The 43,900-nt window shown below is 51.5% G+C and carries 39 protein-coding genes and 1 rRNA gene; 26 read left to right on the forward strand and 14 right to left on the reverse strand.

From position 1 onward, the window contains the following. Window positions 1-78 (reverse strand): 16S ribosomal RNA (locus tag OGY37_RS10405); the annotation flags it as partial. Window positions 79-559: 481 nt separating this feature from the next. On the opposite strand from OGY37_RS10405, the gene OGY37_RS10410 reads away from it, so the two are divergent. Then, the gene (locus OGY37_RS10410; RefSeq protein WP_003023753.1) at window positions 560-1,264 is read left to right on the forward strand and encodes a FadR/GntR family transcriptional regulator; all 705 of its coding nucleotides are present in this window, start codon (window positions 560-562) and stop codon (window positions 1,262-1,264) included. A 1-nt stretch (window position 1,265) separates the two neighbouring features. Next, on the forward strand, window positions 1,266-2,693 hold the full coding sequence (gene mdtD, locus OGY37_RS10415) for a multidrug transporter subunit MdtD (RefSeq protein WP_126319721.1): 1,428 nt from the start codon (window positions 1,266-1,268) through the stop codon (window positions 2,691-2,693). On the opposite strand, the gene rbsR is transcribed toward mdtD, so the two are convergent. From rbsR to kup, 7 genes are all read right to left on the reverse strand, one after another. Beyond that, entirely contained in the window at window positions 2,659-3,651 is a 993-nt protein-coding gene (rbsR, locus tag OGY37_RS10420; RefSeq protein WP_003023757.1) for a ribose operon transcriptional repressor RbsR, read from the reverse strand. The two genes, mdtD and rbsR, sit on opposite strands and share 35 nt — an antisense overlap. A gap of 3 nt (window positions 3,652-3,654) precedes the next feature. Next, window positions 3,655-4,584 carry a ribokinase gene (gene rbsK / locus OGY37_RS10425; protein WP_003826997.1) on the reverse strand — a complete coding sequence of 310 codons (930 nt, stop codon included), beginning with the start codon at window positions 4,582-4,584 and terminating at the stop codon, window positions 3,655-3,657. 141 nt (window positions 4,585-4,725) lie between these two features. Further along, window positions 4,726-5,616: a ribose ABC transporter substrate-binding protein RbsB gene (gene rbsB / locus OGY37_RS10430; RefSeq protein ID WP_003023760.1), complete on the reverse strand. Its 891-nt coding sequence runs from the start codon at window positions 5,614-5,616 to the stop codon at window positions 4,726-4,728. 24 nt (window positions 5,617-5,640) lie between these two features. Then, on the reverse strand, window positions 5,641-6,606 hold the full coding sequence (gene rbsC, locus OGY37_RS10435) for a ribose ABC transporter permease (RefSeq protein WP_003826999.1): 966 nt from the start codon (window positions 6,604-6,606) through the stop codon (window positions 5,641-5,643). 5 nt (window positions 6,607-6,611) lie between these two features. Then, window positions 6,612-8,117 (reverse strand): ribose ABC transporter ATP-binding protein RbsA, encoded by a 1,506-nt coding sequence (gene rbsA / locus OGY37_RS10440; RefSeq protein ID WP_286620753.1) that lies wholly within the window; start codon window positions 8,115-8,117, stop codon window positions 6,612-6,614. 7 nt (window positions 8,118-8,124) lie between these two features. Then, complete coding sequence (rbsD, locus tag OGY37_RS10445; protein ID WP_003827001.1) at window positions 8,125-8,544, reverse strand: D-ribose pyranase; 420 nt, start codon at window positions 8,542-8,544, stop codon at window positions 8,125-8,127. A 192-nt stretch (window positions 8,545-8,736) separates the two neighbouring features. Further along, window positions 8,737-10,605, reverse strand: a complete 1,869-nt coding sequence (gene kup, locus OGY37_RS10450) for a low affinity potassium transporter Kup (protein ID WP_003827003.1) — start codon at window positions 10,603-10,605, stop codon at window positions 8,737-8,739. Between the two features lie 329 nt (window positions 10,606-10,934). On the opposite strand from kup, the gene ravA reads away from it, so the two are divergent. Beyond that, entirely contained in the window at window positions 10,935-12,431 is a 1,497-nt protein-coding gene (gene ravA, locus OGY37_RS10455; RefSeq protein ID WP_148362644.1) for an ATPase RavA, read from the forward strand. Next, window positions 12,425-13,876, forward strand: a complete 1,452-nt coding sequence (gene viaA, locus OGY37_RS10460) for an ATPase RavA stimulator ViaA (RefSeq protein ID WP_286620755.1) — start codon at window positions 12,425-12,427, stop codon at window positions 13,874-13,876. The genes ravA and viaA overlap by 7 nt, the downstream gene beginning before the upstream one ends. A gap of 3 nt (window positions 13,877-13,879) precedes the next feature. On the opposite strand, the gene asnA is transcribed toward viaA, so the two are convergent. Next, window positions 13,880-14,872 carry an aspartate--ammonia ligase gene (gene asnA, locus OGY37_RS10465; RefSeq protein ID WP_286620758.1) on the reverse strand — a complete coding sequence of 331 codons (993 nt, stop codon included), beginning with the start codon at window positions 14,870-14,872 and terminating at the stop codon, window positions 13,880-13,882. A 151-nt stretch (window positions 14,873-15,023) separates the two neighbouring features. On the opposite strand from asnA, the gene asnC reads away from it, so the two are divergent. The 20 genes from asnC to phoU all read left to right on the forward strand — a co-directional run bounded on the left by asnC (window position 15,024) and on the right by phoU (window position 35,549). After that, window positions 15,024-15,482, forward strand: coding sequence for a transcriptional regulator AsnC (gene asnC / locus OGY37_RS10470; RefSeq protein WP_003023780.1), 459 nt, complete (start codon window positions 15,024-15,026; stop codon window positions 15,480-15,482). An 88-nt stretch (window positions 15,483-15,570) separates the two neighbouring features. Further along, window positions 15,571-16,020: an FMN-binding protein MioC gene (mioC, locus tag OGY37_RS10475; protein ID WP_003827013.1), complete on the forward strand. Its 450-nt coding sequence runs from the start codon at window positions 15,571-15,573 to the stop codon at window positions 16,018-16,020. A 372-nt stretch (window positions 16,021-16,392) separates the two neighbouring features. Next, window positions 16,393-18,282 carry a tRNA uridine-5-carboxymethylaminomethyl(34) synthesis enzyme MnmG gene (gene mnmG, locus OGY37_RS10480; RefSeq protein WP_003827014.1) on the forward strand — a complete coding sequence of 630 codons (1,890 nt, stop codon included), beginning with the start codon at window positions 16,393-16,395 and terminating at the stop codon, window positions 18,280-18,282. Between the two features lie 102 nt (window positions 18,283-18,384). Further along, entirely contained in the window at window positions 18,385-19,008 is a 624-nt protein-coding gene (gene rsmG / locus OGY37_RS10485; RefSeq protein WP_003827017.1) for a 16S rRNA (guanine(527)-N(7))-methyltransferase RsmG, read from the forward strand. A gap of 614 nt (window positions 19,009-19,622) precedes the next feature. Next, window positions 19,623-20,003, forward strand: coding sequence for a F0F1 ATP synthase subunit I (atpI, locus tag OGY37_RS10490; protein WP_003827019.1), 381 nt, complete (start codon window positions 19,623-19,625; stop codon window positions 20,001-20,003). 7 nt (window positions 20,004-20,010) lie between these two features. Then, window positions 20,011-20,826, forward strand: a complete 816-nt coding sequence (gene atpB / locus OGY37_RS10495; protein WP_003023792.1) for a F0F1 ATP synthase subunit A — start codon at window positions 20,011-20,013, stop codon at window positions 20,824-20,826. Window positions 20,827-20,872: 46 nt separating this feature from the next. Beyond that, on the forward strand, window positions 20,873-21,112 hold the full coding sequence (gene atpE / locus OGY37_RS10500) for a F0F1 ATP synthase subunit C (protein WP_003023794.1): 240 nt from the start codon (window positions 20,873-20,875) through the stop codon (window positions 21,110-21,112). 59 nt (window positions 21,113-21,171) lie between these two features. Further along, window positions 21,172-21,642 (forward strand): F0F1 ATP synthase subunit B, encoded by a 471-nt coding sequence (atpF, locus tag OGY37_RS10505; protein ID WP_003827022.1) that lies wholly within the window; start codon window positions 21,172-21,174, stop codon window positions 21,640-21,642. Window positions 21,643-21,656: 14 nt separating this feature from the next. After that, window positions 21,657-22,190: a F0F1 ATP synthase subunit delta gene (gene atpH / locus OGY37_RS10510; RefSeq protein WP_003827024.1), complete on the forward strand. Its 534-nt coding sequence runs from the start codon at window positions 21,657-21,659 to the stop codon at window positions 22,188-22,190. Window positions 22,191-22,202: 12 nt separating this feature from the next. Next, window positions 22,203-23,744 (forward strand): F0F1 ATP synthase subunit alpha, encoded by a 1,542-nt coding sequence (gene atpA / locus OGY37_RS10515; protein WP_003827026.1) that lies wholly within the window; start codon window positions 22,203-22,205, stop codon window positions 23,742-23,744. A gap of 50 nt (window positions 23,745-23,794) precedes the next feature. Further along, window positions 23,795-24,658 (forward strand): F0F1 ATP synthase subunit gamma, encoded by an 864-nt coding sequence (gene atpG / locus OGY37_RS10520; protein WP_003023804.1) that lies wholly within the window; start codon window positions 23,795-23,797, stop codon window positions 24,656-24,658. A gap of 26 nt (window positions 24,659-24,684) precedes the next feature. Beyond that, complete coding sequence (gene atpD, locus OGY37_RS10525; RefSeq protein WP_003023806.1) at window positions 24,685-26,067, forward strand: F0F1 ATP synthase subunit beta; 1,383 nt, start codon at window positions 24,685-24,687, stop codon at window positions 26,065-26,067. Window positions 26,068-26,087: 20 nt separating this feature from the next. Then, window positions 26,088-26,507 carry a F0F1 ATP synthase subunit epsilon gene (locus OGY37_RS10530; RefSeq protein WP_003023809.1) on the forward strand — a complete coding sequence of 140 codons (420 nt, stop codon included), beginning with the start codon at window positions 26,088-26,090 and terminating at the stop codon, window positions 26,505-26,507. 673 nt (window positions 26,508-27,180) lie between these two features. Further along, on the forward strand, window positions 27,181-28,551 hold the full coding sequence (gene glmU / locus OGY37_RS10535; protein ID WP_003827028.1) for a bifunctional UDP-N-acetylglucosamine diphosphorylase/glucosamine-1-phosphate N-acetyltransferase GlmU: 1,371 nt from the start codon (window positions 27,181-27,183) through the stop codon (window positions 28,549-28,551). A gap of 240 nt (window positions 28,552-28,791) precedes the next feature. Next, entirely contained in the window at window positions 28,792-30,621 is a 1,830-nt protein-coding gene (gene glmS / locus OGY37_RS10540; RefSeq protein ID WP_003827031.1) for a glutamine--fructose-6-phosphate transaminase (isomerizing), read from the forward strand. Window positions 30,622-30,955: 334 nt separating this feature from the next. Then, a complete protein-coding gene (gene pstS, locus OGY37_RS10545; RefSeq protein WP_003827033.1) occupies window positions 30,956-31,996 on the forward strand; it encodes a phosphate ABC transporter substrate-binding protein PstS in 1,041 nt (346 codons plus the stop codon). A gap of 143 nt (window positions 31,997-32,139) precedes the next feature. Next, on the forward strand, window positions 32,140-33,099 hold the full coding sequence (gene pstC / locus OGY37_RS10550) for a phosphate ABC transporter permease PstC (RefSeq protein WP_003827035.1): 960 nt from the start codon (window positions 32,140-32,142) through the stop codon (window positions 33,097-33,099). After that, window positions 33,099-33,989, forward strand: a complete 891-nt coding sequence (pstA, locus tag OGY37_RS10555) for a phosphate ABC transporter permease PstA (RefSeq protein WP_003827037.1) — start codon at window positions 33,099-33,101, stop codon at window positions 33,987-33,989. Before pstC ends, pstA begins: the two co-directional genes overlap by 1 nt. 46 nt (window positions 33,990-34,035) lie before the next feature. Beyond that, window positions 34,036-34,809, forward strand: a complete 774-nt coding sequence (gene pstB, locus OGY37_RS10560) for a phosphate ABC transporter ATP-binding protein PstB (protein WP_003023821.1) — start codon at window positions 34,036-34,038, stop codon at window positions 34,807-34,809. A gap of 14 nt (window positions 34,810-34,823) precedes the next feature. Then, window positions 34,824-35,549, forward strand: a complete 726-nt coding sequence (gene phoU / locus OGY37_RS10565; RefSeq protein WP_003023824.1) for a phosphate signaling complex protein PhoU — start codon at window positions 34,824-34,826, stop codon at window positions 35,547-35,549. Between the two features lie 121 nt (window positions 35,550-35,670). On the opposite strand, the gene yieH is transcribed toward phoU, so the two are convergent. Next, complete coding sequence (gene yieH, locus OGY37_RS10570) at window positions 35,671-36,336, reverse strand: 6-phosphogluconate phosphatase (protein WP_003827040.1); 666 nt, start codon at window positions 36,334-36,336, stop codon at window positions 35,671-35,673. A gap of 167 nt (window positions 36,337-36,503) precedes the next feature. Here yieH and adeP point away from each other — a divergent pair, with 167 nt between their 5' ends. Next, a complete protein-coding gene (adeP, locus tag OGY37_RS10575) occupies window positions 36,504-37,841 on the forward strand; it encodes an adenine permease AdeP (protein ID WP_003827042.1) in 1,338 nt (445 codons plus the stop codon). A 56-nt stretch (window positions 37,842-37,897) separates the two neighbouring features. On the opposite strand, the gene OGY37_RS10580 is transcribed toward adeP, so the two are convergent. From OGY37_RS10580 to OGY37_RS10595, 4 genes are all read right to left on the reverse strand, one after another. Next, window positions 37,898-38,464, reverse strand: a complete 567-nt coding sequence (locus OGY37_RS10580) for an NADPH-dependent FMN reductase (protein ID WP_003827046.1) — start codon at window positions 38,462-38,464, stop codon at window positions 37,898-37,900. A gap of 30 nt (window positions 38,465-38,494) precedes the next feature. After that, entirely contained in the window at window positions 38,495-39,241 is a 747-nt protein-coding gene (locus tag OGY37_RS10585) for a 4'-phosphopantetheinyl transferase family protein (protein WP_003827048.1), read from the reverse strand. Window positions 39,242-39,407: 166 nt separating this feature from the next. Continuing rightward, window positions 39,408-40,367: an HTH-type transcriptional regulator YidZ gene (gene yidZ / locus OGY37_RS10590; protein ID WP_286620760.1), complete on the reverse strand. Its 960-nt coding sequence runs from the start codon at window positions 40,365-40,367 to the stop codon at window positions 39,408-39,410. Continuing rightward, window positions 40,336-41,517 carry an MFS transporter gene (locus OGY37_RS10595; protein WP_286620762.1) on the reverse strand — a complete coding sequence of 394 codons (1,182 nt, stop codon included), beginning with the start codon at window positions 41,515-41,517 and terminating at the stop codon, window positions 40,336-40,338. Before OGY37_RS10595 ends, yidZ begins: the two co-directional genes overlap by 32 nt. A gap of 184 nt (window positions 41,518-41,701) precedes the next feature. Here OGY37_RS10595 and OGY37_RS10600 point away from each other — a divergent pair, with 184 nt between their 5' ends. Then, window positions 41,702-43,753 carry a lipase family protein gene (locus OGY37_RS10600; protein WP_286620764.1) on the forward strand — a complete coding sequence of 684 codons (2,052 nt, stop codon included), beginning with the start codon at window positions 41,702-41,704 and terminating at the stop codon, window positions 43,751-43,753. Window positions 43,754-43,900 lie beyond the last annotated feature (147 nt).

The raw sequence follows: 43,900 nt of genomic DNA on the forward strand, positions 1-43,900 counted from the left end.
TCTGTGCTACCGTTCGACTTGCATGTGTTAGGCCTGCCGCCAGCGTTCAATCTGAGCCATGATCAAACTCTTCAATTTAAAAGTTTGATGCTCAATGAATTAAACTTCGTAATGAATTACGTGTTCACTCGTTGAGACTTGGTATTCATTTTTCGTCTTGCGACGTTAAGAATCCGTATCTTCGAGTGCCCACACAGATTGTCTGATAAATTGTTAAAGAGCAGTGCCGCTTCGCTTTTTCTCAGCGGCGCGGGGTGTGCATATTACGCCATCCCGCTACGAAGTCAAGCATTTAATTTCGCTTTCTTCGTCGGAATTCTCAGTGGAACCCCGCTGACCCGGCGGCTTGTAATCCGTTGTTCCGTGTCAGTGGAGGCGCATTATAGGGAGTTATTTCAGACTGACAAGGGGAAATTTAAAATAACTTTCCAAGTGCGTATTTTTTCACCAAAACAACCATTAACATGCCATAAAATAAGCAAATTGCCGTTTTTGCAGCCGCAATCACACTTCCAGGTGGCATACTAATGAATAAGAAAAAGAGTAAGGAAGAACATTCATGCCGTTAAATGCCCAACAGCTAGCCGCACAGAAAAACTTGTCCTACGTTCTGGCCGAAAAGCTGGCTCAGCGAATATTAAAAGGTGAATACGCGCCGGGTGCGATATTGCCTGGCGAAATAGAGCTGGGCGATCAGTTTGGCGTGAGTCGCACCGCGGTAAGAGAAGCAGTAAAAACATTAACGGCAAAAGGTATGGTATTACCGCGCCCACGTATTGGTACACGCGTCATGCCGCAAGCAAACTGGAACTTCCTTGACCAGGAGCTGCTCACCTGGTGGATGACAGAAGATAATTTCCCACAGGTCATTAAACATTTTCTGGTGATGCGTATCAGCCTGGAGCCTCAGGCGTGCTTACTGGCAGCGACCATAGGTACGGCTGAACAGAAAGCGCACCTCAACACGCTGATGGAAGAGATGGTCGAGCTGAAAAGAAACTTCAGACGCGAACGCTGGATTGAGGTTGATATCGCCTGGCATGAGCACATCTATGAAATGAGTGCGAATCCGTTCCTTATTTCCTTTGCATCTCTGTTCCATTCGGTTTACCAGACCTACTTTACCTCTATTACCTATAACGATGTGGTGAAACTGGATTTGCACCAGGCCATTGTCGACGCAATAGATGATAACGATGGCGATCGCGCCTTTGCTGCCTGTCAGGCATTGCTGATAGCACCGAACGTGCTACCGGATAAATAATATGTCAGAAAAGAAATCACGCAGTATGGCCGGGCTACCGTGGATAGCAGCCATGGCCTTTTTTATGCAGGCATTAGACGCCACGATCCTCAATACCGCCCTACCCGCAATAGCACATAGTCTTAACCGCTCTCCACTCGCCATGCAGTCGGCTATTATCAGCTATACCCTGACTGTCGCGATGCTGATCCCGGTAAGTGGTTGGTTGGCAGACCGATTTGGTACCCGACGCATCTTTATGATTGCCGTTAGCCTGTTCACGTTGGGATCGCTGGCCTGTGCGCTGTCCAGTTCCCTAAGCGAGCTGGTGATTTTCCGTGTCATTCAGGGGATCGGTGGCGCCATGATGATGCCCGTTGCCCGTCTGGCGTTATTGCGTGCCTACCCCCGCAGTGAACTGCTTCCCGTGCTTAACTTCGTCACCATGCCTGGACTTGTGGGGCCGATTTTAGGTCCGGTATTGGGCGGTGTACTGGTTACATGGGCCAGTTGGCACTGGATCTTCCTGATTAATATTCCAATTGGCATTGCCGGTATCTTCTATGCCCGCAAATATATGCCGAACTTCACCACGCCACGCCGCGGTTTTGATATGACCGGTTTCTTTCTGTTTGGTTTGAGCCTGGTGTTGTTTTCCAGCGGCGTTGAATTGTTCGGTGAGAAGCTTGTCGAGACCTGGGTCGCACTCGGTATTATTCTTGCCAGTGTGTTGTTACTACTCGCCTATATTCGCCATGCGCGTCGCCACCCAACGCCGCTGATATCGCTTCCGATATTTAAGACTCGGACCTTTTCTGTTGGGATCGCCGGAAACCTCGCCACTCGCCTGGGCACAGGCTGCGTGCCCTTCTTAATGCCGCTGATGTTGCAGGTAGGATTTGGATATCCGGCTCTGATAGCCGGCTGCATGATGGCGCCAACAGCGTTAGGTTCAATTCTGGCAAAATCCATGGTGACGCAGGTTCTGCGCAAACTCGGCTACAGGACCACATTGGTGGGTGTTACGGTATTTATCGGCCTGATGATTGCGCAGTTCGCTTTGCAATCTCCTGCCATGCCGGTCTGGATGCTAATCCTGCCGTTGTTCATTTTAGGTATGGCGATGTCCACCCAGTTTACTTCAATGAATACCATCACTCTGGCGGATCTGACCGATGAAAACGCCAGCAGCGGCAACAGCGTATTGGCCGTTACTCAGCAGTTATCAATCAGTTTAGGGGTTGCCATCAGCGCCGCCGTTCTGCGTATCTATGAAGGTATGGAAGGAACCAATACGGTCGAGCAGTTCCACTACACCTTTATGACGATGGGCGCTATCACGGTAATATCCGCGCTGATGTTCATGCTGCTAAAAGCCAAAGATGGACGTAACCTGATCAAAGATCGGCACAAACCTAAACCGACCCCCGCTCCATCAGAACAGGAGTAAGCTGCAAACGCTGTTGCTGTAATGCGGGCTGCGCCATCCGGTGAATTAATACATCGATGGCCAGTTCGCCCAATTCATCTTTTGGTTGGTGGATGGTCGTCAGGGGCGGCGTCATATAGCGCGCCAGCTCGATATCATCGTAACCCACCACAGCCATATCCTGCGGAATGCGCAATCCTGACTGGTACAGAGCCTGATACGCGCCAACTGCCATTGCATCATTGCCTGTAAAAACGGCCTGCGGTCGCTGTTTATGCGACAGCAACGTTTGCATAGCTTCAAAGCCGCCGCCGAACTCAAAGTCACCGGTAATCTCGTAGCCTTCCGGAACAGGCAACCCCGCCCGCTTCATTGCTGCCCGATATCCTTCCAGACGCAAACGCGCCGGGGTTTTATCCAGCGGCCCGGTGATGCAGGCAATGCGCGTAAAACCTTTTTCGATAAGATGTTGCGTGGCTAAATCCCCGCCCAGCAAGGAATTATCCTGAATCAGATCGCTTTCACCATCAAAAGGCGACCAGTCCATCATCACGGTCGGTATAGAAGGATAACGCTGCATTATCTCTCTGGAAGGCTGATGTGTTTCGGTGCAGAGCAGCAACAAGCCGTCCACACGTTTTTGCATCAGAGTTTCCAGATTACGGTTCATGCGCTGTTCATCGCCTTCGGTATTGCACAGCACCAGACTGTAGCCGCGCTCAAAACAGCTACGTTCAACGCCGCGCACTAGTTCAGAATAGAAGGGATTGGTACTGGCAGTGATTAACATGCCAATCGTGCGGGTCTGGTTTAACTTGAGGCTACGCGCCAGCGCTGAGGGCGCGTAGTTCAGCGCTTTAATTGCAGCTTCTACTTTGTCAGTGACGGACTCACTGACAAAGCGATCTTTATTAATGACGTGAGAAACCGTCGACGTGGAAACACCCGCCAGGCGGGCGACGTCCTTCATTGTAGCCAAGCGTTACCTCTGTTGACTTAAAAACGCTTCTATTTCTTCGCGCCACGGAACGGAAGGCTGTGCGCCTTTACGGGTAACCGCTATCGCCGCAGCGGCATGCGCAAAACGGATCGCTTCAGGCAGCGGAGTCTCTTCCAGCAACGCTGTAATTAACGCGCCATTAAAGGTGTCTCCAGCGGCAATAGTATCAACGGCTTCCACTTTAAAACCGGGCACACGCTGACCTTCGCCATTAACGCTGGCCCACACACCGCGACTACCTAAAGTAATCAGTACAGTATGGATACCTTTAGCGTGCAATGCCTGCGCCGCTTTGGCCGCGTCTTCATCATTTTCGACCCGGATCCCCGTCAGCTTTTCAGCCTCGGTTTCATTCGGGGTAATAATATCCACCAGCGCCAGCAGTTCATCAGAAAGTTCACGTGCCGGTGCCGGGTTCAGGGCGACCATGGTCTTATTTTGATGTGCAATCTTTGCTGCAGTCAGTACGCTTTCGATCGGCGATTCTAACTGCATAAGTAAGGCGGACGCCTGAGCAATACGCTCATGCTGCGCTTCCACCAGCGCTGGCGAAAGAGCTGCGTTCGCTCCGGCATGAATGCCGATAACGTTCTCACCTTCACCATTCACAAAAATCAACGCCACACCGGTCGATTCCCCCGAAATTACGCTAATCGGCGCAATATCGATGTTATCTTTGGCTAACTGTTTACGTACACTTTCGCCAATATCATCATCGCCCGTACAGGCAATGAATGCGATATTCGCGCCACTACGACCCGCAGCAACAGCCTGATTCGCGCCTTTACCGCCAAATGCGACCTGATAATGGCTACCAGTTACGGTTTCACCAGGTGTCGGGAAAGAGTTAAGGTTAAGGATGTGATCGGCATTGATACTGCCAAGAACAACGAGGTTGCCTGCGGTTTTCATATTTGGTGTTCCAAGTCAAAGTGCGCCACCGGGTTAGGGTGGCGCGTGCCCTGCTTTTCTTTTTACGCTTTCATCCCCAAAATCAGATACGGGGATGGCGTATTTATGTCTCCATCAGGCCGCGAGCGACCTGAATCGGTATTACTGCTTGATGACCAGCTTCAGGTCAACCGGATACTTAGCCTGAACCTTCTCGCCTTTCAGGACTTTATCCGCAGTCTCAACGCCTTTCGCGCCGATCTGATCCGGCAACTGAGCAATAGTCGCAGCCAGTTTGCCATCATTTACTGCTTTTTCGCCATCTGGAGTGCCGTCAAATCCAACCACCATCACATCAGATTTACCCGCGGTTTGCAGTGCGCGCAGCGCACCCAGCGCCATTTCATCGTTCTGGGCAAATACGGCCTGCACATCAGGATGCGCGGTCAGCAGGTTCTGCATGACGTTCAGACCTTTGGTGCGGTCGAAGTCTGCCGGCTGGCTGGCCAGTACGTTAAATTTGTGTGCCGCAACGGCCTGCTGGAAACCTTCACCACGCTCACGCGCCGCTGAAGTTCCGGCAATCCCCTGCAGTTCGATAACTTTCGCGCCTTCACCGGCTTTCTTCGCGATGTAATCACCCGCAATTTTGCCACCCAACACGTTATCAGACGCAATGTGGCTTACCACTTCGCCTTTGGAGGCAACACGGTCAAGGGTAATAACCGGAATTTTTGCCTGGTTAGCCATCTTCACCGCATTACCAACGGCATCAGAGTCAGTCGGGTTGATCAGCAGAATTTTAGTTCCACGAACCGTTAAGTCCTGAACGTTAGCCAGCTCTTTCGCCGGGTTGTTCTGCGAGTCCAGAATCACCAGGTTGTAACCCAGCTTATCCGCCTCTTTTTGCGCCCCATCCTTCAGAGAAACAAAGAACGGGTTGTTGAGGGTGGAGACCACCAGCGCAATGGTATCTTTCGCCATCGCATTCGCGCTCACGGTGGCGCTCAGCGCAACAGCAGAAACCAGGGTAGCCAGTTTTTTCATGTTCATATTTAAGATGTCCTGTAATCGTTGTTACTGCTTTTTGTTGTCTACCAGTACCGCCAGCAAAATAACCACCGCTTTGACGATCATCTGGTAATAGGAGGATACACCTAACAAATTCAAACCATTATTGAGGAAACCAAGAATCAATGCGCCGATCAGCGTCCCAACAATACGTCCTTTACCACCCGCCAGGCTGGTACCGCCTAACACCACCGCTGCGATCGCATCCAGCTCATAGCCAGTACCTGCTGTTGGTTGCGCAGAGGAGAGGCGCGCGACTTCAATGATGCCCGCCAGCGATGCCAGCAGACCGCACAGTGAGTAAACGATAATTTTGATTTTACTGACGCTGATACCAGACAAACGCGTTGCCGCTTCGTTACCGCCCAGCGCGTAGATATAACGGCCCAGACGAGTGTGGTGCAGCATGTACCACGCCGCGAGGAAGACAATCCCCATGATCCACACTGGCGTAGGGATGCCTAACGGACGACCAATACCAAACCAGCCAAACAGATCGGCATTGTCAGTAAATCCGGTATTAACCGGACTGCCGTTGGTGTACACCATGGTCACGCCGCGCAGCAGCAGCATCATCACCAGCGTTGCAATAAACGCCTGCACCCGACCTTTCGCAACAATCACCCCGGTGACTGCACCAATGGCAGCGCCGAGCGCCAGGGCTGCAGCAACAGCCACCAGCGCATTGACCTCAATCCCTACAATTGAAGCCGCAACCGCGCCGGTAAGCGCCAGCAAGGAACCGACGGACAGATCGATACCTGACGTCAGGATAACCAGCGTCATGCCAACGGCCATGATAGCGTTCACCGACGTTTGCTGGAGAATGTTGAAAAGGTTATTAACGGTAAAAAAGTTAGGGCTCATGGTGGAAACAATCGCGATCAGCACTAACAGAGCGATGAGCGACTTTTGCTCCAGAAGCCATGCTTTAGTGAAATAACGGCGACCAGAAACAGCCTGGGTAGTCATCTTTTTTACTCCTGATTCACGCGATTAAGCTTGCCCACAGCGGCAGCCATTAATACTTCCTGAGTGGCCTGCTCGCGAGTGAACTCACCGCCGAGATGCCCTTCATGCATAACGATAATTCGATCGCTCATGCCCAATACTTCTGGCATCTCAGAGGAGACCAGAATGATGCTTAGCCCATCGGCCTTAAACTGGTTGATAAGCTGATAGATTTCTTTCTTGGCCCCAACATCAACGCCGCGCGTTGGTTCATCGAGGATCAGGACTTTTGGTCGGGTCATCAGACCGCGTGCAATCGCCACTTTCTGTTGGTTACCACCGGAGAGCAGACCGATGGCCTGTTCCATTGATGGTGTTTTAACATTGAACAGACGAATGAAATCACCCACCGCCTGCTGCTCATCTTTATGTTTAAGGCTTCCACCGGCGCGGCTGAAATAACGCAGCGCTGTTAGTGACATGTTCTCTTTCACCGACATGCCCAGCACTAAACCATCGCGTTTACGGTCTTCAGAAATATAGACGATGCCGTTAGCCAACCCATCCTGCGGCGAACGGGTGACAACTTCATGGCCATCAAGCGTGACGTAGCCGCTGGTGCGTGGCAGTGCGCCGTACAAGACTTTCATCAGCTCGGTACGTCCAGCACCCATCAGCCCCGATACGCCAAGGATCTCGCCTTTACGCAGCGTGAACGAAACATCGTTTACGCCAGGGCCGCACAGGTTATCGACCTTCAGGCGAATATCACCCGGTACTTTTTCCAGGCGCGGGTACTGATCTTCCAGCTTACGTCCCACCATCATTTCAATCAGCGAGTCTTCGGTAAGCGTTGCAACTTCACGCTCGGCAATAAACTGCCCGTCGCGGAAGACGGTTACGTCGTCGCAAATCTCGAAGATCTCTTTCATACGGTGAGAAATATAGACAATGCCGCGTCCCTGGGATTTCAGTTCGCGGATGACGCGGAACAGGGATTCGGTTTCGGTATCGGTGAGGGCATCCGTCGGTTCATCCATAATGATGACTTTCGATTCAAAGCTCAGCACTTTGGCAATTTCGACCATCTGCTGATCGCCAATCGATAGCTCACCAACCAGTCTGTCGCTTTTAAAGCGCAGATTCAGTTTGGCGAGCAGCAGATCGGCTTCGGCGTACATCTTCTTCCAGTCAATTTTGCCAAAGCGATTCACAAACTCACGGCCAAGAAAAATGTTCTCGGCGATAGTGAGTTGCGGGATCAGGTTCAGCTCCTGGTGGATGATGCCGATTCCAGCTTCCTGAGAGGATTTAGGGCCGTTAAAGGTGGTCTCTTTCCCCAGCCACAATAAAGAACCGGCATCACGGGTATAGATCCCGGTCAGCACTTTCATCATGGTGGATTTGCCCGCGCCATTTTCGCCCACCAGCGCCATTACGCGGCCAGGGTAGACATTCAACGCGGCGCCGGATAGCGCTTTTACGCCCGGGAACGCTTTATCGATCCCTTTGAGTTGCAGTAATGCGTTCATGATGGCCTCAGAACGTGACGCCAGCACAGAGAATGATATTCGCATACGGAGAACACTCTCCGCTGCGAATTACCGCCTGACTGTCTGCGGTTTGTTTTTTGAATTGTTCATGCGTGGTGTAACGAATTTCTATGGTGTTTCCCTGGTGTTGTTGCAGTTGCTCAATGTGGCTGAGCAACGTTTCGTGGAGTTGCGGATTATGTTGTTTAATTTCCGACGCGAGAATGGCCGCCTCTACCTGCATTTCACGTGTGACCACATCCAGTACCTGCATAAAAGAAGGTACGCCCTGGGTTAATGCCATATCAATACGCGTTGTGCTGTTCGGGATGGGTAAACCTGCATCACACACCACCAGCGTATCGGTATGCCCCAGACGGGAGATCACCGTTGAAATTTCAGAGTTGAGTACCGTGCCTTTCTTCATTTTCTTTCCCCACTAGCGAAACGTTTCGCTGGAGATAAGTGTATTGCGAAGAGTGGACAGAAAACCACCGCGACGTTACGAAAATGTGATCGCCATCGAAACGTTTCGCAAGGATTATCATTCGATGAAATGAAAACTGAGAGGGGCAAAACAAAACGCCCCCTTTCGCGATGAAAGAGGGCGTCGATGAGATTAAATCTCTACCTGAGTACCAAGCTCAATAACCCGGTTCGGTGGGATTTCAAACTGGTCCGGCGCGCGCAGCGCGTTGCGCTGTAGCAGCAGATACAGCTTGCCGCGCAGACGTAGGTACCATGGCCGCTTGCCAACAATCAACGACTCATGCGACATGAAGAAGGACGTTTCCATCATCCGACAGCTTAAGCCTTCCAGACCGCAGCGATGGAACACCTCCTCCACGTTCGGCGTTTCGCGCCAACCGTAGCTGGCCACCACGCGCCAGAAGGTGGGCGATAACTGCTCAATTTGCACTCTACGCACGTTGTGAACATAGGGCGCATCTTCCGTGCGCAGCGTCAGCAGAATAACGCGCTCATGCAGCACCTTGTTATGCTTGAGGTTATGCAGAAGTGCAAACGGGATGACGTTCAGTGCGCGGGACATATACACCGCCGTTCCCGGCACGCGTACCGGTGGCGATTTCTCCAGAGAAGCAATCATCGCCTCCAGAGAGTTACCGTGCTCATGCATGCGACGCAGCAGACGGAAGCGTTCGCTTTTCCAGGTGGTCATGATGGTGAACATCACCAGACCCAGCGTCAGAGGCAGCCAACCGCCGGAAATAAGCTTATCGAGGTTCGCGGAGAACAGCGGAACATCGACGCACAAGAACGCCACCAGGATCAGGAAGACGAAGTATTTATTCCAGTGCCAGTTTTTGCGCGCCACGGTGGTCGACAGAATTGAAGTCAGTACCATCGTCCCCGTTACCGCAATCCCATACGCCGCAGCAAGATTACTGGAGTGTTCAAAGCTCACTATCACGATAACTACCGCAAAATAGAGCATCCAGTTAACGAAAGGAATGTAAATCTGGCCCGATTCCATTTCCGAGGTATGGATGATACGCATCGGCGATAAATACCCCAGACGTACGGCCTGACGCGTCAGCGAGAAGACGCCAGAGATAACCGCCTGAGAGGCGATGACCGTTGCCAGCGCGGCGAGGATCAACAATGGAATTAATGCCCAGTCCGGCGCCAGCAGGAAAAACGGGTTTTTGATCGCTTCAGGATGCTTTAACAGCAACGCGCCCTGCCCAAAATAGTTCAGCACCAGTGAAGGCAATACCACGGAGAACCATGCCAGACGAATCGGCAATTTACCGAAGTGGCCCATATCCGCATACAGCGCTTCAACACCGGTAATCGACAGCACCACCGCACCCAGCGCGATAAAGGACAGCGTTTTGAATTCGAGGAAGAAATGCACCGCCCAATACGGATTGAGCGCCTGCAGTACTTCCGGATTGCCAATAATACTGCGCACGCCTAATACCGCGAGCGTCAGGAACCATAGCAGCATAATCGGCGCAAACAGCTTACCGACCATACCGGTACCGTGTTTTTGAATCAAAAACAGCAGGGTCAGCACAATTATTGAGAGCGGAACAATCCAGGTATCCAGTTGCGGGGCAACTATCTCCAGACCTTCAATCGCAGACATCACCGAAATGGCTGGCGTAATCACCACTTCACCATAAAAGAAGCTGCCGCCTATCAATCCCATAATGACCAGCATGGAGGTTGTTCGCGCCGAGGTATTGCGCCCAGCCAATGACATCAGCGTCAGGATCCCGCCTTCTCCGGCGTTATCTGCGCGCATGACAAACGTCAGGTATTTAATGGAGACAACAAAGATCAGCAGCCAGAAAATCAGCGAGAGAAAACCAAATACGGCATCACGTTCAACGCCAAAACCAAACTGGCCGGACAAACATTCACGAAGCGTATAAAGTGGGCTGGTACCAATATCACCGTAGACAACCCCAATGGCCGCAAGGGTAATCGCAGACAATGATTGTTTATTATCAGTGCTCATAGACTCGTCTTTCGTTTATACACATCATCTTTCAAGCCACTCCGTGTGGGCTGCATTCGTTATTCCCCCCATCCCAGAAGAAAACTCCATTGCCGCCTTGGTGCAGCTTGATTGATTTGGTGTATATATAAGAAATGTGTGCGTCGTCCCTTGGCCCACAAAAAGGCGCACAGTATGCACGATTAATCACAAAATCGTACCCCTAAATGAGACCAGATTAATCTGGCTCAAAGAAAAATAAGCGCACCTTCAGTCTATTACTGCAATGGTGTGAAGCATCTATACTCGCAGTTTATGCAGTACATTTGGCGAAAGGACGCCACTTCATTATGGCTCACCCACATTTATTAGCGGAAAGAATTTCCCGTCTGAGCAATGCGCTGGAAAAGGGACTTTATGAACGTAGCCACGCCATTCGTCTGTGTCTGCTGGCAGCACTCAGCGGCGAGAGCGTTTTCTTATTAGGCCCCCCGGGGATCGCAAAAAGCTTAATTGCCCGCCGACTGAAGTTTGCCTTCCAAAACGCACGCGCTTTTGAATACCTGATGACGCGCTTCTCTACGCCCGAAGAGGTGTTTGGTCCGCTGTCCATTCAGGCGTTAAAAGACGAAGGTCGCTATGAACGCTTAACGGCGGGCTATCTTCCTGAAGCTGAAATCGTTTTTCTCGATGAAATCTGGAAAGCAGGCCCGGCAATTCTTAACACCCTGTTGACCGCCATTAACGAACGTCATTTCCGTAACGGCGCGTATGAAGAAAAAATTCCGATGCGTCTGCTGGTGGCTGCTTCCAACGAACTGCCTGAAGCCGACAGCAGCCTGGAAGCGCTGTACGACCGTATGCTGATTCGTCTGTGGCTGGATAAAGTTCAGGACAAGGCCAATTTCCGCTCCATGCTGTTAAGTCAGCAGGATGAAAGCGACAATCCGGTCCCGGCATCATTGCAGGTGACGGATGAAGAGTATCACCAGTGGCAAAAAGACATTAGTGCGATCAAGCTTCCCGATCGCGTGTTTGAGCTCATTTTCACGCTGCGCCAGCAGTTAGACGTGTTACCGAATGCTCCTTATGTGTCCGATCGTCGCTGGAAAAAAGCGATCCGCTTACTCCAGGCCAGCGCTTTCTTTAGCGGACGTGATGCGGTAGTACCTATCGACCTGATCCTGCTGAAAGATTGCCTGTGGTACGACGCGCAAAGCCTGAATCTGATGCAACAGCAGCTTGAAATATTGATGACCGGACACGCCTGGCAACAGCAAGCCATGCTGACGCGCCTGGGCAGCATTGTGCAGCGCCGCATTCAGCTCCAGCAGCAGCAAAGCGACAAAACGGCGTTCACGGTGATCCGCCAGGGCGGAATGTTCAGCCGTCGTCCTCATTATGATTTACCGCCAGAAGCCTCGTCTTCTGTCGTGACATTACTGCTGCAAAAGCCTTTAAAACTGCATGATATGGAGGTTATCCATATAGCTTTCGAACGTGGCGCACTGGAACTGTGGCTAACAAAAGGCGGTGAGATCCGCGGAAAACTAAACGGAATAGGCTTTGCCCAAACGCTGAATATGGAAGTCGATAGCGCACAGCATCTGGTTGTGCGCGATGTCAGTTTACAAGGTTCTCGCCTGGCGCTGCCGGGTGCTTCGCAAGAGAGTATGCCCGCAGAGATAAAACAGGAGCTTGAGGCGCTCGATAACGAGTGGCATCAGCAGCACAGCGCATTCAGCGAACAGCAAAAATGCCTGTTTATTCATAGCGACTGGTTAGGCCGCATTGAAGCCAGCCTGCAGGATGTCGGGGCGCAAATCCGCCAGGCACAACAATGCTGACCCTTGATACGCTCAACATCATGCTGGCAGTCAGCGAAGAGGCGATGATCGAAGAGATGATCGTCGCCCTGCTGGCTTCCCCAAAGATGGTGGTATTTTTTAAAAAATTTCCTCGCCTTAAAAAAGCGATCACTGACGACATTCCCCGCTGGCGTGAATCATTGCGTAGCCGCCTCAAAGATACCCATGTACCGCCGGAGCTGATGGAGGAGGTTATGTGCTATCAACAAAGCCAGCTCCTCTCTCATGCGCAGTTTATCGTTCAGCTACCGCAAATATTATCGCTATTGCACCGCCTCCATTCGCCGTGGGCCGGGCAAGCGCAGCAACTGGTCAATGACAACAGCTCCTTTACGCCCGCCCTACATACGCTTTTTCTCCAGCGCTGGCGCCTGAGCCTGGTGGTGCAAACCACAACGCTGAATCAGCAACTGCTGGAAGAAGAGCGCGAGCATTTGCTCAGTGAAGTACAAGAACGGATGACCCTCAGCGGGCAACTGGAACCTGTACTGGCAGAAAATGACAACGCAGCAGGCCGGTTGTGGGACATGAGCGCGGGCCAAATCAAGCGCGGTGATTATCAGTTGATGGTGAAATACGGCGAATTTCTGACGCAACAACCCGAACTCCAGCGCCTGGCCGAACAGTTAGGTCGTTCCAGAGAGGCGAAATCCGTGCCGCGTAAAGATGCGCCAATGGAAACCTTCCGTACGCTGGTGCGCGAACCTGCAACCGTCCCGGAGCAGGTGGATGGCATCCAGCAAAGTGACGATATCCTGCGCCTGCTACCGCCAGAGCTGGCCACGCTGGGCATTACCGAACTGGAATACGAGTTCTACCGACGGCTGGTGGAAAAGCAACTGCTCACCTACCGCCTGCACGGCGAAGCATGGCGTGAGAAAGTAACGGAACGTCCGGTGGTGCATCAGGATTTTGACGAGCAGCCGCGCGGGCCTTTTATCGTCTGCGTTGATACCTCGGGATCGATGGGCGGATTTAATGAGCAGTGTGCGAAAGCCTTTTGCCTGGCGCTAATGCGCGTTGCCCTTGCCGATAACCGGCGCTGTTTCATTATGCTGTTTTCAACAGAAGTGGTGCGCTATGAGCTTTCCGGTCCGGAGGGCATCGAGCAGGCGATCCGCTTTTTAAGTCAGCGCTTTCGTGGCGGCACTGATATTGCCAGCTGTTTTCGCGCCATTATTGAACGCATGCAGGGTCGGGAATGGTTTGATGCCGATGCGGTGGTTATCTCAGATTTTATCGCTCAGCGATTGCCCGATGAAGTAGTCAGCAAAGTGGGAGAATTACAGCGGGTGCACCAGCACCGTTTTCATGCGGTAGCGATGTCAGCACATGGCAAACCCGGCATCATGCGCATTTTCGATCATATCTGGCGCTTTGATACCGGGATGCGAAGCCGCCTGCTCAGACGCTGGCGGCGTTAATTGTTACAGCAGAGAAGCGACGCTTTCACGAACCAGGGCCGGCCATACGCCACACTGAACCTGACCAATGTGCGGTAATTGCAGCAACAGCATGGTCAGACGCGACTGCCCAATGCCGCCACCAATTGTCTGCGGCATTTCACCGCGCAGCAGCGCCTGGTGCCACTCCAGACTCAGGCGATCTTCATCACCGGTCAGAGACAGCTGGTGTTTCAGGGCGTCAGCATCCACACGAATCCCCATAGAAGACAGCTCAAACGCATCTTCCAGAACCGGGTTCCAGACCAGAATATCACCGTTCAGACCGGCATGACCCAGCTCGGACGCTGAACTCCAGTCATCATAATCCGGCGCTCGTACGTCATGACGGTGACCGTCACTGAGCTTGCCGCCGATCCCCACCAGGAATACCGCACCCAGCTCTTTAGCGATCGCACGTTCACGACCTTTTGCATCAAGATCCGGATAACGAGATAACAGCTCCTGGCTATGAACAAAGTGGATCTGCTCTGGCAGGAACGGTGCCAGACCAAACTCTTTGCTAACCGCAGCTTCGGTGGCCTTAATTCCCGCCCAGATAGCCTCTACCGTGCTTTTCAGAGTGGAGAATTGACGCTCACCGTCGCCCATCACGCGCTCCCAGTCCCACTGGTCAACGTACACTGAGTGCAGCGGGGAGAGGCGATCTTCATCGGGACGCAGGGCTTTCATGTGCGTGTACAGCCCCTCGCCTGCGCTAAAGTCGTGTTGTCCTAACGTTTGACGCTTCCACTTCGCCAGTGAATGAACCACTTCGAATTGAGCGTCTGGCAATGCTTTAACCTTCACCTGCACCGCTTTTTCACAGCCTGACAAGTTATCCTGCGTGCCATCTCCAACGCGGCTGAGGATCGGCGCCTGAACTTCGATCAGGCCTAAACGCTCTTCCAGCTGGCGAGAAAAATGAGATTTTACGAAGCTAATTTGACGTTGTTTGGCAATGTAAGCGGTTTTCATTATGTGTACTCCTGTGTCCTGTTGCCTATGATTAAGCAACAGAATGGAGGTAATATTCAATAATCAACAAACAAAAAGCCGACTTCGATTTTGATTCGTTAAAAATTACGTCTAAAATAGAGGGAATCATTAATCTACATAAGAAAAACCTATGGAAAATTATCAGATCGACAATCTGGACCGCGGCATTCTTGACGCCTTAATGGAAAATGCTCGTACCGCCTACGCAGAATTAGCCAAACAGTTCGGCGTCAGCCCAGGAACAATTCACGTTCGCGTAGAAAAGATGAAGCAGGCGGGGATTATTACCGGCGCGCGGATTGATGTCAGTCCCAAACAATTGGGTTATGACGTCGGCTGCTTTATCGGCATCATCCTGAAAAGTGCGAAAGACTATCCGTCAGCGCTGGCCAGACTGGAAAGCCTCGATGAAGTGACCGAAGCGTATTACACCACCGGGCACTACAGCATCTTTATTAAGGTGATGTGCAAGTCGATCGACGCATTGCAGCAGGTACTTATCAACAAGATCCAAACAATTGACGAAATTCAGTCCACTGAAACCCTGATCGTCCTGCAAAACCCGATCATGCGTACCATCAAGCCATGATCGGTTTTTTTAATCCCCTATTTTTCCACAGGTAGATCCCAGCTCGCTCACAGCGTACAATACGCCCTCTTTATAAAGGTGGGCGATCATGGCAGACATCACTCTTATCAGCGGTAGTACGCTTGGCAGTGCGGAATATGTAGCAGAGCATCTGGCTGAAAAGCTGGACGACGCCGGTTTTTCCAGCGAAATACTGCATGGGCCAATGCTTGAAGAGGTTCCGACTGACGGGATCTGGCTGATTATCAGCTCCACGCACGGTGCGGGAGATATTCCTGACAACCTACAGCCTTTATATGATGCGTTACGCGAGCAAAAGCCGGACCTGTCACAAGTGCGCTTTGGTGCAATCGGGATAGGCAGTCGTGAATATGACACCTTTTGCGGCGCAATCGACAAGCTGGAAGCCGAATTGAAGGCCTGTGGGGCAAAACAGATCGGCGAAACACTCAGGATCAACGTACTGGAACATGAAATTCCGGAAGATCCGGCTGAAATTTGGCTGGGATCGTGGCATCCGTTGCTCAGAGATTTGTAAAGATCGTACTTTTTTATGTGGATAACTCTGGTTAAAAGCTTGGATCAACCGGTAGTTATCCCAAGAACAACCGTTGTTCAGTTTTTGAGTTGTGTATAACCCTTCATTCTGATCCCAGCTTATACGGACCAGGATCACCGATCATTCACAGCTAATGATCCTCAGCAACCTGTTGATCTTACTTAAAGGATCGTCCTTATCCACAGAAAGGTGCGATCCTAATAAGAGATCACAATAAAACAGATCTCTAAATAAAAAGATCTTCTTTTTAATACCCAGGATCCCAGGTCTTTCTCCATCGACTAAAGTTGAGTAGAATCCACGGCCCGGGCTTCAATCCATTTTCACACCGCGTTATGCGAGGCAATTACCATGTTTTATCAGGATCCTTTTGACGTCATCATCATTGGCGGGGGTCATGCAGGCACCGAGGCCGCAATGGCCGCGGCGCGAATGGGTCAACAGACTCTGCTTTTGACACACAATATCGACACTCTGGGGCAGATGAGCTGCAACCCGGCGATCGGCGGTATTGGGAAGGGACACCTGGTAAAAGAAGTGGATGCGCTTGGTGGGTTGATGGCAAAAGCGATCGACCACGCAGGTATCCAGTTTAGGATACTAAACGCAAGCAAAGGGCCAGCCGTTCGCGCTACCCGAGCTCAGGCCGATCGTGTGCTCTATCGCCAGGCGGTACGCACTGCGCTGGAGAATCAACCCAACCTGATGATCTTCCAGCAGGCGGTTGAAGATCTGATTGTCGAAAACGATCGCGTTGTGGGTGCAGTAACCCAAATGGGACTGAAGTTCCGTGCCAAAGCGGTCGTATTAACCGTGGGGACTTTCCTCGACGGCAAAATTCATATTGGTCTGGATAACTACAGCGGTGGCCGCGCTGGCGATCCGCCGTCCATCCCGCTGTCACGCCGTCTGCGTGAACTGCCGCTGCGCGTCAGCCGCCTGAAAACCGGTACACCGCCGCGTATCGATGCGCGCACGATTGATTTCAGCGTGCTCGGCCAGCAAAACAGCGATAACCCGATGCCGGTCTTCTCATTCCTGGGCGATGCTTCTCAACATCCGCGCCAGATGCCGTGTTACATCACGCATACCAATGAGAAAACCCATGACGTGATCCGCAATAACCTCGATCGTAGCCCAATGTACGCTGGCGTGATCGAAGGTATCGGCCCACGCTACTGCCCGTCGATCGAAGATAAAGTGATGCGCTTTGCCGATCGTAACCAGCATCAGATCTTCCTCGAACCGGAAGGGCTGACCTCTAACGAAATTTACCCGAATGGCATCTCCACCAGCCTGCCGTTCGATGTGCAGATGCAAATTGTCCGCTCCATGCAGGGGATGGAAAATGCCAGAATCGTCCGCCCTGGCTACGCGATTGAGTATGATTTCTTCGATCCGCGTGATCTAAAACCTACTCTGGAAAGCAAATTCATCCAGGGTCTGTTCTTTGCGGGCCAGATTAACGGTACAACTGGTTATGAAGAAGCCGCCGCACAAGGCATGCTGGCTGGTCTGAACGCCGCGCGTTTGTCTGCTGAAAAAGAGGGGTGGGCACCGCGTCGCGATCAGGCTTATCTTGGCGTGCTGGTGGACGACCTGTGTACGCTGGGTACCAAAGAACCGTACCGTATGTTCACATCTCGCGCTGAATACCGTTTGATGCTGCGTGAAGATAACGCCGACCTGCGTCTGACCGAAATTGGTCGTGAACTGGGTCTGGTGGACGATGAGCGCTGGGCTCGCTTCAACGAGAAACTGGAGCGTATCGAACAGGAACGCCAACGTCTTAAATCAACCTGGGTGAATCCGTTAGCGGAGTCCGCAGCAGAAGTGAATGCTCACCTGGCTACACCTCTGTCACGTGAAGCGAGCGGTGAAGATCTACTGCGTCGCCCGGATATGACCTATGCTCAGTTGACCTCTTTATCTGCGTTCGCACCCGCGCTTGATGATGCTCAGGCCGCAGAACAGGTTGAGATTCAGGTGAAATACGAAGGGTATATTGCCCGTCAGCTGGAAGAAATTGAAAGACAACAGCGCAATGAAAACACCCTGTTGCCTGCAACGCTGGATTATCGCCAGGTTTCTGGCTTGTCGAATGAAGTTATCGCTAAGCTGAACGATCACAAACCCGTCTCGATCGGTCAGGCATCGCGTATTTCCGGCATAACGCCTGCCGCCATCTCCATTCTGCTGGTATGGCTGAAAAAACAAGGTATGCTGCGCCGCAGCGCTTGATAACACTATTTTGGCGGGGGCGCTTCGCTTGCCCGCCGTACGAATTTGTAGGCCCGATAAGCGAAAGCGCATCGGGCATTTGATTATTAACAGGTAACGACCGTGCTCAACAAACTCTCTCGTCTGCTGGCTGATGCCGGTATTTCTCTTACCGATCACCAGAAAAATCAGCTGATTGCGTATGTCGATATGCTGCACAAATGGAACAAAGCGTACAACCTGACGTCGGTGCGGGATCCCAACGAAATGCTGGTACGCCATATTCTGGACAGCATTGTCGTTGCACCGTATCTGAAGGGTGAGCGTTTTATCGATGTAGGTACGGGACCGGGCCTGCCGGGAATTCCGCTTTCTATCGTGCGTCCAGAAGCGCATTTCACACTGCTCGATAGCCTGGGAAAACGTGTTCGTTTCTTGCGTCAGGTGCAGCATGAGCTTGCGCTTACTAACATCACTCCAGTTCAAAGCCGTGTTGAAGAATTTCCTTCAGAACCGCCGTTTGATGGGGTGATTAGCCGTGCTTTCGCTTCACTCAATGATATGGTTAGCTGGTGTCACCATTTGCCGGGCCAGAATGGGCGTTTTTATGCGCTAAAAGGGCAGTTGCCTGCAGATGAAATTGATTCGCTGCCAGCAGAATTCAGCGTTGAGTCCGTCGAAAAATTACGCGTTCCGCAGTTGGATGGTGAACGTCATTTGGTGGTTATTAAGCCAAACAAAATTTAATTTTTATCAAAAAAAATAGAGAAAAAACGGCTTTTCAGGTGTTAAAAGTCATAGGTAATAGTGTGGTTAAATGTCGTTACATTTCACTAGTGCCTTACGGTTTTGCATCATAACTATAACGTACCGTTTTTTGTTAAAAGCGAAACAAGTCAGCTGTGAAAATATCAGTCTGCTAAAAATAGAACGTAAGAATCACCGCTTGTGTTAATTTTTTATTATAAATGTCAATGAGCGGTTTTTTTGTTGTTAGGCGTTGTTTTTGAAATAGTGGCTATTTTTACGCTTAAATATCAAAAAGATGAAAAGGCATCAATTGCCACGTAAATAAATTATGCGAAGGTGAATATGTTCAATATGTGATCTGGTGCACGCTTTGACGCCAGTGTTTTCGCGGTATTTGCAGTTTTGCATGATCGTTCACAGTTTGCCTAAAAGTAATAAATGTGGGGCAGCGAAAAATATTTAAACATTTATTCACTTTTTAGCTACTTATTGTTTGAAATCACGAAGGCGCACCGTATAATTTGTCCGCTTTTTGATGCTTGACTCTAAGCCATAAAGAACGTTTTATACGACACGCGGCATACCTCGAAGGGAGCAGGAGTAAAAACGTGATGTCTATGTCGCTCTTGAGTCGAAACGTTGCTCGTAAGCTTTTGCTCACACAGCTTCTGGTTGTAATAGCAAGTGGATTGCTGTTTAGCCTCAAAGACCCTTTCTGGGGCATCTCCGCGTTGTGTGGAGGATTGGCAGTGTTACTGCCTAATGTGTTGTTTATGATATTTGCCTGGCGTCACCAGGTACATACACCAGCGAAGGGCCGAGTAGCCTGGTCGTTCGCTTTCGGCGAAGCCTTCAAGGTATTAGCGATGCTGGTGTTGTTGGTGGTGGCGTTGGCTGTTTTGAAAGCGGTATTCATGCCGCTGATCGTTACGTGGGTTTTGGTGCTGGTGGTTCAGATACTGGCGCCGGCTGTAATTAACAACAAAGGGTAAAGGCATCATGGCTTCAGAAAATATGACGCCGCAGGATTACATAGGACACCATCTGAATAACCTTCAGTTGGACCTACGTACATTCTCGCTGGTGGATCCGCACAACCCCCCAGCCACCTTCTGGACGCTCAATATTGACTCCATTTTCTTCTCGGTGGTTCTGGGTCTGTTGTTCCTGCTTATGTTCCGTAGCGTAGCCAAAAAGGCGACCAGCGGCGTACCAGGTAAATTTCAGACCGCGATTGAGCTGGTAATCGGCTTTGTGCATGGTAGCGTGAAAGACATGTACCATGGCAAAAGCAAGCTGATTGCTCCGCTGGCCCTGACGATTTTCGTCTGGGTATTCCTGATGAACTTGATGGATTTGCTGCCTATCGACCTGCTGCCGTACATCGGTGAGCATATCTTTGGCCTACCGGCTCTGCGTGTGGTTCCGTCTGCTGACGTGAACATCACCCTGTCGATGGCGCTGGGCGTATTTATCCTCATTCTGTTCTACAGCATCAAAATGAAAGGCATCGGTGGCTTCGCGAAAGAGTTGACGCTGCAGCCGTTCAATCACTGGGCGTTCATCCCTGTCAACTTAATCCTTGAAGGGGTAAGCCTGCTGTCCAAACCAATCTCTCTTGGTCTGCGACTGTTCGGCAACATGTATGCCGGTGAGCTGATTTTCATTCTGATTGCTGGTCTGTTGCCGTGGTGGTCACAGTGGATCCTGAATGTGCCTTGGGCCATTTTCCACATACTGATTATCACGCTGCAAGCCTTCATATTTATGGTTCTGACGATTGTCTATCTGTCGATGGCATCTGAAGAGCATTAATTTACCAACACTACTACGTTTTAACTGAAACAAACTGGAGACTGTCATGGAAAACCTGAATATGGATCTGCTGTACATTGCTGCCGCTGTGATGATGGGTCTGGCGGCAATCGGTGCTGCGATCGGTATCGGCATCCTCGGGGGTAAATTCCTGGAAGGCGCAGCGCGTCAACCGGATCTGATTCCTCTGCTGCGTACTCAGTTCTTTATCGTTATGGGTCTGGTGGATGCAATCCCAATGATCGCTGTAGGTCTGGGTCTGTACGTGATGTTTGCTGTCGCGTAGTAAGCGTTGCTTGAATTAAGAGCAATATCAGAACGTTAACTAGATAGAGGCATTGTGCTGTGAATCTTAACGCAACAATCCTCGGCCAGGCCATCGCGTTTGTCCTGTTCGTTCTGTTCTGCATGAAGTACGTATGGCCGCCTTTAATGGCTGCCATCGAAAAACGTCAAAAAGAAATTGCTGACGGCCTTGCTTCTGCAGAACGAGCACATAAGGATCTTGACCTTGCAAAGGCCAGCGCGACCGACCAGCTGAAAAAAGCGAAGGCGGAAGCTCAGGTAATCATTGAGCAGGCGAACAAACGCCGTGCTCAGATCCTGGACGAAGCTAAAACTGAAGCAGAGCAGGAACGTACTAAAATCGTGGCACAGGCGCAGGCGGAAATTGACGCCGAGCGTAAACGTGCTCGCGAAGAGCTGCGTAAGCAAGTTGCTATCCTGGCTGTTGCTGGCGCCGAGAAGATCATCGAACGTTCCGTGGATGAAGCTGCTAATAGCGACATCGTGGACAAACTTGTCGCTGAACTGTAAGGAGGGAGGGGCTGATGTCTGAATTTATTACGGTAGCTCGCCCCTACGCCAAAGCAGCTTTTGACTTTGCCGTTGAGCACCAAAGCATTGACCGTTGGCAGGATATGTTGACGTTCGCCGCTGAGGTGACAAAAAACGAACAAATGGCAGAGCTTCTCTCTGGCGCGCTGGCGCCGGAAACGCTCGCTGAGTCGTTTATCGCCGTGTGCGGTGAGCAGCTGGACGAAAGCGGCCAAAACCTGATTAGGGTTATGGCTGAAAATAACCGTCTGAATGCGCTCCCGGATGTTCTTGAGCAGTTTATTCACCTGCGTGCAGCCAGTGAGGCTATCTCTGAGGTAGAAGTCACTTCTGCCAATGCACTGAGTGATGAACAGCTTACGAAGATTAGTGCTGCGATGGAAAAACGTCTGTCACGCAAAGTTAAGCTGAATTGCAAAATCGATAAGTCTGTAATGGCAGGCGTAATCATCCGAGCGGGTGATATGGTCATTGATGGCAGCGTACGCGGCCGTCTTGAGCGCCTTGCAGACGTCTTGCAGTCTTAAGGGGACTGGAGCATGCAACTGAATTCCACCGAAATCAGCGAACTGATCAAGCAGCGCATTGCTCAGTTCAGTGTTGTGAGCGAAGCTCATAACGAAGGTACTATTGTTTCTGTAAGTGACGGTGTTATCCGCATTCACGGCCTGGCCGATTGTATGCAGGGTGAGATGATTTCCCTGCCGGGTAACCGTTACGCTATCGCACTGAACCTGGAGCGCGACTCCGTAGGTGCAGTAGTGATGGGTCCATACGCTGACCTCGCCGAAGGCATGAAGGTTAAGTGTACGGGTCGTATTCTGGAAGTTCCGGTTGGCCGTGGCCTGCTGGGTCGTGTGGTGAACACTCTGGGTTCCCCGATTGACGGTAAAGGTCCGGTTGATAACGATGGCTTCTCGCCGATCGAAGTTATCGCACCAGGCGTAATCGAACGTCAGTCCGTCGACCAGCCAGTACAGACCGGTTATAAATCTGTTGATGCCATGATCCCAATCGGTCGTGGCCAGCGTGAGCTGATCATCGGTGACCGTCAGACAGGTAAAACTGCGATGGCAATCGATGCCATCATCAACCAGCGTGATTCCGGCATCAAATGTGTGTACGTGGCTATCGGCCAGAAAGCGTCCACCATTTCTAACGTGGTTCGTAAACTGGAAGAACACGGCGCACTGTCCAACACCATCGTTGTTGTGGCGACCGCGTCTGAATCTGCTGCACTGCAATACCTGGCACCATATGCCGGTTGCGCAATGGGCGAATACTTCCGTGACCGCGGTGAAGATGCACTGATCGTTTACGATGACCTGTCTAAACAGGCCGTTGCGTACCGTCAGGTTTCCCTGCTGCTGCGTCGTCCACCAGGACGCGAAGCATTCCCGGGCGACGTATTTTACCTCCACTCCCGTCTGCTGGAACGCGCATCCCGCGTAAACGCGGAATACGTTGAGAAGTTCACCAATGGTGAAGTTAAAGGTAAAACCGGCTCCCTGACCGCTCTGCCGATTATCGAAACCCAGGCGGGTGACGTTTCTGCGTTCGTTCCGACCAACGTAATTTCCATTACCGATGGTCAGATCTTCCTGGAAACCAACCTGTTTAACTCCGGTATTCGTCCGGCAGTTAACCCGGGTATCTCCGTATCTCGTGTTGGTGGTGCAGCGCAGACCAAGATCATCAAGAAACTGTCCGGTGGTATTCGTACCGCTCTGGCACAGTATCGTGAACTGGCTGCGTTTTCTCAGTTCGCTTCCGACCTGGATGAAGCTACTCGTAAGCAGCTGAGCCATGGTCAGAAAGTAACTGAACTGCTGAAGCAGAAACAGTATGCGCCAATGTCTGTTGCACAGCAGGGTGTGGTGCTGTTTGCGGCTGAACGCGGTTACCTCGAAGATGTGGAACTGGCGAAAATCGGTAGCTTCGAAGCCGCTCTGCTGGCTTACGTTGACCGTGACCACGCTCCGCTGATGCAAGAGATCAACCAGTCCGGTGGCTATAACGATGAAATCGAAGGCAAGCTGAAAGCTATCCTCGATTCCTTCAAGGCAACCCAGTCCTGGTAACGTCTGGCGGTCTGCTTTAGGGCGGACCGCAAGGCATTGAGGAGAAGCTCATGGCCGGCGCAAAAGAGATACGTAGTAAGATCGCAAGCGTCCAGAACACGCAGAAGATCACTAAAGCGATGGAGATGGTCGCCGCTTCCAAAATGCGTAAATCGCAGGATCGCATGGCGGCCAGCCGTCCTTATGCAGAGACCATGCGCAAAGTGATTGGTCACCTTGCGAATGGTAATCTGGAATATAAGCACCCTTACCTGGAAGAACGCGACGTTAAACGCGTGGGCTACCTGGTGGTGTCGACCGACCGTGGTCTGTGCGGTGGCTTGAACATTAACCTGTTCAAAAAGCTGCTGGCGGATATGAAAACATGGTCCGATAAAGGCGTTCAGTGCGATATCGCAATGATCGGCTCTAAGGGCGTGTCTTTCTTTAACTCCGTTGGCGGAAACGTGATCGCTCAGGTAACCGGCATGGGGGATAACCCTTCCCTGTCCGAACTGATCGGTCCGGTTAAAGTGATGCTGCAAGCCTACGATGAAGGTCGTCTGGACAGACTGTACGTTGTCAGCAACAAATTTATTAACACCATGTCTCAGACGCCAACCATCACCCAACTGCTGCCTCTGCCGGCATCAGATGATGATGAATTGAAGCGTAAATCCTGGGATTACCTGTATGAACCAGACCCGAAAGCGCTGCTGGATACCCTGCTGCGTCGTTATGTCGAGTCTCAGGTTTATCAGGGCGTGGTAGAAAACCTGGCCAGCGAGCAGGCCGCACGTATGGTGGCGATGAAAGCCGCGACCGACAATGGCGGCAGCCTGATTAAAGAGCTGCAGTTGGTATACAACAAAGCTCGTCAGGCCAGCATTACTCAGGAACTCACCGAAATCGTCGGTGGTGCATCCGCGGTATAACCAGGTTAATTCGTAGAGGATTCAAGATGGCTACTGGAAAAATTGTCCAGGTAATCGGCGCCGTGGTTGACGTCGAATTCCCTCAGGATGCCGTACCGCGCGTGTACGATGCTCTTGAGGTTATGAATGGTAAAGAGAGCCTGGTGCTGGAAGTTCAGCAGCAGCTCGGCGGCGGTATCGTACGTACCATCGCCATGGGTTCTTCCGACGGTCTGCGTCGTGGTCTGGAAGTTAAAGACCTCGAACACCCGATCGAAGTCCCGGTAGGTAAAGCAACCCTGGGTCGTATCATGAACGTCCTGGGTCACCCGATCGACATGAAAGGCGATATCGGTGAAGAAGAGCGTTGGGCTATCCACCGCGCAGCACCTTCCTACGAAGAGCTGTCCAGCTCTCAGGAACTGCTGGAAACCGGCATCAAAGTTATCGACCTGATGTGTCCGTTCGCTAAGGGCGGTAAAGTCGGTCTGTTCGGTGGTGCGGGTGTAGGTAAAACCGTAAACATGATGGAGCTGATCCGTAACATCGCGATCGAACACTCCGGTTACTCCGTGTTTGCGGGCGTAGGTGAACGTACTCGTGAGGGTAACGACTTCTACCACGAAATGACCGACTCCAACGTACTGGACAAAGTATCCCTGGTATATGGCCAGATGAACGAGCCGCCGGGAAACCGTCTGCGCGTTGCACTGACCGGTCTGACCATGGCTGAGAAGTTCCGTGACGAAGGTCGTGACGTTCTGCTGTTCGTTGATAACATCTACCGTTACACCCTGGCCGGTACAGAAGTATCTGCACTGCTGGGTCGTATGCCATCAGCGGTAGGCTACCAGCCGACCCTGGCGGAAGAGATGGGTGTTCTTCAGGAACGTATCACCTCTACCAAAACCGGTTCTATCACCTCCGTTCAGGCGGTATACGTACCTGCGGATGACTTGACTGACCCGTCCCCAGCAACCACCTTTGCTCACTTGGATGCAACCGTGGTACTGAGCCGTCAGATCGCTTCTCTGGGTATCTACCCGGCAGTTGACCCGCTGGACTCCACCAGCCGTCAGTTGGATCCGCTGGTTGTTGGTCAGGAACACTACGACACCGCGCGTGGCGTACAGTCCCTGCTGCAGCGTTATCAGGAACTGAAAGACATCATCGCCATCCTGGGTATGGATGAACTGTCTGAAGAAGATAAACTGGTGGTAGCACGTGCGCGTAAGATCCAGCGCTTCCTGTCCCAGCCGTTCTTCGTTGCGGAAGTATTCACCGGTTCTCCGGGTAAATACGTTTCCCTGAAAGACACCATCCGTGGCTTTAAAGGCATCATGGAAGGCGAATACGACCACCTGCCAGAGCAGGCGTTCTACATGGTTGGTTCTATCGACGAAGCCGTGGAAAAAGCCAAAAAACTTTAACGCCTTAATCGGAGGGTGATATGGCAATGACTTACCACCTGGACGTCGTCAGCGCAGAGCAACAAATGTTCTCTGGTCTGGTCGAGAAAATCCAGGTAACGGGTAGTGAAGGTGAACTGGGTATTTTCCCGGGTCACGCACCGCTGCTCACCGCCATTAAGCCTGGTATGATCCGCATCGTTAAACAGTTCGGTCATGAAGAGTTTATCTATCTGTCCGGCGGCATTCTCGAAGTGCAGCCTGGCAGTGTGACCGTACTGGCTGATACCGCGATTCGCGGACAGGATCTCGATGAAGCGAGAGCCCTGGAAGCGAAGCGTAAGGCTGAAGAGCACATTAAGAGCTCTCATGGTGACGTGGATTACGCTCAGGCATCTGCGGAACTGGCCAAAGCGATCGCGAAACTGCGCGTTATCGAGTTGACCAAAAAAGCGATGTAACACCGGCTTGAAAAGCACAAAGGCCAGTCTGGTTTCCAGGCTGGCTTTTTTTATGGATTTGTTTCAGTAAAAGTGGAACTAAAAAGCTGTTTTATTATTTTGTGATTTACATCACAAAAAATGTTGATCGGTTAAAAAATGAGGCGTAGACTCTTTTTATGTGATGTGTGTCACAAAATTAATTCAGATAAAAACAGGATACCAACATGAAATTGTTTAACAAGATCATCGCCCTTTTCAGCAGCATGGACGTTTAGTCGTTCCCTACCTGCTCTGTGGCGCGATGCTTAATACGGTTATCAGCTAGCGCCATCGTTATTAAATCCCCCCTCCTTCGCTGTATCATTCGTTCTCTATCATTCCTCCCCTCAATTTTCCCAATCCATTTTTCTGCTTCTCACTGAATCACATAAATAAAATCGTTCTATGCTGATGTAATGCTTTATTCATGCGGTAAAAAAATAGCAAAAACATTAACCTAAGGCTTTAATAAGAGCAGACTCCTGGTTTTTGGGAGACAAAAGACGCAGATATAGACGAAAATAGTGAGTTATCAGATGGGGAATCCCCCCTGTTGAACGTTTTATCCTCGGTCCATTTCACGCTGAAAAAAATGTAGTATTTTCAATGTGAAACGGTATAAATTCGTTCTCAAATTACAGTCAGGACGTGTATGTTGAATAATGCTATGAGCGTTGTGATCCTTGCCGCAGGCAAAGGCACGCGTATGTATTCCGATCTTCCTAAAGTGCTGCACACCCTCGCAGGAAAGCCGATGGTTCAGCATGTCATTGATGCAGCTAATGAATTAGGTGCGACTCATGTACACCTTGTCTACGGACACGGTGGCGATCTGCTTAAGCAAACGCTGAAAGATGGCAATCTGAATTGGGTTCTGCAGGCTGAGCAGTTGGGTACCGGCCATGCAATGCAGCAGGCGGCGCCATTCTTTAGTGATGACGAAGACATTTTAATGCTCTATGGCGATGTGCCGCTGATCTCTACCGATACCTTACGTCGCCTGCGTGAAGCCAAACCGCAGGGTGGTATCGGTTTGTTAACGGTAAAACTGGACGACCCTTCCGGCTATGGGCGTATTACGCGCGAAAACGGTAACGTCACAGGGATCGTCGAGCACAAAGATGCAACTGACGAGCAGCGTCAAATCCAGGAAATCAACACAGGCATTCTGATTGCCAACGGCGCTGACATGAAGCGTTGGCTGTCTAAACTGACCAACAACAACGTGCAGGGTGAATACTACATCACCGATATCATCGCGATGGCGTATCAGGAAGGACGTGAAATTGCTGCGGTACATCCGGCACGAATCAGTGAAACGGAAGGGGTAAATAACCGCCTTCAGTTATCCCGTCTGGAACGTGTGTATCAGTCCGAGCAGGCAGAAAAACTGCTGCTGGCGGGCGTGATGCTGCGCGATCCTGCACGTTTTGATCTTCGCGGTACGCTGATTCACGGGCGCGATGTTGAAATTGATACTAACGTTATCATTGAAGGTAACGTAACCGTTGGGGATCGCGTCAAGATTGGCGCTGGCTGCATCATCAAAAACAGCGTGATTGGTGAGGGTTGTGAGCTTAGCCCGTACAGTGTGGTGGAAGATGCCCATCTGGAAGCCGCTTGCACCATCGGTCCATTCGCGCGTCTGCGCCCGGGTGCTGAGCTGCAGGAAGGCGCACACGTGGGTAACTTCGTCGAAATGAAAAAAGCGCGTCTGGGTAAAGGCTCTAAAGCTGGTCATTTGACCTATCTGGGCGATGCGGAAATTGGCGATAACGTGAATATCGGCGCGGGTACGATCACCTGCAACTACGATGGTGCCAATAAGTTTAAAACCATTATTGGTGATGATGTGTTTGTGGGTTCTGATACTCAGCTGGTGGCGCCTGTCACCGTGGGTAAAGGTGCGACGATTGCCGCCGGAACCACCGTAACGCGTAATGTCGCCGATAATGAACTGGTATTAAGCCGTGTACCTCAGGTTCATAAACAGGGCTGGCAGCGTCCGGTGAAGAAGAAGTAATTTATTTTTGCCGGATGGCGGCTTTGCCTTATCCGGCCTACGTGCGGTGACGTTCTGTAGGCCTGATAACCGTGAGCGCCATCAGGCAGACAAGAGATGAGGGGATAATATAATCCTCCGCTCAACAAGCAGTACCTATAAAAATAACCCCACTCTCTACAAGGCTCGGGGCGCCCGGAATACGGGTATCAGGTTGACCGACAACGACAGGCACAATGCCTAAATTCGGAATCAAAAAATATGTGTGGAATTGTTGGCGCTATCGCGCAGCGTGATGTAGCTGAAATCCTTCTCGAAGGTTTACGTCGTCTGGAATATCGTGGTTATGACTCTGCTGGTCTGGCCGTTGTCGATGCTGAAGGCAACATGACCCGCCTGCGTCGTCTGGGTAAAGTGCAGATGCTGACTGCTGCTGCGGAAGAACATCCGCTGCATGGTGGTACTGGTATTGCTCACACCCGCTGGGCGACACACGGTGAACCTTCAGAAGCGAACGCGCATCCCCATGTTTCTGAACACATTGTTGTGGTGCATAACGGCATCATTGAAAACCATGAACCACTGCGTGAGCTGTTGAAAACGCGTGGCTACACCTTTGTTTCTGAAACCGACACCGAAGTGATTGCTCACCTGGTGCACTGGGAGCTGGAACAGGGTGGTACGCTGCGTGAAGCCGTGCTGCGTACTATTCCGCAGCTGCGCGGTGCCTACGGCACGGTGATCATGGATACCCGTAACCCGGAAACCCTGCTGGCGGCCCGTTCTGGCAGCCCGCTGGTGATTGGTCTGGGTATGGGTGAGAACTTTATCGCTTCCGATCAGCTGGCACTGCTGCCGGTAACCCGTCGCTTCATCTTCCTGGAAGAGGGCGATATCGCGGAAGTGACCCGTCGTTCGGTCTCTATTTTCGACAAGTCTGGCGCGGAAGTGAAACGTCAGGATATCGAATCTAATCTGCAATACGATGCGGGCGAAAAAGGTATTTATCGCCACTACATGCAGAAAGAGATCTACGAACAGCCGAACGCAATTAAAAACACGCTGACCGGCCGTATCAGCCACGGTGAAGTGGATTTAAGCGAGCTGGGTTCGCATGCCAACGAGCTGCTGTCTCAGGTTGAGCATATCCAGATTATCGCCTGTGGTACGTCGTACAACTCCGGTATGGTGTCCCGCTACTGGTTTGAATCGCTGGCTGGCATTCCTTGTGATGTCGAAATTGCTTCCGAATTCCGCTATCGCAAATCCGCCGTGCGTCGTAACAGCCTGATGATCACCCTTTCCCAGTCAGGTGAAACGGCAGATACCCTGGCGGGTCTGCGCTTATCCAAAGAGTTGGGCTATCTGGGCTCGTTGGCTATTTGTAACGTACCGGGCTCTTCTCTGGTGCGCGAATCCGACCTGGCGATGATGACCAATGCTGGTACCGAAATCGGCGTGGCCTCCACGAAAGCATTTACCACTCAGCTGACCGTTCTGCTGATGCTGGTGGCGAAACTGTCTCGTCTGAAAGGCCTGGATGTGGCTATTGAGCAGGAAATCGTTCACGGTCTGCAGGCGCTGCCGAGCCGTATTGAGCAGATGCTGTCTCAGGACAAACGCATTGCCGCTCTGGCTGAAGGTTTCTCTGATAAACACCATGCGCTGTTCCTGGGCCGTGGCGATCAGTACCCGATTGCGCTGGAAGGCGCGCTGAAGCTGAAAGAGATCTCTTATATTCACGCTGAAGCTTATGCCGCAGGCGAACTGAAACACGGTCCGCTGGCGCTGATTGATGCCGATATGCCGGTTATCGTAGTCGCGCCGAACAACGAACTGCTGGAAAAACTGAAGTCCAACATTGAAGAAGTTCGCGCCCGTGGCGGTCAGCTGTACGTCTTTGCTGACCAGGATGCTGGCTTTACCAGCAGCGAAAACATGCACATCATTGAGATGCCGCATGTGGAAGAGGTTATTGCACCGATCTTCTACACCGTTCCGCTGCAGCTGCTGGCGTATCATGTGGCGCTGATTAAAGGCACCGATGTGGATCAGCCGCGTAACCTGGCTAAGTCGGTTACCGTAGAGTAATCCGTACCTTACTGAACTGAAAATGCCCTGCTATAAGCGGGGCATTTTTTTAAACTTGTTCTGTTTTTAATCAATTATCCCGCCTGTTTTATGTGACAAACCGTCATCTTCAGCTACTGTTTGCAGTGTCATAAAAAGAAAATTTTAGCGAAATATTATTGTCATGGTAATAGTTAACGTTTTGTTTTAAATGTATTTTTAGATAAATAGCTTTCCGTATTTTTCATTGTCATAAAACTGTCATATTTCGTACATTTAACTGTCACCTGTTTGTCCTATTTTGCTCACAGTAGCAACTCAAACAACAATTTACGAAAACCGTGCAGGAGACATTATGAAAGTTATGCGTACCACTGTCGCAACTGTTGTCGCCGCGACCTTATCCATGAGCGCGTTCTCTGCGTTTGCAGCAGCGAGCCTGACAGGTGCAGGTGCAACCTTCCCTGCGCCAGTGTATGCCAAATGGGCAGATACCTATCAGAAAGAGACCGGTAGCAAAGTAAACTACCAGGGTATCGGCTCCTCCGGTGGTGTAAAACAAATTACGGCCAATACCGTTGATTTCGGCGCTTCTGATGCACCGCTGTCTGACGAGAAACTGGCACAAGAAGGCCTGTTCCAGTTCCCGACCGTTATCGGCGGTGTGGTGCTGGCGGTGAATATCCCTGGACTGAAATCCGGCGAGCTGGTGCTTGACGGTAAAACGCTGGGCGACATCTACCTCGGTAAAATTAAGAAGTGGGATGACGAAGCCATCACCAAACTGAACCCAGGTCTGAAGCTGCCTTCGCAAAATATCGCCGTTGTGCGTCGCGCTGATGGTTCTGGTACTTCCTTTGTCTTCACTAGCTACCTGGCGAAAGTGAACGAAGAGTGGAAATCTAAAATTGGTTCCGGCTCTACCGTTAACTGGCCGACCGGTCTGGGCGGTAAAGGTAACGACGGTATCGCCGCGTTCGTACAGCGTCTGCCGGGTTCTATCGGTTACGTTGAGTACGCTTACGCTAAGCAGAACAACCTGGCGTACACCAAGCTGGTCTCTGCTGATGGCAAACCGGTAAGCCCGACCGAAGAAAACTTTGCCAACGCCGCTAAAGGCGCTGACTGGAGCAAAACCTTCGCTCAGGATCTGACTAACCAGAAAGGTGACGATGCGTGGCCAATCACTTCCACCACCTTCATCCTGGTCCATAAAGAGCAGAAGAAGCCTGAGCAGGGCGTTGAAGTGCTGAAATTCTTCGACTGGGCATACAAAAATGGTGGCAAACAGGCTAATGACCTGGATTACGCCAGCCTGCCGGACAGCGTGGTTGAGCAGATTCGTGCTGCATGGAAGACCAACGTGAAAGACAGCAGCGGTAAAGCGCTGTACTAATAGAATATCTTTAACGAGTTGGCGGATGGCGCTACGCTTATCCGCCCTACAGTTCCGACTGTAGGCCCAATTTGTAGGCCGGATAAGCGTAGCGCCATCCGGCAGGGCAATTTCGTAAACGCGTTTAACTTAAAGAGTGATTTATGGCTGCAACCAAGCCTGCTTTTAACCCACCGGGTAAAAAGGGTGACATGATATTCAGCGTGCTGGTAAAACTGGCTGCGCTGATTGTGCTATTGATGTTGGGTGGCATTATTGTCTCTCTGGTTATCTCCTCCTGGCCAAGCATACAGAAATTTGGTTTCTCCTTTTTGTGGACCAAAGACTGGGATGCGCCGAACGATATCTACGGCGCGCTGGTACCTATTTACGGTACGCTGGTCACCTCGTTTATTGCATTGCTGATTGCCGTTCCGGTGAGTTTCGGCATTGCGCTGTTCCTGACTGAACTTGCACCTGGCTGGCTGCGTCGCCCGTTGGGTATCGCTATTGAACTGCTGGCAGCAATTCCGAGTATTGTATACGGCATGTGGGGCCTGTTTATCTTTGCCCCGCTGTTTGCGACTTACTTCCAGGAGCCGGTCGGGAACATCCTTTCCAACATTCCGTTTGTTGGCGCATTGTTTGCCGGCCCGGCGTTTGGTATCGGTATTCTGGCGGCTGGTGTGATCCTCGCTATCATGATCATTCCGTACATTGCTGCGGTTATGCGTGATGTGTTCGAACAAACGCCGGTGCTTATGAAAGAGTCAGCCTACGGCATCGGCTGTACCACTTGGGAAGTTATCTGGCGTATCGTCCTGCCGTTCACCAAAAATGGTGTGATCGGCGGTGTGATGCTGGGTCTGGGCCGCGCGCTGGGGGAAACCATGGCGGTGACCTTTATCATTGGTAACACCTACCAGCTCGATAGCGCCTCGCTGTACATGCCGGGCAACAGTATTACCTCTGCGCTGGCGAATGAATTTGCCGAAGCGGAATCTGGCCTGCACGTTGCTGCGTTGATGGAACTGGGTCTGATTCTGTTTGTGATCACCTTCATCGTACTGGCGGCGTCTAAGTTCATGATCATGCGCCTTGCGAAGAACGAGGGGGCACGCTAATGGCTACGCTTGAAATGCAAAACACCACTGCGCTGGCGGAGTCCCGCCGTAAAATGCAGGCACGTCGCCGTCTGAAGAACCGCATCGCGCTGACGCTCTCTATGGCGACCATGGCGTTCGGTCTGTTCTGGCTCATTTGGATCCTGATGTCCACGATCACCCGTGGTATTGACGGTATGTCGCTGGCGCTGTTCACAGAAATGACGCCTCCGCCGAATACAGCGGGTGGTGGTCTGGCGAACGCCCTGGCCGGTAGCGGACTGTTAATTCTGTGGGCGACCGTGTTTGGTACACCGCTTGGCATTATGGCGGGTATCTACCTGGCAGAGTACGGACGTAAGTCCTGGCTGGCTGAAGTTATCCGCTTTATCAACGACATTCTGCTGTCTGCACCATCAATCGTGGTCGGTCTGTTCGTTTACACCATCGTGGTAGCAAAAATGGAACACTTCTCTGGCTGGGCGGGCGTTATCGCGCTGGCGCTGCTGCAGGTGCCCATTGTTATTCGTACCACGGAGAACATGCTCAAGCTGGTGCCGGATAGCCTGCGTGAAGCTGCCTATGCACTGGGTACGCCGAAATGGAAGATGATTTCTGCGATCACCCTGAAGGCGTCTGTCTCGGGGATCATTACAGGCGTTCTGTTAGCGATTGCTCGTATCGCAGGTGAAACGGCTCCGCTGCTGTTTACGTCGCTCTCCAATCAGTTCTGGAGCACCGACATGATGCAGCCTATCGCCAACCTGCCGGTCACTATCTTTAAGTTTGCGATGAGCCCGTTTGCTGAGTGGCAGCAACTGGCCTGGGCCGGGGTACTGATTATTACCCTGTGCGTACTGCTGCTGAACATTCTGGCGCGCGTCATTTTCGCGAAGAAGAAACACGGTTAATTTTTACGGCGTGGCTGATGCGGCGCCGAATGAGGAAGAGATTGAAATGAGTATGGTTGATACTGCCCCGGGTAAGATTCAGGTTCGTGATTTGAACTTCTACTATGGCAAATTCCATGCCCTGAAGAACATCAACCTGGATATTGCTAAAAACCAGGTAACGGCGTTTATCGGGCCGTCAGGCTGTGGTAAATCGACGCTGCTGCGTACGTTCAACAAAATGTTTGAACTGTACCCAGAGCAGCGTGCGGAAGGTGAAATCCTGCTGGATGGCGACAATATTCTCACCAATACCCAGGATATCGCTCTGCTGCGTGCCAAAGTGGGCATGGTATTCCAGAAGCCAACGCCGTTCCCGATGTCCATCTACGACAACATCGCTTTTGGCGTACGTCTGTTTGAGAAACTCTCGCGTGCGGATATGGACGAGCGTGTGCAGTGGGCATTGACCAAGGCCGCATTGTGGAACGAAACCAAAGATAAATTACACCAGAGCGGGTACTCTCTCTCGGGTGGTCAGCAGCAGCGTCTGTGTATTGCGCGTGGTATCGCCATTCGCCCGGAAGTGCTTCTGCTCGATGAGCCATGTTCAGCGCTCGACCCTATTTCTACCGGGCGTATCGAAGAGCTGATCACTGAGCTGAAAGAGGATTACACCGTTGTTATCGTTACCCACAACATGCAGCAGGCTGCGCGTTGTTCCGATCACACGGCATTTATGTACCTGGGCGAGTTGATTGAGTTCAGCAACACGGACGATCTGTTCACCAAGCCCGCGAAGAAACAAACTGAAGATTACATCACCGGTCGTTACGGCTGATTCAGGAGCTTGTTGTGGATAACCTTAACCTTAATAAACATATTTCCGGCCAGTTCAATGCAGAGCTGGAAAGCATCCGTACCCAGGTGATGACCATGGGCGGCATGGTCGAGCAGCAGCTTTCTGATGCAATCACGGCGATGCACAACCAGGACAGCGAGCTGGCGAAGCGCGTCATTGAAGGCGATAAGAACGTCAACATGATGGAAGTGGCGATCGACGAAGCCTGCGTGCGTATCATCGCCAAGCGTCAACCGACAGCGAGCGACCTGCGTCTGGTGATGGCGATTATCAAAACCATCGCTGAGCTGGAACGTATTGGCGACGTGGCGGACAAAATTTGCCGTACCGCGCTGGAGAAGTTCTCGCAACAGCACCAGCCGCTGCTGGTAAGCCTGGAATCACTGGGCCGCCATACCGTACAAATGCTGCATGACGTTCTGGATGCGTTTGCACGTATGGATCTGGACGAAGCAGTACGTATTTATCGCGAAGATAAGAAAGTTGACCAGGAATATGAAGGCATCGTGCGTCAGCTGATGACTTATATGATGGAAGACCCACGTACCATTCCAAGCGTGCTGACCGCGCTGTTCTGCGCACGTTCCATCGAACGTATCGGTGACCGCTGCCAGAATATCTGCGAATACATCTTCTACTTCGTGAAGGGACAAGACTTCCGTCACGTGGGCGGCGATGAGCTGGATAAGCTGCTGGCGGGCAAAGATCCGAAGGAATAAGCAGCTTGTTGCGTTCGCCGGGTTCCCCCGGCGTCGCTATTGTAGGCCGCATAAGGTGTTACGCCGCATCCGGCATTCTGCGCCATTCGCCTGATGGCGCTTTACTTATCGGGCCTACTGTTTATTCGACGATATTCCAACCCCGCGCCTTCCACAATTCCGGCAACTGTGCCAGATCGGTAAACGTCGTCACTTTTGGATGATCGATCGGTTTGTTATGCGGATCGGCGCAGAAGTAGAACACTTCCATCCCGGCGGCAATCCCCGCCTGCGCACCTGCGCTGGAATCATCAACCAGAATGCAGTTCTCAACGTTAACGTCCATCGCTTTCGCCGCATGGAACATCAGGGCCGGATCGGGCTTCCAACGCTGAATATCGTAGCCGCTGAACAGTAAATCAGGGAAATGGTGCAACATGCCCAGCTTACCCAGCGAATGCTGCATTTTGCTGACTGGACCGTTAGAGACCACACACATTGGTACGGCCATGCTGTCCAGTAGCGCATTGGCACCGGCAATCACCTCCAGTTCCGTATCGAACAGACGTGCGACCTCAGCGCGGTAAACCGGTTCTAAATCGGCTTTTGCCAGTTCGACACCGTGCTCTTCGTTGATAATGTCGATGATCTCGTACAGCTTTACCCCCTTGAAGCGTTTGAAAATTTCTTCAAGATCGAGCGTAATGCCAAACGCCTGGAACATGCTGACATACGCGCGAGAACAAATCACTTCACTGTCGACAAGGGTACCGTCACAGTCAAAAAATACGGCTTCTATCTGGGACATGTCATTTCCGTTTTAACAAGTTTAACGTTTTCGTAATGCATTATTGGGCGACGCAATCGTTGCCGTATAAGCAAAATCAATGAAAAAAGTTGCTCATAACCCAACCCTATTGTCGCATTTTGGTATAGGATAGCGACGAATTTTCCCTCCTTGTTCGGAAATTGATAATGAGTCAACAACACACAACCCAGGCTTCTGGCCAGGGGATGCTGGAACGCGTGTTCAAACTGCGCGAACATGGCACGACGGCACGGACCGAAGTGATCGCCGGTTTAACGACCTTCCTGACGATGGTGTATATCGTTTTTGTTAACCCGCAAATTCTTGGCGTGGCTGGCATGGATACCAGCGCTGTCTTTGTTACCACCTGCCTTATTGCTGCATTTGGTAGCATCCTGATGGGCCTGTTTGCCAACCTGCCGGTCGCACTTGCGCCTGCTATGGGCCTGAACGCATTCTTCGCTTTCGTGGTCGTTGGCGCGATGGGGCTGTCATGGCAGATTGGTATGGGCGCTATCTTCTGGGGCGCTGTTGGTCTGCTGCTGCTGACGATTTTCCGCGTTCGTTACTGGATGATTGCCAATATCCCGGTTAGCCTGCGTGTGGGGATCACCAGCGGTATTGGTCTGTTCATCGGCATGATGGGGCTGAAAAACGCCGGTGTTATCGTCGCCAACAAAGACACGCTGGTGTCTATCGGTAACCTGACGTCCCACAGTGTACTGCTCGGTATCCTGGGCTTCTTTATCATCGCGATTCTGGCGTCACGTAACATTCACGCGGCGGTGCTGATTTCTATCATTGTAACCACGCTACTGGGCTGGATGCTGGGCGATGTCCATTACAACGGTATCGTTTCTGCGCCACCGAGCGTGATGTCTGTTATCGGACATGTCGACCTGGCCGGTTCGTTTAACATTGGCCTGGCGGGTGTGATTTTCTCGTTCATGCTGGTTAACCTGTTCGACTCCTCCGGTACGCTGATTGGCGTTACGGATAAAGCCGGTCTGGCGGATGCGAAGGGCAAGTTCCCGCGCATGAAGCAAGCGCTGTATGTGGATAGCGTGTCGTCGGTTACCGGGGCGTTTATCGGGACTTCTTCCGTTACTGCGTATATCGAATCTTCTTCCGGGGTTTCGGTCGGTGGACGTACCGGTCTGACCGCTGTGGTCGTTGGTCTGCTGTTCCTGCTGGTTATCTTCCTGTCGCCGCTGGCGGGGATGGTACCGGGTTATGCAGCCGCTGGTGCGCTGATTTACGTTGGCGTCCTGATGACATCAAGCCTGTCGCGCGTGAAGTGGGATGACCTGACAGAAGCGGTTCCGGCGTTTATTACTGCCGTGATGATGCCCTTTAGCTTCTCAATTACCGAAGGTATTGCACTGGGCTTTATTTCTTATTGCGTGATGAAGATTGGTACCGGACGTTTCCGCGATCTCAGCCCGTGCGTCATCATTGTCGCGCTGCTGTTTGTGCTGAAGATTGTGTTTATCGACGCGCACTAATCGCTGTTTATTTGCCCATATGTAAACAAGCCCGGCATATCGCCGGGCTTTTTCTTTTACGCTTTCACGCGCTGAATGTAGTCGCCAAATGCGGTCAATTGACCGGTCAGATGGTCCAGCGTGCTTTGGTCGATCACTTCACCTGTCTGCGGGTCTACTTTGTTCTGAATGACGCCGCCCATAAATTCCGGCTTGTTCATTACCATGGCGTCGAGGAATACCAGGATCTGACGCAGATGATACTGGCAGCGCGCGCCGCCAATAGCGCCCATAGAACTGGTCTGGATCAGCACCGGCTTACCCGATAATGGCTGATCGGGCAGTCGGGACAGCCAGTCGATGGCGTTCTTCAGTCCGCCCGGAACAGAATAGTTATATTCAGGTGTGACGATGACGACACCGTCAGCCTTTCTGATTTGCTCAGCCAGCGCTTCTACGCTGGCCGGAAAACCTTCTTCCTGCTGGAGGTCGGCATCGTACAGAGGGATATCACCAATCGACGGCAGCGCGTTCACTTCCATTCCCGCTGGAGCAATCTTGGGCAGCGTACGGGCAACCATTCCATTAAACGAACCTTTGCGCAGACTTCCCAGTAACGTAACAACATTCAATGTTTCAGACATGGTGGCTCCTGTTTCATCATGAAGGTTAAATCAAAGCGTATGGCTCTTCGCTGCACATAATTGAGAGAACCGGATCAGACGACCCGTTGGCTCATTGGCGCGAGTCTGGATATCAGGCAAACTTTTCCAGTCCTGTTTACCATCAAACTCCCAAACCTTGAGTTTTTCAATGGTTGGCGTAACCGCAACTGACCACACCAGTACATCTTCCGCATCGCAAATGGCTTCAACCTGCGCCACATGGGCACATTTCAGACGCCCTGCGCCGGGTAAAAGCTGGAGCTCACGCGGATCGTCATTGCACACATCGCCAGTGAGTTTGAGTACGCTCTGGCGCAATGTAATGAGCTGCGCGCGTGCTTCGTTGGGATCGTTTTGGTTATTGATCCACAGGTTTTCGTTACTGGAGAAGCGCCACGTTTCCGCTGAATTTGGATTGTGAAACCCGCGGGTGGCCCGCTGAAGTTCCATATCCAGGCCGCACGTTCCTTCAGTTGTTAGCACAACGCCGACGATATTCCCGGCATAGGAAATCGAAAAACCCGGCAGGTTCTTATCGCGAAAAACGGGCTTACCTTTGGCCTGAGTAACAATTTCGGGCAGCGTGCTGGTGCCGTAAAGCATAAACATCAGTTCAGCGAGAAGACTTCGGGAAGCCAGGAAACGTGTCCGGCGATGAGCGGGTAGATCTCTTGCTTCGATATGACATGGAGAAGGGAGGCGAGCTGAAACCAGGTGTCCCTCCGTAAGAATCCCTCTGGCAAAATGTGTCGCCATTTGTCGCTCCGTGATTAATGGTCCGTGATTATTACCAGAGTAACATTTACACGGCCTCCGGGCAGGCTTTGCTGCCCAAAAACTAAGCGAAAATGGGAGACATTACGCGATATTTACATTTCTGTTGCCAGAATGGTCGATTTAGCAACACCAAAATGAAGGATCGTCAGGAGATATCGCGATAAAGCGCCTTGATCGTGTCTTTTAGCCAGATGATCTTAGGATTGTGGCTGTTGCGTTTATGCCAAAGAAGAGTGAACGGTACGCGCATTTTTTCCAGTTGCGCCGTATCAAATGGCATCGGCCGTGCAACGAGTGGAAGCTGGTGGAGTTGGTTATAACGCTGGCAATAGACCGGTGCGGTGGCTATCAGCGCGTGATCCGGCTGCGCGGCCATAAACAGCGATTGCTCAAAACCGGGCAGACATAACGCGATATTGCGTGCGCGTCCCATTTCTTGCAGGACTTCATCCAGCGCCCATGTATCGCTTTGCTCCCAGCTAATGCTGATGTGCGGATAGCGCAGAAAGGTGTCCAGATTCCACTCTTCCTGCAGTGCGGGATGATCTTCACGTAGCCAGACGCAGGGCAGATCGGAAAACAGCACTTCATGGTCGATCGACAATGGCAACAAACTCAGCAGTTCGCGCGAACGCGGATGGCTTTCGCGCCCGGTAAAGCCAATATCCACTTCACCGCGAATAATGGCATCCAGCGAGTCATAGTCCCAGTTACGTATTTTGATTGTCGCCTGGGGATAGCGCTGATAAATCTGCTGGGAGAGCGCATTGAACATGATCATCACTAACGGCGTCTCGGCCGCCAGATCAAACTTCAGCCCGCGTGGAGACTCATGGTGCGGCTTATCGAGCAACTGATTGCCCATCTGCATCCATTCAGCAAGGCTCTGCTCCATGCTGACCATCAGCGGCGTCGGCGATAGCCCCAGCGGGGTGTTCACAAACAAGGGATCATCAAACCAGGTCCGCAGCTTCGACAGCGACTTACTGACCGCCGACGGCGTGACGTTCATCCGTTTGGCGGTTTTAGTGACGCTGCGTTCCTGCATCAACAGCTGCAGGCAGAGCAATAAATTAAGATCGAGACTGCTGAGGGATTTCTTCATGAGTTGGCGCGGACCGGTTAGGTGAAACAGTGATAATCAGCATGATACTCACTATGCTACAGCCAATCAGAATCCCGATCAGCATATTCAGCGCATCAAGGCCAAGAACCGCCGCCAGCCAAATCCACAGCGAGGAACCGCAAACCTGCGCAATACCTAATGCCGAGCTGGCGACGCCCGCGCGTAGCGAGAACGGCCCAAGCGCCTGGCTCATCGCAACACCGAAGCCGACCGAGAATCCAGCGCAGATTAACGTCAGCCCGAAAAGCGTTACTGCGTGTGAAGTGGCAAGGGTTAACACCACGCCGGCACACAGAAACAGCACCTGTGAGGTCAGCATCAGAACGCGAGGCTTAAATACGCTCAGAGCAAATGGCGTAGAGAAAGAGACCGCCATACTGATGCCTGCGGTCATGGCCATCGTGGTAGCGTACTCACCACGGTCGAAGCCCATCACTTCCATCAGCAGCACCGGAGATGTGTTCACGAAGGTCAGGATCACCGACACGCTGAGGGTGGTAATGGCCAGACGGCTTAAGAAAAAACGGTTTACCAGTGATTCGGGTGTGTGGTTCTTTTCCGTCGTCGCCATAAGCGTTGCTGGGCGCGATTCTCGCAGGACAAATACCGACAGCAGGCAAACGGCAACACCCATACCCATCATCGTGTAGAACAGGCTCTGCCACGGGAATTTGAGCATAATCAGATGCCCCATCACCGGAGCCAGCACCGGCACGATACAGGTAATACCGTTCAACAACGATAGTACCTTCGCCCGACGGCGATCGTCGAGTGTGTCGCGCAGGATAGCGAAAGCCACCACGTAGCAACAGCCCGCACCTACGCCCTGAATAAAACGACCTATGAGGAATGGCGTACCGCTTTCGGCGAAAGAACATAGTGCAGAGGCGAAAATAAAGATGAGTGCGCCAACTATGGCGACCGGTTTGCGACCTGACTGGTCGGCAATTTTACCGGCGAACAGCATTGCCGTCGCCATTCCTGCCAGATATACCGAAAACGCGATATGCAGTTGCGCCTCGCTGGCCTGTAAATCGGCAGCAATACGGGGCAGCCCCACCAGATACATATCAATACCGGCAGGATAAAGAAGAACCAGGGCGAAACTGCAGATTAGAAAGCGTGTCATAGCGACCTCATAAGAAATGTGGCGCTAAGCATACGGTCAGAGAGTCAACTGCACGAGTTGCCATTTGGACAACAGTGATTTCCTGTTAGGAAATTATTATTAATTCGGAATGTATTTATATTGGTTAAGAAATGTGCGAGATAGGATGAATTAAATATAACCATGCAAAGTTAAAGGGATTGGTGTGGAAATAGTTGGTGATAATACTTGTGTTACGAGTATAAACCCGAAAGGAAAAATCGTTTACTGCCGTGGAGAGCAGCATAAATACTGGCTTGAACTGCAGTTCGTCGATGAGAACAACATTCCTGTATGCGGACTTAATGTCAGGCTGGAATATCGTCCGCTGACATCATCAGTGTGGCATCAGCATGAAAACAGCTACAGCCCAACGCCTCCCCCCAACCCTCCGGCGGGCGTTACCGACAATCAAGGATTGGTCCGGTTTGATGATCTTTTCTGGATAACTGTAGACGTTAAGACGGATGGGCAGCAACTGGCTGACGAGATGACACTGCGGCCACTGGGCGTCAGGCGTAATCCTAACAGCCAGCCAGAGAGTAAAAATATGTTCTGGTCGGGCCTCCGTGACAATAGCTGGCGATCGAATGTACAGGAAATAACAGAAGCGGCTAATCATGTGTATCACTATGTCACTATCGGGGAGTTATGCGACCGCCTGCCGTTGATTGAAGGCTGGGATGAACCGGAGGCTCCGGAATTCCATTTCCCACCGAATCGCTCCTTGAAGGGGACGGAGATCCCCTGCGAGTTACTGGAAAAAAGACACGTTATTGAAATCTGTCCATTTCGGGCATGGGTATTGGCATTGCACGACACAAAAGACTATGACCTCGCCAACGCACTGAATCTCGGTATTATGGCTGACCTGGTTTATGCGGCAGAAAAAGATAATAAAACTATCAACTATTTCTTCCGGAATAAGTGTCAGGATCTATCATGCATTCCTCAGTTTGCTGAATTTCCTTCCTGGTACCACACGTTGGCGGTCGATGTTCCTTTTCATGACCGCTATCTCCCACCAGTGTATCTGAGCACGAAAGATAGTGATCAACCGGAGGGGGACTCCCGGCTCTTTACGGTGGAATGTGGCACGCATGTGCTGGTTGCATGGTGCGGGACTGATAGTCTGTTGAATGTGCTAACTGATTTATCATTTGCACCAAAACGTTGTTTGCCGGAACTGACCGGGGCGGGAAATGTTCATGGAGGATTTCTGGAGGCTTATGAGCTAGCCAACAGGAAATTTGAGGATAATTTGAATGCGGTTAATCGGGCTTTAGAGCAAGGAACGAAGACGCTATTTATTTGTGGTCACAGCTTGGGGGGAGCTTTGGCATTACTTTATGCTGCCGAGATGAAAGTCAGTCATCCCATACTGTATACCTACGGAATGCCGCGTACATTTACCCGTGCGGCCATATCTTTTCTGGACAGCATTACCCATTACCGGCACGTTAACGACAATGACTCAATTACACAAATCCCTCCGGATGCTGATTTGGATAACGCTTTTTATAAGAAATGGGGACTGCTGGGAGACAAGCTGGGGTTTGACTGGTCACTGACGACTGCTGCCGGTCTTGGGGGTGCAGTTCGGGATCTGACTTATCAGTCTGTGGGACTTGTAGATAAAAAAGATCCTTACTGGCATCACGGTAAAACGGTGGTTTTTTTCTTGGCTGAGCAGTGTTCAATGCGGGTTGCCAGCCCGAACCACAAAACTCTACTTGATGGACAGATCTACACGCGCCATTTTGTGGGGGTGAAACTATATCTGGTTCCTTCTCTGAATGATGAATGTCTGAAATCTAGCGGTAAGCATCAGGAAACGTTCATCCAGTGCCTCGCACCGCATGCTCTGACAAAGACCTTTCCGAAAAATACCAATCCAACGCTGAACGGTTTAGGTACGGACCCGCAAAACCATTCGATGGCGCACCGCTATTTGCCCTACATCCATAATCAACTGCTTGAACTGGCAAATCCGGAGCTAAAGATGAGAAGAAAAGAAATGCGGATGCGCTTTCGCGATGAGGTTGAGAAAAGTGCATCCAGTAACGGGCAGCCGGATGAGATCCAGCGTAACCGTGAATTTCTGATGCTTCAGGATTTACTGCCGATAGCCCTGCAACTCATGGAGTCTGATGAAATTGGCCGCAATGCCCTGACTCGTTTCGCGGCGGTGACGGAGGAAAGCGTTGAATTATTTTAATAGAATTAACGTCATTGTGTTAACTATCGCACTACTTTGTGGGTGCAGAGATAAGACAGATCAGACGCTTTCCCCTCCTGATAATGCCCGACGTGTCAGCGTGTCATTCCGGATGCCAGAGGGCATCACTCTAATGCCGATGCAGAT

It is taken from the genome of Citrobacter sp. Cpo030 (assembly GCF_030333005.1).
Classification (GTDB): domain Bacteria; phylum Pseudomonadota; class Gammaproteobacteria; order Enterobacterales; family Enterobacteriaceae; genus Citrobacter; species Citrobacter portucalensis.

Bases quoted from the DNA above. Each gene is read 5' to 3' on its own strand.
- OGY37_RS10410 (WP_003023753.1), top strand. From the start codon at position 560: ATGCCGTTAAATGCCCAACAGCTAGCCGCACAGAAAAACTTGTCCTAC.
- mdtD (WP_126319721.1), top strand. From the start codon at position 1,266: ATGTCAGAAAAGAAATCACGCAGTATGGCCGGGCTACCGTGGATAGCA.
- rbsK (WP_003826997.1), bottom strand. From the start codon at position 4,584: ATGAAAACCGCAGGCAACCTCGTTGTTCTTGGCAGTATCAATGCCGAT.
- rbsB (WP_003023760.1), bottom strand. From the start codon at position 5,616: ATGAACATGAAAAAACTGGCTACCCTGGTTTCTGCTGTTGCGCTGAGC.
- rbsC (WP_003826999.1), bottom strand. From the start codon at position 6,606: ATGACTACCCAGGCTGTTTCTGGTCGCCGTTATTTCACTAAAGCATGG.
- rbsA (WP_286620753.1), bottom strand. From the start codon at position 8,117: ATGAACGCATTACTGCAACTCAAAGGGATCGATAAAGCGTTCCCGGGC.
- rbsD (WP_003827001.1), bottom strand. From the start codon at position 8,544: ATGAAGAAAGGCACGGTACTCAACTCTGAAATTTCAACGGTGATCTCC.
- kup (WP_003827003.1), bottom strand. From the start codon at position 10,605: ATGAGCACTGATAATAAACAATCATTGTCTGCGATTACCCTTGCGGCC.
- ravA (WP_148362644.1), top strand. From the start codon at position 10,935: ATGGCTCACCCACATTTATTAGCGGAAAGAATTTCCCGTCTGAGCAAT.
- viaA (WP_286620755.1), top strand. From the start codon at position 12,425: ATGCTGACCCTTGATACGCTCAACATCATGCTGGCAGTCAGCGAAGAG.
- asnA (WP_286620758.1), bottom strand. From the start codon at position 14,872: ATGAAAACCGCTTACATTGCCAAACAACGTCAAATTAGCTTCGTAAAA.
- asnC (WP_003023780.1), top strand. From the start codon at position 15,024: ATGGAAAATTATCAGATCGACAATCTGGACCGCGGCATTCTTGACGCC.
- mioC (WP_003827013.1), top strand. From the start codon at position 15,571: ATGGCAGACATCACTCTTATCAGCGGTAGTACGCTTGGCAGTGCGGAA.
- mnmG (WP_003827014.1), top strand. From the start codon at position 16,393: ATGTTTTATCAGGATCCTTTTGACGTCATCATCATTGGCGGGGGTCAT.
- atpI (WP_003827019.1), top strand. From the start codon at position 19,623: ATGTCTATGTCGCTCTTGAGTCGAAACGTTGCTCGTAAGCTTTTGCTC.
- atpB (WP_003023792.1), top strand. From the start codon at position 20,011: ATGGCTTCAGAAAATATGACGCCGCAGGATTACATAGGACACCATCTG.
- atpE (WP_003023794.1), top strand. From the start codon at position 20,873: ATGGAAAACCTGAATATGGATCTGCTGTACATTGCTGCCGCTGTGATG.
- atpH (WP_003827024.1), top strand. From the start codon at position 21,657: ATGTCTGAATTTATTACGGTAGCTCGCCCCTACGCCAAAGCAGCTTTT.
- atpA (WP_003827026.1), top strand. From the start codon at position 22,203: ATGCAACTGAATTCCACCGAAATCAGCGAACTGATCAAGCAGCGCATT.
- atpG (WP_003023804.1), top strand. From the start codon at position 23,795: ATGGCCGGCGCAAAAGAGATACGTAGTAAGATCGCAAGCGTCCAGAAC.
- atpD (WP_003023806.1), top strand. From the start codon at position 24,685: ATGGCTACTGGAAAAATTGTCCAGGTAATCGGCGCCGTGGTTGACGTC.
- OGY37_RS10530 (WP_003023809.1), top strand. From the start codon at position 26,088: ATGGCAATGACTTACCACCTGGACGTCGTCAGCGCAGAGCAACAAATG.
- glmU (WP_003827028.1), top strand. From the start codon at position 27,181: ATGTTGAATAATGCTATGAGCGTTGTGATCCTTGCCGCAGGCAAAGGC.
- glmS (WP_003827031.1), top strand. From the start codon at position 28,792: ATGTGTGGAATTGTTGGCGCTATCGCGCAGCGTGATGTAGCTGAAATC.
- pstS (WP_003827033.1), top strand. From the start codon at position 30,956: ATGAAAGTTATGCGTACCACTGTCGCAACTGTTGTCGCCGCGACCTTA.
- pstC (WP_003827035.1), top strand. From the start codon at position 32,140: ATGGCTGCAACCAAGCCTGCTTTTAACCCACCGGGTAAAAAGGGTGAC.
- pstA (WP_003827037.1), top strand. From the start codon at position 33,099: ATGGCTACGCTTGAAATGCAAAACACCACTGCGCTGGCGGAGTCCCGC.
- pstB (WP_003023821.1), top strand. From the start codon at position 34,036: ATGAGTATGGTTGATACTGCCCCGGGTAAGATTCAGGTTCGTGATTTG.
- yieH (WP_003827040.1), bottom strand. From the start codon at position 36,336: ATGTCCCAGATAGAAGCCGTATTTTTTGACTGTGACGGTACCCTTGTC.
- adeP (WP_003827042.1), top strand. From the start codon at position 36,504: ATGAGTCAACAACACACAACCCAGGCTTCTGGCCAGGGGATGCTGGAA.
- OGY37_RS10580 (WP_003827046.1), bottom strand. From the start codon at position 38,464: ATGTCTGAAACATTGAATGTTGTTACGTTACTGGGAAGTCTGCGCAAA.
- OGY37_RS10585 (WP_003827048.1), bottom strand. From the start codon at position 39,241: ATGGCGACACATTTTGCCAGAGGGATTCTTACGGAGGGACACCTGGTT.
- yidZ (WP_286620760.1), bottom strand. From the start codon at position 40,367: ATGAAGAAATCCCTCAGCAGTCTCGATCTTAATTTATTGCTCTGCCTG.
- OGY37_RS10595 (WP_286620762.1), bottom strand. From the start codon at position 41,517: ATGACACGCTTTCTAATCTGCAGTTTCGCCCTGGTTCTTCTTTATCCT.